Annotated in this window: 38 protein-coding genes and 2 tRNA genes (2 of these 40 running past the window's edge); 26 read left to right on the top strand and 14 right to left on the bottom strand. The window is 46.0% G+C overall.

Annotated features, from left to right (window positions below; genetic code table 11):
- On the bottom strand, positions 1-3,510 hold the start of the coding sequence (locus OL444_RS11070) for a non-ribosomal peptide synthase/polyketide synthase (RefSeq protein ID WP_264733143.1). Its footprint begins 14,925 nt before the window's first position; only the first 3,510 of its 18,435 coding nucleotides appear in the window; the start codon lies at positions 3,508-3,510; its stop codon lies off the left edge, out of view.
- A 1,119-nt stretch (positions 3,511-4,629) separates the two neighbouring features.
- Between OL444_RS11070 and OL444_RS11065 the strand changes: the two genes are divergently transcribed.
- The 4 genes from OL444_RS11065 to OL444_RS11050 all read left to right on the top strand — a co-directional run bounded on the left by OL444_RS11065 (position 4,630) and on the right by OL444_RS11050 (position 14,975).
- On the top strand, positions 4,630-6,540 hold the full coding sequence (locus tag OL444_RS11065) for an AAA domain-containing protein (protein ID WP_264733144.1): 1,911 nt from the start codon (positions 4,630-4,632) through the stop codon (positions 6,538-6,540).
- A gap of 162 nt (positions 6,541-6,702) precedes the next feature.
- Positions 6,703-9,234, top strand: a complete 2,532-nt coding sequence (locus OL444_RS11060; RefSeq protein WP_264733145.1) for a hypothetical protein — start codon at positions 6,703-6,705, stop codon at positions 9,232-9,234.
- Positions 9,235-9,238: 4 nt separating this feature from the next.
- Positions 9,239-13,774: a TonB-dependent receptor plug domain-containing protein gene (locus OL444_RS11055; protein WP_264733146.1), complete on the top strand. Its 4,536-nt coding sequence runs from the start codon at positions 9,239-9,241 to the stop codon at positions 13,772-13,774.
- Positions 13,775-13,946: 172 nt separating this feature from the next.
- Positions 13,947-14,975, top strand: a complete 1,029-nt coding sequence (locus OL444_RS11050; protein ID WP_264733147.1) for a sterol desaturase family protein — start codon at positions 13,947-13,949, stop codon at positions 14,973-14,975.
- Here OL444_RS11050 and OL444_RS11045 read toward each other — a convergent pair.
- Positions 14,972-15,637, bottom strand: coding sequence for a hypothetical protein (locus OL444_RS11045; protein ID WP_264733148.1), 666 nt, complete (start codon positions 15,635-15,637; stop codon positions 14,972-14,974). The two genes, OL444_RS11050 and OL444_RS11045, sit on opposite strands and share 4 nt — an antisense overlap.
- Positions 15,638-15,833: 196 nt before the next feature.
- Here OL444_RS11045 and OL444_RS11040 point away from each other — a divergent pair, with 196 nt between their 5' ends.
- The gene (locus OL444_RS11040) at positions 15,834-16,604 is read left to right on the top strand and encodes a glycosyltransferase family 2 protein (protein WP_264733149.1); all 771 of its coding nucleotides are present in this window, start codon (positions 15,834-15,836) and stop codon (positions 16,602-16,604) included.
- Positions 16,605-16,669: 65 nt separating this feature from the next.
- On the opposite strand, the gene OL444_RS11035 is transcribed toward OL444_RS11040, so the two are convergent.
- Positions 16,670-17,749, bottom strand: coding sequence for an oxidoreductase (locus OL444_RS11035; protein ID WP_264733150.1), 1,080 nt, complete (start codon positions 17,747-17,749; stop codon positions 16,670-16,672).
- Positions 17,750-17,828: 79 nt separating this feature from the next.
- Positions 17,829-18,410, bottom strand: a complete 582-nt coding sequence (locus tag OL444_RS11030) for a Crp/Fnr family transcriptional regulator (RefSeq protein ID WP_264733151.1) — start codon at positions 18,408-18,410, stop codon at positions 17,829-17,831.
- Positions 18,411-18,504: 94 nt separating this feature from the next.
- Here OL444_RS11030 and OL444_RS11025 point away from each other — a divergent pair, with 94 nt between their 5' ends.
- The 8 genes from OL444_RS11025 (at position 18,505) to OL444_RS10990 (ending at position 24,114) form a co-directional block, all read left to right on the top strand.
- On the top strand, positions 18,505-19,140 hold the full coding sequence (locus OL444_RS11025) for a LysE family translocator (protein ID WP_264733152.1): 636 nt from the start codon (positions 18,505-18,507) through the stop codon (positions 19,138-19,140).
- Between the two features lie 113 nt (positions 19,141-19,253).
- A complete protein-coding gene (locus OL444_RS11020) occupies positions 19,254-19,703 on the top strand; it encodes a KTSC domain-containing protein (RefSeq protein ID WP_264733153.1) in 450 nt (149 codons plus the stop codon).
- 157 nt (positions 19,704-19,860) lie between these two features.
- The gene (locus tag OL444_RS11015) at positions 19,861-20,973 is read left to right on the top strand and encodes a DegT/DnrJ/EryC1/StrS family aminotransferase (RefSeq protein ID WP_264733154.1); all 1,113 of its coding nucleotides are present in this window, start codon (positions 19,861-19,863) and stop codon (positions 20,971-20,973) included.
- Positions 20,963-21,400 carry a GNAT family N-acetyltransferase gene (locus tag OL444_RS11010; RefSeq protein ID WP_264733155.1) on the top strand — a complete coding sequence of 146 codons (438 nt, stop codon included), beginning with the start codon at positions 20,963-20,965 and terminating at the stop codon, positions 21,398-21,400. Before OL444_RS11015 ends, OL444_RS11010 begins: the two co-directional genes overlap by 11 nt.
- The gene (locus OL444_RS11005; protein WP_264733156.1) at positions 21,397-22,623 is read left to right on the top strand and encodes a glycosyltransferase; all 1,227 of its coding nucleotides are present in this window, start codon (positions 21,397-21,399) and stop codon (positions 22,621-22,623) included. The genes OL444_RS11010 and OL444_RS11005 overlap by 4 nt, the downstream gene beginning before the upstream one ends.
- Positions 22,624-22,842: 219 nt before the next feature.
- A tRNA-Leu gene (locus tag OL444_RS11000) sits at positions 22,843-22,926 on the top strand.
- Positions 22,927-23,130: 204 nt separating this feature from the next.
- Positions 23,131-23,658: a hypothetical protein gene (locus OL444_RS10995; RefSeq protein WP_264733157.1), complete on the top strand. Its 528-nt coding sequence runs from the start codon at positions 23,131-23,133 to the stop codon at positions 23,656-23,658.
- Between the two features lie 231 nt (positions 23,659-23,889).
- The gene (locus OL444_RS10990; RefSeq protein ID WP_264733158.1) at positions 23,890-24,114 is read left to right on the top strand and encodes a hypothetical protein; all 225 of its coding nucleotides are present in this window, start codon (positions 23,890-23,892) and stop codon (positions 24,112-24,114) included.
- A gap of 337 nt (positions 24,115-24,451) precedes the next feature.
- Here OL444_RS10990 and OL444_RS10985 read toward each other — a convergent pair whose 3' ends face one another.
- Entirely contained in the window at positions 24,452-25,543 is a 1,092-nt protein-coding gene (locus tag OL444_RS10985) for a PIN domain-containing protein (protein WP_264733159.1), read from the bottom strand.
- A 681-nt stretch (positions 25,544-26,224) separates the two neighbouring features.
- Here OL444_RS10985 and OL444_RS10980 point away from each other — a divergent pair.
- The 8 genes from OL444_RS10980 (at position 26,225) to OL444_RS10945 (ending at position 37,292) form a co-directional block, all read left to right on the top strand.
- On the top strand, positions 26,225-26,992 hold the full coding sequence (locus OL444_RS10980; RefSeq protein WP_264733160.1) for a hypothetical protein: 768 nt from the start codon (positions 26,225-26,227) through the stop codon (positions 26,990-26,992).
- Positions 26,993-27,539: 547 nt separating this feature from the next.
- The gene (locus tag OL444_RS10975) at positions 27,540-28,622 is read left to right on the top strand and encodes a Shedu immune nuclease family protein (protein ID WP_264733161.1); all 1,083 of its coding nucleotides are present in this window, start codon (positions 27,540-27,542) and stop codon (positions 28,620-28,622) included.
- A gap of 367 nt (positions 28,623-28,989) precedes the next feature.
- Positions 28,990-32,397: a T9SS type A sorting domain-containing protein gene (locus OL444_RS10970; protein WP_264733162.1), complete on the top strand. Its 3,408-nt coding sequence runs from the start codon at positions 28,990-28,992 to the stop codon at positions 32,395-32,397.
- A 246-nt stretch (positions 32,398-32,643) separates the two neighbouring features.
- Positions 32,644-32,838 (top strand): class I lanthipeptide, encoded by a 195-nt coding sequence (locus OL444_RS10965; protein WP_264733163.1) that lies wholly within the window; start codon positions 32,644-32,646, stop codon positions 32,836-32,838.
- Positions 32,839-32,963: 125 nt separating this feature from the next.
- Complete coding sequence (locus OL444_RS10960; protein WP_264733164.1) at positions 32,964-33,125, top strand: class I lanthipeptide; 162 nt, start codon at positions 32,964-32,966, stop codon at positions 33,123-33,125.
- A gap of 305 nt (positions 33,126-33,430) precedes the next feature.
- The gene (locus tag OL444_RS10955; RefSeq protein WP_264733165.1) at positions 33,431-34,693 is read left to right on the top strand and encodes a M57 family metalloprotease; all 1,263 of its coding nucleotides are present in this window, start codon (positions 33,431-33,433) and stop codon (positions 34,691-34,693) included.
- Positions 34,694-35,099: 406 nt separating this feature from the next.
- Positions 35,100-35,630, top strand: coding sequence for a hypothetical protein (locus OL444_RS10950; protein WP_264733166.1), 531 nt, complete (start codon positions 35,100-35,102; stop codon positions 35,628-35,630).
- A gap of 831 nt (positions 35,631-36,461) precedes the next feature.
- Complete coding sequence (locus tag OL444_RS10945) at positions 36,462-37,292, top strand: hypothetical protein (RefSeq protein ID WP_264733167.1); 831 nt, start codon at positions 36,462-36,464, stop codon at positions 37,290-37,292.
- 164 nt (positions 37,293-37,456) lie between these two features.
- Here OL444_RS10945 and OL444_RS10940 read toward each other — a convergent pair whose 3' ends face one another.
- Complete coding sequence (locus OL444_RS10940) at positions 37,457-39,010, bottom strand: S41 family peptidase (protein WP_264733168.1); 1,554 nt, start codon at positions 39,008-39,010, stop codon at positions 37,457-37,459.
- A gap of 110 nt (positions 39,011-39,120) precedes the next feature.
- Positions 39,121-39,912 (bottom strand): hypothetical protein, encoded by a 792-nt coding sequence (locus OL444_RS10935; protein ID WP_264733169.1) that lies wholly within the window; start codon positions 39,910-39,912, stop codon positions 39,121-39,123.
- 199 nt (positions 39,913-40,111) lie between these two features.
- Here OL444_RS10935 and OL444_RS10930 point away from each other — a divergent pair, with 199 nt between their 5' ends.
- From OL444_RS10930 to OL444_RS10920, 3 genes are all read left to right on the top strand, one after another.
- Positions 40,112-41,002, top strand: coding sequence for an aminoglycoside 6-adenylyltransferase (locus OL444_RS10930; RefSeq protein WP_264733170.1), 891 nt, complete (start codon positions 40,112-40,114; stop codon positions 41,000-41,002).
- Between the two features lie 352 nt (positions 41,003-41,354).
- Complete coding sequence (locus tag OL444_RS10925) at positions 41,355-42,767, top strand: right-handed parallel beta-helix repeat-containing protein (RefSeq protein WP_264733171.1); 1,413 nt, start codon at positions 41,355-41,357, stop codon at positions 42,765-42,767.
- Positions 42,768-42,976: 209 nt separating this feature from the next.
- Positions 42,977-43,060 (top strand) — tRNA-Leu (locus OL444_RS10920).
- A gap of 284 nt (positions 43,061-43,344) precedes the next feature.
- On the opposite strand, the gene OL444_RS10915 is transcribed toward OL444_RS10920, so the two are convergent.
- A complete protein-coding gene (locus OL444_RS10915) occupies positions 43,345-43,779 on the bottom strand; it encodes a hypothetical protein (RefSeq protein ID WP_264733172.1) in 435 nt (144 codons plus the stop codon).
- Between the two features lie 346 nt (positions 43,780-44,125).
- Here OL444_RS10915 and OL444_RS10910 point away from each other — a divergent pair, with 346 nt between their 5' ends.
- Both OL444_RS10910 and OL444_RS10905 read left to right on the top strand, forming a co-directional pair.
- Positions 44,126-46,537 carry an ABC transporter permease gene (locus tag OL444_RS10910; protein WP_264733173.1) on the top strand — a complete coding sequence of 804 codons (2,412 nt, stop codon included), beginning with the start codon at positions 44,126-44,128 and terminating at the stop codon, positions 46,535-46,537.
- 447 nt (positions 46,538-46,984) lie between these two features.
- Positions 46,985-47,578 (top strand): RICIN domain-containing protein, encoded by a 594-nt coding sequence (locus tag OL444_RS10905; RefSeq protein ID WP_264733174.1) that lies wholly within the window; start codon positions 46,985-46,987, stop codon positions 47,576-47,578.
- 165 nt (positions 47,579-47,743) lie between these two features.
- Here the strand turns inward: OL444_RS10905 and OL444_RS10900 are convergent, their stop codons facing one another.
- The 6 genes from OL444_RS10900 to OL444_RS10875 form a co-directional block, all read right to left on the bottom strand.
- Positions 47,744-48,856: a hypothetical protein gene (locus tag OL444_RS10900; RefSeq protein ID WP_264733175.1), complete on the bottom strand. Its 1,113-nt coding sequence runs from the start codon at positions 48,854-48,856 to the stop codon at positions 47,744-47,746.
- 7 nt (positions 48,857-48,863) lie between these two features.
- Positions 48,864-52,058 carry a TonB-dependent receptor domain-containing protein gene (locus OL444_RS10895; RefSeq protein ID WP_264733176.1) on the bottom strand — a complete coding sequence of 1,065 codons (3,195 nt, stop codon included), beginning with the start codon at positions 52,056-52,058 and terminating at the stop codon, positions 48,864-48,866.
- A gap of 228 nt (positions 52,059-52,286) precedes the next feature.
- A complete protein-coding gene (locus OL444_RS10890) occupies positions 52,287-53,282 on the bottom strand; it encodes a FecR family protein (protein ID WP_264733177.1) in 996 nt (331 codons plus the stop codon).
- An 89-nt stretch (positions 53,283-53,371) separates the two neighbouring features.
- Positions 53,372-53,965 carry an RNA polymerase sigma factor gene (locus OL444_RS10885; RefSeq protein WP_264733178.1) on the bottom strand — a complete coding sequence of 198 codons (594 nt, stop codon included), beginning with the start codon at positions 53,963-53,965 and terminating at the stop codon, positions 53,372-53,374.
- Positions 53,966-54,177: 212 nt separating this feature from the next.
- Positions 54,178-57,384: a TonB-dependent receptor gene (locus OL444_RS10880; protein ID WP_264733179.1), complete on the bottom strand. Its 3,207-nt coding sequence runs from the start codon at positions 57,382-57,384 to the stop codon at positions 54,178-54,180.
- A 74-nt stretch (positions 57,385-57,458) separates the two neighbouring features.
- On the bottom strand, positions 57,459-57,671 hold the final stretch of the coding sequence (locus tag OL444_RS10875) for a FecR family protein (RefSeq protein WP_264733180.1). It continues 780 nt past the right edge of the window; the window shows 213 of its 993 coding nt (coding positions 781-993); the start codon falls outside the window, past its right edge; the stop codon is at positions 57,459-57,461.

Below are 57,671 nucleotides of genomic sequence, written 5' to 3'. Positions count from 1 at the left end.
GGCCGCTGTGGCAGCAGGTGTTAAGAGCAGGGCAGCTTTGATGAGCACACCATTCTCTATTTGCAGCGCCTGTCCGCAACGCTGCAGACAGGTAGTTATGTGTGGTTCCCATGCTGTTGCGGCAACGTGTTGCAGGTCTACAACTTCCAGCTCCGGAGTATAGGTACCATAGGTTTGTATCCATCCGTTTGCAGTATGCTGATATACAAAACGAAGGGCATCGTGGTATTGTACCAGCCGGCGGATAGCGGCCGCCAATGTATCTGGTGATAGTTGTTTATCTGTTTCCAGCACTACCTGCTGGGTAAACAGGGGCGGTGTGGTATTGCCGGCTTCAAAGTACCACTGCTGAATCGGCAATAGTCCACTATGGCCGGTCAGCATGCCCTGTTCGCTGGTGGTGTTGTCTTCCTGTAACTTTAAGCGTTGCGCCAGCAGCGCGATGGTCTGGTGTTTAAACAGATCGCCTGCTTTCAGCTGGTAGCCTTGTTTTCTCACCCGGCTCACCACCTGCATGGCTACAATAGAGTCGCCACCTAATTCAATAAAGTTATCGTATATCCCTATCCGTTCTATTCCCAGTAAATCCTGCCATACCTGGGCGAGCAGTTGCTCTGCCGCATCGCGGGGAGCCGTATATGCCTGCAGTTGCATATCTGCTGCATCCGGCGCCGGTAAGGCTTTTTTATCTACTTTCCCATTCACGGACAAAGGCATCTGTTCCAATATCATCAACAGGGCAGGTACCATATAATCCGGCAGTTGCGCTTTCAGCGTTGCCATTACCTGATCTCTGTTAAAGGTGTTGGTGACCGTTACATATCCTATCAGTCTTTTCGTATGTCTGTCGTCGGCACGGGCTACTACCACTGCTTGTTTCACGCCTTCGCATGCCTGCAGTGCATGGGTGATTTCCCCCAGCTCGATCCGGTATCCCCGGATCTTTACCTGGTCATCGATACGGCCCAGGTATTCGATGTTGCCATCCGGCAGCCACCGGCCAATATCGCCGGTTCTGTACCAGCGGGTATCTCCTTCCGCGTGGGAAGGTTCGATAATAAATTTTTCTGCCGTTAATGCCGGCAGGTTCAGGTAGCCCCGTGCCACCTGTGGCCCTGTGATATAAAGTTCACCGCTTACGCCTATTGGCAGTACGCGTAAATCCGCATCCAGTATATTGACCGTCAGATTGGTCACCGGCTTGCCGATGGTGATCAGCGTATCTTCCGGCCGGATCGCCGCCACGGAAGACCATACCGTACATTCCGTAGGGCCATATTCGTTATAGAGGGCCGCTCCGCTCACTTCTTTGAAGTGTTGTTGTGCCAGGGCAGTATCTAAAGGTTCACCCGCCAGTATTACATGGGAAAGACGGGCGTTTTGTATCAGTTGTTCTTCCAGCAGGAAACGATAATAGGAAGGAACACAAAGAATGGTATTGGTATCGGTGAGCAGTTTTTTCACGACATCTGCATCTTTCAGCGCTTCTTCCCGGCACAATATCAGCTTACCGCCACTGCACAGGGTACCGAATATCATGGCTACAGAAGAGTCGAAAGAGAAGGAAGGTATTAAAAGGGCTGCACCGGTATGCTGGTAATAGTTTTTCCTGGCGAGGGTAGAAGCGATCAGCTGCCGATGTGGGATCATGACCCCTTTGGGATTGCCGGTAGAACCGGAGGTATAAATCACATACGCCAGGTGTGCAGGTTCCAGGGCGGTTGGTACGGCGGTCACAGGATAGCTCGTCCACACCGGTTCTTCCTGCTGTATATCAATCACGATGGCCGCTGTTTGCTGGCGCATCGCCGGGTTATCGGGTACATTTGTTAATACGACGGCTGCCTGTGTATCCTGCAGCATAAAATCAATCCGATGCTGCGGGTAGGCCGGATCTACCGGCACATAAGCGCCACCGGCTTTTAATACGGCCAGTATACTGATCATCGTGGCTGCCGACCGTTCCGTACACACGGGTACCAGCATATCTTCCTTTACTCCTTTGCTTCTCAGGTAATGCGCCAGCTGATTGGCGCGCTCATTGAGCATCCTGTAGGTAAGGCAGGTATCTTCAAACACGAGTGACGGTGCATCTGGTGTAAGCGCGGCCTGCTCCTCAATGATGGCATGTATGGAAGCATAGGTATCAAATGTTACTTCCTGCCTGCCATAGCTATCGAGCAACCCGCGTTCGGCGGGTGGAATAATGTTGATAGCGCCTACTTCCTGCTGCAGGTTATCGTTAAACTGTTGCAGTACAAACAGGATGCGCTGTATCAATAAGCGTATATCCGTTTCCGTGAAGTAGGCCAGCTGGTAATCTACTTTCAGTTGTAAGGGGTGTTTGGTACCATAATCACACCAGAGTAATTCCAACGGGTACCGGGTTGTTTCACTCACCAATACTGTGGTACCTGTTTGTAAACCAGGTCCGAAGTCGGCATCAAAGTCGAGGCGGGCGTGGTTCACAATTATATCTGTCAGCTGTTCATCTACACCGTTTAATTTCAGGGAACGGTGCAATTCACTGCTTTGGTAATGTTGATGTGCGTAGTCCCGGCGCCGGGTGGCCATCACCTCCTGTATCAGTTCTGCCAGGATAGTATGGCGGGAGCAATTGCCGGCAGATGGCATGACACCGGAAAACATACCAGCAATATCCATGTTGGCTTTATCTTTCCGCCGGTGTACCGGTGTACCGAATACAAAAGAAGTCTGGTCGGTCACGTTGGAAAAATAAGTCATGAGGGCTGCCAGCGTGAGCGGTTGCAGACCGGCTTTGGTTTGTTGCTGCAATGTTTGCAGGGCCGCGATTTCAGCTGCCGTAAAATCCAGCACCAATGTCTGGCTGTTTTTATGTGGCAACTGACTGCCGGCGTATCTTCTTTCCAGCAGTGGCTGTGGTTTTGCCGGCACTTGTTGCTGCCAGTAGGTGGCGGCGGCAGCATGTGCAGGAGAATGATACCAAGTCAGGGCTTCTTCCACAGCTGATGCATAGGAAGCATAGGTTGCAGGCACTGTTTTCCCTTCCAGCAGGGAAAGGTATTGTTGTGCCACGTAGCGGGATATAGCCGCCATCCCCACACCATCATTAATCAGGTGATGGTATTTGCTAAAATACCAATGTTCATCTGCTTTTACTTTTATGAGATAATGCTCGCAGAGGGGCGTATCTTTCTGAATACGAAACGGTATTTCGATACAGTTACGAATCCATTGCATCGTTTCGCTTTCCGGGGTGGCTACTGCATCTATGCAGGTAACTTCCAGTATATCAAAGGTATCATCTATATAGGCTTGCGGCTGTGCATCTTCCAGATCGAACCGCATTTTACAGGCATCAAAAACAGTGGGCAGGGTGCGGGCTGCTGCAATAAACGTGACGGTATCCAGCGAACCGGTTAACCGGGTTATTGTTCCAATATTATAGGTTGAACTTTCACTCTTGATCAATTGATCCAGGAAGATATCCCTTTGTGCGGGATGCAATGGTGATACACGTAATGGCATGGCTTAACGGGCATTAAAAGATAATAAAATAGACTGACGTCATTTCTTTCGCAACAAACAACAACAATCCCTTCCGGCTGGCAAATGCAGCTGGCAATAGGTTTAAGGCATTCAGGTAAATACGACGTTTTCAGCAATAGCAGGGCCGTATCAATCAGGGGCATTGATACAGGACAAACTTTTCTGAAATTTCCCGGTAAATATTAACGGGTATACGATAGATCCATCGATAGTGTTTTCAAATTCATGTTTGCAGGTTATTTTAATTTAATCAATCGGATAGTATTTTTTCATTGGCATTCCTTCCTTCATGGCGGTAAGGAAAAGATGCTATTTTCGCTGTGTCTGGTGTTATATCGCAACATCATGCCCATTCCCATAAGCATATCGTTACCTCACATGTGCACTGTTCATCTATCTACGGCTAACTGTAATATAGACAGCACACCTGGTTGGTTATATTATTCTCATAAGCATATAATAGCTTCGCATGCATACTGTTAATAGCAATCATGACCAACGTTAATATAATGTCGTACACAATGCTGATTGTATCCGGCAATATTATTTCCATTTTTATAAGAAAATAATTGCGTCGCACATGCATTGTCAATGGCGACTACGGCTAACTTTAAATATATGATAGAACACAAGTTTTAAACTAACGTGCAATCCTATTCCCATTCCCATAAGAATATAACTGCCTCTCATCCGCATTGTTAATGGCGATTACGGCTAACTTTAAATATGATAGAACACATGACTTATTGAATACTAAATAAGGCTAAAGTAAAATCAAGAAGTATATGTAATGTTTTTCATAAACCCAGGGTCTCTATAAACAGGATTCCGTTATTTTATTTGTTCATTGAATGGGTTTCTAAATTGGCAACAACAAGATTTAATCAACAACTAAAATCGCGGCATGAAGGTAAATAAAAAACGTATTAGAACAAAAAAACTTTATCGTGTGACACGTTAATTTTATGCCAACAATCCGGCATTTCAGACATTTTATTCTTCCCGCATTGGCTTATCCGGTGGGCTTTCTACCGAAAAAAAGACAGCTGCAGGACGATAATACTTTCTGAACCGTCTGCAACCGCTTACCTTTGCGTTATGAATTATTTCAAAGACCTGCTTGCGTTGTTAAAAACAGAACGCGAAGAGGACCGGCAATCTTATCTGAAATTAACTGAAACAGCTACGGTATCCGAACGGAGAGCCAATGGACTCACCTGGTATCCGATCGCTATCAAAGGTTCAGAAATGAGCCGCGGCGATTATCTGACCGTAGAGGTAGAACGAACAACTCACCAGGATGTTACACATCAGTTACGTTTCGGGGCAGATGCCGCCCTGTTCTCTCACCACGATCCTAAAAACGACCGGGTGGAAGGCACCATTACCTATCAGGGAGGCAACCGGCTGAAAATCACCTTACGTACCGATGAACTACCGGAGTGGTCGCGGGATGGTAAATTAGGGATTGATCTGCTGTTTGATGATAACAGTTATGATGAGATGCAGAATGCCCTTAAACAGGCCGATGCCCTCAGCGAAAAAAATGGAGAAAACCGCCTCATTAAGGTATTAACCGGCGTACAGGCGCCCGATTTCCGGACCGACCTTGCACCCGTCGTTATTCCTGCATTGAATGCCTCGCAGCAAACCGCTGTACATAAAATCTTATCAGCTACCGATATCGCCATTGTACATGGCCCGCCAGGTACCGGTAAAACCACGACGCTGGTGCAGGCCATCAAAGCCCTATACCGCGAAGAACACCGCCAGATACTGGTGGTAGCCCCCAGCAATGCCGCGGTAGATCTATTGAGTGAAAAGCTGTCTGATGAAGGCCTGAATGTATTGCGGGTAGGAAATCCGGCCAGGGTATCGAACCGGCTGACCGCATTAACGCTCGACAGTAAAATGGCGGAACACAGTAGCATGAAAGAAATTAAACGCTTGAAAAAACAGGCCAATGAGTTCAAAGACATGGCCCATAAATACAAGCGGAATTTCGGCAAGGCGGAGCGCGACCAACGTAAAGCCCTCTTTACGGAAGCCCACAACATCATGAAGGAGGTGGAGAAAACCGAGCAATACATCATCGACGACCTGGTAGCCAAAGCACAGGTGATTACGGCCACCCTCGTAGGCGCTCATCACTATACTGTAAGAAATCTGAAATACCATACCGTGGTAATCGATGAAGCCGGACAGGCCCTGGAACCGGCCTGCTGGATCCCCATCCTGAAAGCACAGAAAGTGGTACTGGCCGGAGATCACTGCCAGTTACCACCGACGATTAAATCCACCGAAGCGGCCCGCCAGGGACTTAGCACCACCCTGCTGGAAAAATGTACCGCCCTGCACCCGGAAGCAGTAGTATTACTGGAAGAACAATACCGCATGCATGCCACGATTATGGGTTATTCCTCCCGGATCTTTTATGAAGACCGGTTAAAAGCCCATGCCTCTGTTGCACAACACCTGCTGTTTTCCGACGACGCGCCCCTTTCTTTTGTAGATACTGCCGGATGTGGTTTCGATGAAAAACAGGAAGGTACCAGCACCACCAACCCGGAAGAAGCGGTATTTTTATTCAAACACCTGTCTCAGCTGGTGACTGCACTGGGCGCACATTATCCGGTTGCCGCCGACTTTCCTTCCATTGCCGTTATTTCTCCCTATAAACAACAGATTTACCTGTTACAGGAACAATTGCAACACTCCCCTGCCCTGCAGGCATATGGGGATAAAATTGCCGTGAATACCATCGATAGTTTCCAGGGGCAGGAACGGGATATTGTGTACATCAGCATGACCCGCAGCAATACCGACAACAACATCGGCTTTCTCTCCGACATCCGCCGGATGAACGTGGCCATGACGCGGGCGCGGAAAAAACTGGTGATTATCGGCGACAGTGCCACCCTTTCCCAATTACCTTTTTATGCAGACTTTATCACCTATGCGGAGAAAAGTGAGGCCTACCAAAGCGCCTGGGAATTTATGGACCTCTGATAAACGACCCTCATCAAGACATGATAAAGATAGCCGGTAAGATTTTACCGGCTATCTTTTCTGTTTAACCCTTCTATAACGTTTATGCCTATATCTATCCTGCCAGTGCGTTCAGGCGCCGGTATATATTCCTTACATTTATTGCATCCAAAATCTTATACCTTGAAATACTTGTTGTTGTTCCTGTTGTTGCCTGCGCTGGCGACCGCCCAGGAACAGAAAGAGGTGGAACCTGTTGTGTCAGATGATTACCTGCGATTGTTACCAAAGCATGCGGCAGATAGCCTGTTGTACCCGCGCCCCCGGCCGGTTATATATGAGCACTATTGGGGCAACCAGATACGTAGTGTTACAGTAGGTGCGCGTATGGTGCTTGTTTCTCCTTTCCTGCCCCGGCAATTGAGTCTGGGAGGTACCTATCGTACGGAGATGAGTTTACAGACCATTAACCAGCTACCCGCTTTGCAGCAGGCGTTTGTACAGGGGCGTTCCCTCGATGGACGGCTTACCTGGCAGGGACCGGAAACCGGCGAATTATTCAGCTACGGCCCCGCACTGTCTTCCCTGGAATTCGATGGTACCCGTTATCGCTATGACCAGCAGGGAAAGCTGGTACCGGCAGGAACCGGCAATGGCCAACCGGCTATCGCCTATAACAATAACATCTTCCGGACCGCAGTCCGGTTTAATCAATCCCTGCGCCTGCACAGCACTGTAAGACGTTATGATCAAGAGCAGTGGTATTTCCTGCTGGACCTGAGCCATACTGCTAATCAAATCGTCATCCAGGACAATAGCAACCTTTCCAAATCACTATCGGCCTCGGCTAAACGTTCGTTCTCCTGGGGATCCCTTACCGGCGCCTATCAATATCTGGGAGAAAAATACGCCAATCCCAACCGCAATGGTTTCCTGAACCGGGTATACCAACAGTCGCTCCTGACGCCTGTCAGCTTCGACAATAGTCAGGGGAACTATACTTTTACCGGCACCCTTCGCAGCTACAGCGACAAAGCAGACAATCCACACTTCCTGCTGGAAGAGAATAACAATCGTTTTAACCGCACCCAACAAAATGCCAGCCTGACCCTGGATAAATTCAAAAACCCGCTGAAATTTAAACTGATCCCCTCCTTTGAAAAAATACAGGAACGCAGTATAGAATACTATCCGCCTGGTGCAGCCGGATTTCCAACCGGCAGGAGTACCAGACGGGATAAAGATGATATCAACTATTCCCTGCGCAGCCAGCTGCTATATAACTTTAAAGGTAACAACCAATGGGTGGCTCCCGCTGCAGAAGTGAATTATAACTATACATCAGCCCTCACCACGATTCACTATACCCATCCGGATCTTACTTACCAATATCAACGATCAGCACATGATCTGTCTGCCGGCTTTTCGATCATTCACAGGGAGAACAGGCATATCGATGAAAGACTGGACATTGGCAACCGGTTTTATTTCTCCAATACCAGCCATCAGCAGCAATACTTTCTACCGTATATACAAACTGGTGTCACCTTTAAAGACCTATTTCACTATCCGCATGATCTCACAATAAAGATAGATGCAGGTCTTCATCATTTCAACAGTGAATTACCTGTTCATCAGTCCTTCTCCTACGCACAGCTTTTCCGCCACCACCCGGTGCAGTTCAACCGCTACTTTCCGGTACAGGAGGCAAAAGAATTTGATGGGCTGGCCCCCGTACAACACCAGGAATGGACCGGTAAAATTGCCGTGGACTATCATCAGTTACTTATCCTCCGTGCGTCCTTCGTGCTCCGTAACACCCAACGGGATATCTTTCCGGTGTATGAACGAGATCAGCTCCTGCTAAAAAACATCGCACAACATCAACACCGGGGCCTGGATCTGCAACTGGGTATTACCAAAAACATGGTGGGAGATCTCTGGATGTCGCATAACCTCTCCCTGTATACTTACCGCGACCAGGTACAACAGGTAGAAAACGGCTACGCCTATACGCCATTGGCAGGTTTCAGCAATGTATACAAGGCGCTGGTTCCGGGTCAGCCCATGGGCGTCATTATCGGTAACACCTATGCCCGCGATGCGCAAAACAATATCCTCATCGACGAAACCGGGTTTCCAATGGTCAATGACGCCCCTGCTATCATCGGTAATCCGACGCCCGATTTTATCCTGAAACTGGATAACACGATCTATTTTGAAAATTGGTCACTACATGCTACATGGGAATGGAAAAAAGGCGGCGATATCTGGAATGGTACGCAGGCAGCGCTGGACTACTATGGCAGATCAGCCGTTACAGCTGCCGAAAGAAATACCACCGGATATATTTTTCCTGGTGTACTGGAAGACGGACAGCCCAACAATATACCTGTCAGCTTTTATAATCCGGCGCGTCCTGTTACACAAAACAGGTGGACCCGGTACGGTATCAGCGGCGTAGCAGCGGATTATATACAACGTGCAGATCATCTCCGGCTGAACGATATCAGCTTAAGCCACCGATTCAATTGGCAGCGTACAGGCAGGCAGCTTACTATTTCAGCCTTCCTGCGCAACGTGATGCTATGGACCGCCTATGAAGGCGTAGATCCCAACCAGTTATTATTCGATCAGCCCAACAGCACCGGGCTGGATTTTTTCAACCTGCCCGCTGCCAAAACCTATGGGCTTTCTTTCTCTTTTCAATTTTAAACCGATGAAAAATAATCGCTTCCTATATCATGGCTGTTGGTGGTTGTTATGTTGCCTGCTGTGGGCCAGTGCTGGTATAGCACAAGTAAAAGACTACGCTGCCGGCAAGGAAAAAATCTATATCCATACCAACCATGTTTTTTTCACACCGGGCGAAACCCTGTATTTTAAAGTCTATGTAGTCAATGGCCGGGATCAGCTACCCAGCAGCCAAAGTACCATGGTACATACAGACATTATACTTCCTTCCGGTAACATATTAAAAACACTGCACCTGAAAGTAAAAAATGGTTACGCTACCGGCTCCTTTGACTTCGAGGGTAAGGTGGCGGGCGGCATCTATAAAATAAGGGCCTATACCTCCCGGATGAAACTGGAAAAAACGGATACCTGGTTCACCAAAGAAATTACCTTGCAACAGCTGATCGCGCCACGCATACTGATGCAGCTGGACTTCCCGAAAAAAGGATACGGCCCCGGCGATACCGTCCTGGCTGATTACACTGTGCGGAACCTTAGCGACCAACCGATCGCTTATCATCCCGCCAGCTTTACCGTGTCCATTGGCGGGCAAATCATTCAAACCCAAACTTTCCAGACCAGTCAGGCAGGTAAATCACAGCTCTCTTTCCGGCTGCCAGACAGCCTGTGTACCAGTGATGGCTTACTCAATGTAACAATTAACTATGACGGCTATACGGAGGCGATCTCCCGAAGTATTCCCATTACCCTGCAAAACATTGATCTGCAGTTTATGCCGGAAGGTGGTACACTGGTGCAGGATATGACCAGCAACCTGGCTTTTAAAGCGGTGAATGAATACGGGAAACCAGCTGATGTAAAAGGCATCATACAGGATCAGACAGGCAAACAGGTAGCCACTTTCGACAGCTACCATGCGGGGATGGGACAATGTATGTTTACCCCACAGAAAGGAAGTGTCTACACCGCCCGGATTATCAGCCCGGCAGGTATCTCCCAACAATATCCGTTACCCGCAGCCAGCGAATCAGGCGTAGTCATGCAGCTAGCGAAAAAAGATAAACAACTGCTGATTCACCTCAACGCAACTACTGCACAGACAGTAACGCTCATTGGCTCCGCCAGAAATGTGCCCTACTATACCCAATCCCTATCGCTGGTAAAAGGTGTACAAACCATCACCATTCCAACAGATAGCTTTCCCATTGGCATCGCCCGGTTTACACTCAGCACGGCCGCTCAGGTACCATTGGCAGAAAGAATTGTATTCCTGCATGCAGAAAAAAATCTGCGGCTGACCATCACACCGGATAAAAAACAATACCTGCCCCGGGAAAAGGTATCGCTCCAACTAACCACCACAGATGAAAAAGGCTTGCCAGTTCCCTCGAATCTTTCTCTTGCTGTAGTAGACGATAAACTATGGACATTGGCGGATGACAAACAGGATCACCTCCTGTCCTGGCTGTTGATGAGCAGTGAGCTATCCGGTAAAATAGCAGCACCGCAATATTATTTCGATACCACCAAACCTAAAGCCAGCAACGCGCTGGACCTGATGATGCTCACCCATGGTTATCGTTACTTTGCCTATACCGATACCAACCGCCTCACCGATTCCCTTTTATTACAGGCTGGCCGCCCGAATGTATTAAAGGGGATATTACTCAACACGATGAGCGGTCGGCCGGAACCGGGTATCGTATATCTGATTAACGAAACTTCCCATACTTTCCTTGCGCAGGTAACGACCAATAACACCGGGGAATTTGCTTTTCCTGATCTTACCGGCGGAGAAAAATATGCGTTGATAGGCCGTTCCCGGCACGCCCGTACAAAAGTCCGTATCCACATCCTCCAGAACGGCACTGATTTGTATAACTACCCACCAACAGCTACTACGCCCACAACAGCTGCTACCCCCCTTGTAATAGATGGGAAACAGCTGGTATCGCCCTTGTATACGGAGGAAATTATATCATCCTCCGGTTCCCACATTGTACCACCACCGATAGAACCACCCGGGGGTACTTCCCACCTGAGTGAAGTAGTGGTAATCTCCTATGGTACTGGCCATCGCCAAATGGTCTCCAGCAGTATGAGTACGATTCGTGCAGAAGACGTATTATACGTCGATAACCTTGCCAGCGCGCTGCAAGGCCGGGTAAGCGGCATTCAGGTGGTCAATGATGCCAACCAGCTATCCACCCAGATTTCCCTGCGGGGAGCTACCTCCTATACCGGTAGCAGTGAACCCCTCTTTATTGTGGACGGTGTGCCGATGCAGCCATCCTGGATGCGTTTTCATCCAAGTAACATTGCCACCATCACCATATTGAAAGACGCCAATGCTGTTGCCCTATATGGTTCCAAAGCAGTAAATGGGGTTATCATTATTACTACCCTGCAGGATAGAACAGAAAATATACTGCTGCCAGATAATGATAAATATCTCTTCACCAGCCACATCGTACCTTTCAAATATCCCGCCTACTCCGCTACCAGAAAATTCTATATGCCGGTATACACTTCTACCGTTACAACAGAACGGGATGATTTCCGCGAAACGATTTACTGGAACCCGGTGATACAAACCAACCGGCAGGGCACTGCCACCGTGGAATTCTATAATTCAGATGCCACCACCACCTTCCGCGCCATTGCCGAAGGCATTGGCTACAACGGAAAGGCCGGCTATAGTACGGCTACCTATGCCGCACAAAATGCATTGGATATAGACGCTAAATTACCTCCCTACCTTACCGCCGGCGATAAGCCCCAACTGCCGCTCGTGTTAAAGAACAACGGGATCACGGCGTTACCGGTACGGCTGACCGTCACCCTACCGGCCAACATGCATACCGGCCACTTTACAGATAGTTTGCTGCTGGCGCCAGGTACTTCCAGACAAGTACTTATACCCGTAACGGCTACCGCCGCCCTGCAAGACACCATCCGGTTCACCGTTGCCAGCGCTGTACAAACCACTACCCTCACCTTACCGGTGAATGTAGCCGGGAAAGGATTTCCGGCGCACCTCACCCTTACCGGCAATGCCTCCGGGCAACACACTTTTACAGTAAGTAACATGGTACCCGGTAGTATGCATAGTCAACTCAGGATTTTCCATCAGCCGGAAGGACAACTGCTGGATGGCATCGCCGCCATGCTGCGGGAACCACACGGCTGCTTTGAACAGGTATCTTCCACTACCTATCCCAATTTATTTATCCTGAAATACCTGCAGGAATCCGGTAAAGCTGATACGGCCATTACTGCTAGGGCCCTCCGCTACCTGAAAAACGGGTATGACAAACTGATTGCCTATGAAACCGCAGCAAAAGGATTTGAATGGTTTGGCAATACGCCACCACACGAAGCCCTTACCGCCTATGGTCTGATGCAGTTTACCGCGATGCAGGAATTTATGCCGGTAGATACCGCCCTGCTGGCACGCACCAAAAATTTTCTATTGAGTCGCCGTGATGGAAAAGGCGCCTTTCGTTTAGCAGAGGGGAAATACGGATTTGCCGTTACTCCTGCTGATGCAGCGCATCTCTACATCGTATATGCTTTATCACAGGCCGGTATGGGAAAAGACATCCTCCCGGAATATGAAAGTGCCGTTAAAAAAGCAAAAGCCAGTAACGATATGTATCTCTTATCCCTCGCGGCACTGGCAGCCAGTAACCTGCACCGCCAGGAAGATTACCGGCAACTCATGCAACAGCTCCAGACCGGTTATCAGGATAAAACATTGCAGCTAAAAGCCAGTCTGGTCAATGCCAGCGGCAGGTCGCTGGAGATTGCCGCCAAAGCTTTATATGCACTGGCACTCACTAAATCCCCTACCCCTACCCTTCCTGTCATACAAACACTTATTACGGATATCCTGGCCCAGAAATCCCATTATGGTTATGGGTCTACCCAATCCACCGTACTGGCACTGGAAGCTTTGTCTGCCTATTCCAAACTGGCTACCAGCGCCAATCAGGACCTGCGGATTCAGTTTGCCCTGAACGGAGATACATTGTCTGCCGGTGATACGTTACCGAAAACAATTGCCAACGGGCAGCATGTCTTTACCGTACAATACAGCCAGCCGGCTGCTACTATTCCGTATAGCCTGGATCTCAGCTACCAGACCTTTCAGCCGCCGAACAGCGAACAGGCCCTCCTGCAGTTGTCGACCTCCCTGCAGGCTTCTCCGGTAAAAATGGGGAGCACCGTACGTATGCAGGTAGCCGTTACAAATACGGCGCTTGCACGACTGGGCATGGCGGTAGCCAAGATCGGCATCCCTGCAGGCTTATCCCTGCAGCCATGGCAACTGAAAACACTCACGGAAGAACATAAAGTGGCCCACTACGAAATCTTTGATAACTACCTGGTATGCTACTGGCTTGGCTTTAGACCCGAGGAAACTAAAACCATCCACCTGGATCTCAAAGCAGATATTCCGGGTACCTATCGGGCCAAAGCCAGCAATACTTATCTCTATTATATGCCTGAACACAAACACTGGAATGAAGGGGTAAACGTGACGGTACTCCCATAATCTTCCGGCTTTATATTTTACTACGGGTCGCCCCTCTTCGGGCGGCCCGTTTTTTATGTTGCCATCTATCTAAATAATTCCTTTTTTATCCCCACTTTTTTTATATTTAAAGTGTTCTAAAACGGTTCATCCGTTATTTATTTTTCCACGTTTCCACGATAACCCACATCGTATGGCAATACTACACACGTTATACCAGGAGTTACTTTCTTTCCTGGGCATCCGGCCACTTATTACCCTGTTTCAGACAGGCAACTATCAGGTATTACTGACCTGGGATGGCATCAGTAGTGCGATCGGTCCCCTGATTCCATTTTTGCTACTGCTGGAAGCCGGGCGGGCACTGGTGTACAAACGGTTCCGCATCGAAGACTACAAAATGCCTTTCTTCACTTTTGTATTCAACCGTTTTCTTTCCCGGTTTATTTCCATTGCAGCTGTTGCCTTCTGTATCGGGCTACTGGAGCCACTCGCCTTATTTCATACTACCCTCACCTGGTACTGGTTGATATATGGCTATATCATATGGGAGTTCGCCCATTTCATCTATCATTACCTGGGACATAAAGTAAGAATCTTCTGGTGTCTGCATGCCACCCATCATGTGCCGCAAAGCATGAATCTCTCTGTTACATATACGCATTTTTTTCTGGAGGCGCCTTATGCAGATGTGATCCGCACCTCCATCTGTATCCTCGCCGGTATTCATCCGGCCCTGCTGTTTTTAATTATGTTTATTGACGGCACCTGGGGCGCGTTTATTCATGTAGGAGAAAATCTGTTGAAAGATGGCAGACTGGGCTTTTTAAACCGGATCATCCTCACCCCTTCGCATCACCGGGTACATCATGCCCGCAATCCGCTTTACATGGATACCAATTTCTGTAACCTGCTCAACATCTGGGATAAAGTGTTTGGTACTTTTCAATACGAAGAAAAAGAGATAGACATCGAATATGGGGTTTCCCGGGAGATGAACACCAATAATTTTGCGGATGTTTATTTCGGAGAATTATATTATCTGTTTAAAGATGTGATACATGCACCGGGTCTTAAAAACAAATGCCTGTACTTTATTATGCCGCCGGGATGGAGCCACACCGGCGATCACAAAACAGCCCGCGTCGTGAAGCAAGCCTATCTCGATGCACAAATGCAGGCGTTAACCGAAACCCCTGTTGTTGCCACCAAAACAGCTTAGCCATTGGCAGACAGCCATGCATCCGGCTTCACAACGCCGGTGTTGACAGCTGTCGTAAAATCCTTTACGGAAGCATGTAAGTATACCGGCTGGGCGTGAGGTGCAATACCGAATACCTGGCCGGCATTATCAATAGCAATGCTATTTCCGGCACCCAGGTCTTTGATGACATAAAAATATTTTCCGCCCGCCTGGATTTCATGCAGCTGAGAGAAATCCAGCCATGCAGATTTCAGCCCTGCCACCAGCGCTTCTGCGGGGTTGGTAGCACCCATCTTGAAATCCGTTTTTTCCAGGGCGGATACGTCGAAACGATAGTCCTGAAAATCAGTAATGGGTCTGGTAGTGGTAAAAGCAGTCCAGATACCCTGGAAAACCGCCAGTGATAAGGTATCGGTGCCGTCTTTCGTGATGACGGTAATTGGATGCAGGTTAAAATGCAGTCCATTTACCAGGAAACGATCTGTTTGGGCCGGATCCGTCAATACAATATAGTGGTGGCCACCCTGCACCGCATTGACCATATACCCGGTATAGAGGCCACTGTCCAACCCTTCCTGCAAAGCGCGACAGGAGGCAGGCAATAACCGGAACAGCTGCGTAAAAAAGGAGTGTGCAGGTCCCTGCATCGGCCAGTTAGTTGGAGAAGATAAGTCCGGCATTGTCATCGATTTTTAAAATGTAGGGGTTATCAGGGCTGTAATATTTTCCGGTAAACCCGTGCTTATCCGGTAAACGCAGGCTTCCCACGGGCGTCTCTGTACCAGTTGGTAGTTATCTTGTATAAACTGCCATACTACAACCGGCCGTGCAAAATAAGTTTTTTCTATATTTGCGGTCAATTTAATACATATACACATGAATAATATGTCCGGAACCATGAATAGTGGCCCACTGATCAGTGTGGTGATCGCCACTTTCAATTCCGAAAGAGATATACGGGGTTGTATCCGGTCCATCGCCAGCCAGGAATACAAGAATATTGAAATCGTGGTGGCCGATGGGGCCAGCACGGACAATACCGTAGCTATCTTAAAAGAACTATCGGAAACCCACCGTATCACCTTCACCAGCCAACCAGACAAAGGTATCTATGATGCCCTGAACCGCGGCGCCCAAATGGCCAAAGGCGACTGGCTGCATTTCCTGGGCTCCGACGACCGGTTACTGCCCGGTTTCAGTGAACTGGCGCAGAAACTGGAAGATCCTAATGCCGTTTATTATGGCAACACAACGGAATTTGTCAGAAAAGGGATTAAACCTGTATATACGCTGCTCACCGGTAAATTTACTACCTACCGTTTAGCAAAAGAGTGTATGAACCACCAGGCGATCCTCTATCCAGCAAGGGTTTTCAAGCTGTATAGCTATAACCTGCGTTATAAAGTATATGCGGATTATGTAGTGAACCTGCATGTATGGGGTAACAGCAGCTTTAAGAAACTGCACTTCCCGATCACCATTGCCAGCTACAATATGAGCGGCTTCTCTACCATGAACGTGGATCCTGTTTTCATCAAGGAAAAACCCACCATCATCAGAAAGAGCATGGGATGGGTGATGTACTTCAGGTGGTTATATAAACGCTACCGCAAAAGAAGAAAAGACGGTATTGTAGATTACTATTGATCGCAAGACTATCAACATATTGACCGCATTTCCCGGACCATCCGGAAAATGCGGTTTTTTTATGCCTAAAACGGCTCGCTCATGCTTCTGTCGAAAGTTGTCAGCGGTACACCCCGGCGTATCCGCTCGGGCCAATCGGGGTTGGCCAGTGCGGCTTTTCCCAGGGAGATAAAGTCTGCATGTCCTTCCTGTAACACCCGGTCTACCACGGCAGCATCACCCAGGTTACCATTGGCGATTACCGGTTGTTGCACCAATTGTTTGGCCAGCCCGGTGAGCGATTCTCCTGTTTCATAAAATCCGGTCGTTTCCCAGCTGCCGCCTTCCCCGGAAATATGTACATAGGAAGGCTGTACCCGCCGTACTTCTTCCAATATCGCGCGAGCCGTGTCTGCACCGCCTTTCCAGCGATAGCTGTAGTCATTGACCTTACCTTCCGACAACCGCAGGCCCACGATAAAGTCTGCCGGCACCACCTGTTTTACTGCTGCCATAATTTCCGCGATGATCCGGAACCGGTTGGCTACCGTGCCGCCATAGGCGTCTTCCCGGAGGTTGGTGTATTCTGTCAGGAACTGATCCGGCATATAGCCGTTGGCTGCATGGATTTCTACGCCGTCGAAACCCGCGCGGGCAGCCTGTTGCGCCGCGTGTGCGTAGCCAGCAATTGCCTGTTGGATGTCTATGGTGGTCATAGCAGCCGGTATCGGGAAAGGTCCGTCGCCACCGCCATAGGAGCGCAGCTTGCGGCCCAGCGGCGTTACCACGGAGGGTGCCAGGGTATTGGGCAGGTGCTGCGATAAAGCGCCGGCATGCATCAATTGTGCAATGAAAACGGTGTCCTGTGCTTTTACGGTATGTACCAGCTGCTGCCAGGCGGCTACCTGTGCTGGTGTAACAATGCCTGGTTGTTGGGGATACGCGGCACTCGCGATCTGATCTGTATAGAGTCCTTCTGATATAATCATCCCGAATCCGCCGGTCGCAAACTTTTCATAATAAGCTTCCATCGCGGCGGTAGGTACACCTGCCGTAGTAGCGCTGGCGCGGCTCATTGGCGCCACAGCCATCCTGTTTTTAATAAGCTGTTGTCCTATATGATAAGGCGCTAACGCCGGATGTGTGGAGATATGTTGTGCTTCCATGTATAAAAATTTTATACAAAGTTGCAGGCAGACAGCTCCCCATTCCAATGACAAATGATAAGAAATTACAGGGGTGCTTTCAGGAAGATGCCCGTGTTATTTTGTGCCGGATACGGCTCAGGGATTCGGGTGTAATGCCCAGATACGCCGCTATCTGGTGTTGCGGCAGCCGGGTTTCGAAATACGGATAGCTGGCTACAAATGCCTCATATCTTTCCCGGGCAGGCTGCTGCAGGAAAAAGATCCGGCGCTGCAGGGCGATAAACGCCCGCTGGGAAATGATCCGATAATACCGCTCTACCGCTGGTATATCATCAAACAACCGGGTCAGCTGCGCTTTGCTGATCTGCAATATTTCTCCGCCTTCCAGTACATCGATATTAAACAGCGACGGGCGGCCTGTCACCACGCTGTCGAGATCCGTAATCCACCAGCCTTCAATGCTGAACTGCAGCACATTTTCCTTTCCTTCACGGTTAATGGCATATTGGCGGCAGCATCCTTTCAATACAAAATATTCATGGTCGCATAACTCACCTTCCCGCAACAAGTGTTGCCGGCGCCGCGTTTTCCGCCATTCAAAATAGCCGGGAATCCGCTGCTGTTCTGACTCGCTGAGGGAAACATGTTTCAGTATATTCGCTATTAACAAGGTATGCATCTGCCTGAAATATTTAAAATTCGCGGTACAAGTTATTGATAAAACTCCGCGAAACATCCTACATTCACCACCGAATTCAATTATAATTACCGCAATGATTCCGATACATCAACTACTGATATTTTGCCTGGCGTCGCTCATCATGGTATTAACACCTGGTCCCAACATGATTTACCTGGTTACCCGATCTGTTACCCAGGGCAGAAAAGCCGGCTTTATTTCCCTGTTTGGCGTAGCCTGTGGCTTCCTGTTCCATATCACCTTCGTCTCCTTCGGATTAACGGCCGTATTGATGGCCATTCCGTTTGCCTATACGCTGCTGAAAACCACGGGGGTGCTCTACCTCCTGTTCCTGGCCTGGCAGGCCGTTAAACCCGGTGGTAAAGGCATATTCGACAATGCCCGCACCCTGCAGCATGATACCCCGGCCAAATTATTTACGATGGGATTGCTCACCAGCATCCTCAATCCGAAGATTGCCGTGTTTTACCTGTCGTTTTTCCCGCAGTTTATTAATCCGGCCTACGGATCGGTACTCACCCAAAGCTTTACCCTGGGCATCATACAGATGATGATGAGCTTCACCACCAACGGGCTGATTATCCTTTCCGCCAGTCATGTGACCCGGTGGTTTGCCGGTAATCCGAAATGGGTACGTACCCAGAAATGGGTGATGGCGGGCGTATTTAGTAGCCTGGCCATCAAAATGGCGCTGGATAAGGGAAAATAGCCTTTTCGTTCCCATCCGTAGCATTTATTTAACCTAATTTTTACTTGCCGACCCGTGAAATTGACGTAGCTTCACCGATTTTTCGGGGAAACTGTTAACCTCGCCTGTCAATTATGAGTAAAATAGTAAATTATAGAAAGCTGCTCGGTGTTACCAAAACCACTGAACTCAAGGATTTAAAGTCCATCTACCGCAACCTGATGAAGGAATGGCACCCTGATAAGTTTGCCAGCGAAGATGATGAGAAAAAACTGGAGGCAGAAACAAAAAGTAAGGAACTGATCGAAGCGTATCATTTCCTGGTGAGCGTAGCCCCGGAAACCATTGAACAAGCCTTGCCACAGTATACAGAAACGATTTCCGCCTCTATGATCCGGGATTATTCCTATACGAAGCAGGTATTACAACTGAACTTCCAGGATGGCAGCAGTTACGAATATTTCGATGTACCGAGAACACTCTACACTAAACTGATTAATTCCGACACACCCGGCCGCTTCTGCCGTCGCCATATCTACCATGAATTTGTTTATCGCAAGGTAAGCAGAGCCCAGGAAGTATAAGGTTTTGTTGCGGATCATACAACCGGCTGCCCGGAAGGTAAAAGCATATTTACCTTCCGGGCATTTGCATTATATAGTATTTTAAATCATAAGTATTTATGTATTTTTGATTTTGATCTTCTATTAAAAGCATAAGATCCGGTCAATAATTTTTGATATGAACACATTTAAGATTCCGATATACCAACCATCACTGGGAGAACAGGAGAAAAAAAATGTGATGGAATGCCTGGACTCTACCTGGATTTCATCAAAAGGAAAATTCATTGCTGAATTTGAACGTGAATTTGCACATTACCTGCAAGTAGGCCATGCGGCCTCCGTATGCAATGGTACGGTAGCCATCCACCTGGCCCTCGTGGCATTGGGTATTGGCAAAGGAGATGAAGTGATTGTGCCCAGCCTGACCTATATCGCTTCTGTAAATGCCATTACCTACACCGGCGCGACGCCTGTTTTTGTGGATTCTCTCAACGATTGCTGGCAGATAGATCCCGCTGATGTGGAAAAGAAAATCACAGCCAACACCAAAGCTGTGATGGCAGTACACCTGTATGGTCATCCCTGCGATATGGATGCCATGACCGCCATCTGCCGCAAGCATAACATCTTCCTGATAGAAGACTGCGCAGAAGCCCTGGGCACCCAATACAAAGGAAAACATGTAGGAACTTTCGGTGATGTATCTACCTTCAGCTTCTTCGGTAATAAAACCATTACTACCGGCGAAGGCGGCATGGTAGTCACCAACGATCAGACCCTGCACGACCGCCTGGTACGTTTCAAAGGTCAGGGCCTGGCCAAACACCGCGAATACTGGCACGACATCATCGGCTATAACTACCGCATGACCAATATCTGCGCCGCCATCGGGCTGGCACAGCTGCAACGCGTGGAAGATATCCTTGCCCGCAAAAGAAAAGTAGCCAAAACATACGAAGCTGCCTTTGAAGGCACCGGCATCGTTTTTCATAAAGAACAAGGCGATGTGGTACACTCTTACTGGATGTGTTCTATTCTCGTTACCGACGAAACCGAAAGAGACGACCTCCGGGAAGTACTGAAAGCAAAAGGCGTAGAAACCAGACCGCTCTTTTATCCGGTACATACCATGCCTATGTATGCCGCCAGATATGAACGTCATGCCATCGCTGAAAATCTGGGCCGCAGAGGCATTAACCTGCCCAGCTATCCGGAGCTGACGCAGGAACAACTGGACTATATTACCAACATCATACTGACTTATTACCGGGAGAGACATGCATCGTGAGCGGATGATTGATGTAGTGCGGATCGGCAAAGAAAACCGGTCGCTGGTCAGTGATTTTATTGCTGCCAGCGCACCGGTACAGGATACCTTTCGATATTTCAACAACAGAACCATAGCCGTGCTGGATCAGCACCTGTGCACATTGATACTGCTGTCTGACGGCGCAGTGGCCGGTTATGGCCATCTCGACAAAGAAGCAGACACCGTATGGCTGGGCATTGCCCTCCTCCCTGCCTTTCAGGGACAGGGCCTCGGTAAAACGCTGTTACAGGCGCTTATCGCTGCTGCAACGGATTTACAGCTGTCTGTTATTCACCTGTCTGTAGACAAGGAGAATACGCCAGCCATCCGGCTGTATGAACACCATGGCTTTCAACGGGAACGTCAAACGGATCATATCTCTTTTTATAAATTAACCATTTCATGAACAAAGCAGGCAGTAAGCCAACAATAGGCATTATCACCAATGGATTCATCTCCTGGGGTGGCGGCGTTGATTTTATAAAAATGGTCATCCGTGGCTTAGCAGCCACCGGCAAATTCAACCTTGCCATACTGGTGCCTGACCACTCCACCCTTCCGGAGCGGAAAGAAAACCGCAAACAAAACAAACGCAACAAACTATTATATCGCCTCGGCTTACGCCGGGATTACATCGACACCAATGCCGGTGTAAATGAATTCAGGGAATTCCGCGCCACCATGCCGGTACTCGACTACCACGTGTATGACGGCGGCCTGGAAAGTGTGATTGAAAAAAACGGGATCCAGCTGCTGATTCCCAGCATACAACCGTTGAAGCCTACAGTAACCATCCCCTGGATCGGCTACCTGTACGACTTTCAGCATAAATACCTCGCTCATTTTTTCAGCGAGGAAGAACGCGCCAACCGCGATATCCACTTCCGGGATATGCTGGCTACCGCCAAAACCGTGATCGTGAATTCCCACGCAGTAAAGAATGATGCCAACACGTTCTTTCCGCAGGATCATGCCCGCATCGTTAACCTGCCCTTTACGCCCATGTTCCATCAAGGATTACTGGCCGGCAACTTCGCGGAACTCAAACAAAAATATAACCTGCCGGAAAAATACTTTATTATCTCCAATCAGTTCTGGCAGCACAAATCACATATCACCGCTTTCCGTGCGCTGAAAGAAGTACTCGACAGCATTCCGGAAAAAGTATCCATCGTATGTACCGGCGCTACCAGCGACAACCGCCACGCGGCCTACTTTGAAGAGCTGCAGGCCGAAATCCACGCGATGGGTATCACGCAGCAGGTACAGTTCCTGGGCTACATCTCCAAAGAAGACCAGGTACAGATTCTGCAACATGCCATTGCCCTGATTCAGCCAACACTGTTTGAAGGCGGTCCTGGCGGCGGCGCCACCTACGATGCTATCGCCATTGGCCAGCAGGCCATCATTTCCGATATTCCCATCAATCAGGAAATTACAGATCCCCTGGTGACTTTCTTCAAAGTGTCTGATCATCATGACCTGGCAGCAAAGATGAAAGCAGTCATTGCAGCGGCTCCTGCCACCCGGCAACAACCGGATGTGGTGCAACTGCAAAAGGAATCTGATCAGCGTTTGCAACTGCTCGGCGAGGTATTGGCGCGCATCGTGGAAGAAGAGCTGGCGTAGGTTCGTATAGCCGTGATGGTGATTTAAAGCTTTATTAAGCGGCTGTCTTTCATTGCTGGCATCAACACCTCGTACAATGGCTGCCCTGCCTTGTTATGGCTATAATTGTCATTGATACGTTTTTGTGTATAGAGGTGATTTTATGTGAGATTTTTTTTGAGAAAAATTTGGTAAAATCATTTTGCTGCATATCTTTGCACCCCTGACACAATATCAGATGCCCAGATGGCGAAATTGGTAGACGCACTGTGTTCAGGTCGCAGCGCCTGCAAGGGTGTGCTGGTTCGAATCCAGTTCTGGGCACTAGATTTAAAGGTTGTAAGTTTTGGCTTACAACCTTTTTTTATTTGTGGTAGTGGTGTTTATGTTTTTACCCGCTTTATCGGATCAAGCAGAAAGTGGTAGCCTTTACGAGGCTTTATTAAGAGCATGGCTGTCTTTACAAGTTTAGGCGTTCATATTTGCTCACCCCTACCTATATTGTGAAATAAATTTACAAACAAAAAGATGATGATCCCCAACTACCTGATTATACGTAAGGTATTTCTTGCTATAGTACTTCTATTACTGATAGCTTCTTGTAACAATGATACCCTCCCGGTGTCTCATCATGCAGATACAACTAAAGAGAAGAGCGCCGATACAGTATATATGCGAACCGGATTTTATTTTTTGGCAGATACGTTAACAGGAATAAAGATGCAAGAAAAAAATTCCGATAAGATTTATTCTATAGAAAAGTTGCCATTTGCCTCCGTTGATAATATTATTGAGTGCAAGATACAGGATACGAAAATTGACAGCACAACATATAAGAACATATGCATAAAGTTCGATGCTAAAGGTACTAAGGACTTACAAGATGGAACAGAAAGTCCTTTCCATCCAAAGATAGCATTGATTATCGCGAATAGACTTTTGTATGTTGTTGATAATCGTACCAGTGTTAAAGATGGTGCTGTTTGCGCTTATTTGATTGACTTTTCCCAACAGGAGATTAATGCTATGAAGGAAGCTATTGAACAGAAACGTTAGGCAGCTAAATAATTCTACATATAAGATTTGCGAGTACCCTCTGGATACTCATTTTTGAGGGAATCTGCCATTGTTTCCACCAAGACTATACAATTCTGCCAACTTCTTCAAATCGGGAAAGAACAGATTCGATTTCTATACCATCGGATCACGGTCAGGATTGAAAGTAAATACGCTTACGTAATTACATTTAGATTTTACAGATCAAAAAGTTTGTTTATAATTCGAGTTATGCATAATGTACATATTAGTGGGTATAAGAAGGACGAATTGCCTTTTATTCCATTATTGATATTAATCAGGGAATTATCGGATATGTCTTTTGCTGATGCGCGAAAAATAGTAGATTATATCTGGGCAAATGAAACTGCTGAAATTTCGTTTGTTGATTTGAATGTGGCTCAGGATTTTATTAAAAAGGCTGCTGCTATTGGGGTAAGCTGCGTATTAGGATAGACTAAAAGCTTACTGTCATATTCCACGCTTCGCGGAAATTAGCTAGATAAACTCTAGGGAAAGTGAGATCCTCATATTTATCGGGGCAGTATGATGTGTAGAAATCACGGGTATTACAAATTATCCGCCTGAATGAATAGCTAATCTTCAAACTTATAGCAGCATAACGAATACAGAAGGCTCCTGACATCTTAAAGTCAAGGTCCTCCCGTGTTAATAACCGAAAACAACTGAGTATGCTGGCTACACTGAACTAAAAATTTTTTTAGTTCTTGTGCCAAATTATTAGGATATTCCTTAAGTTACGGGCTGTATTGCTGATCAATCATTTAAAAAGTTATTCTTCTTCCCCTTCTTGTGCTTCAACCATTTTATGATTACCATGCTTGGATATTATGTAAATAGAATTGCAACCTTCACAATTTATTGGCTCATTATACTCATAAATTCCAACCAATTCCCCACATGCTGGACATTCAAAATGTAGTTGTCCGCAAAAATTGCAATGCCCAGATGCACAGGTAATAGGGTCTTTTTTTCTTATTACCTCTTGTGTGAATAAATCAATTTGATTAATATTATGTTGAGCTACCGGGAATAAAATTTCATCATCAAGATAACCAATCCGTACAAAATCTTCTCTATCATAACAGGTTACGCTCTTACACTCAAATGTAATGCTATCGTAGTAGGCTTGCTTTTTTCGGAACTCATCATACTCCTTAATGATTTCCTCTCGTAAATTCAATGCAGTTCCTAAATGGTTCTGATAAATTATTTCCCTTGTGGGTAATATATTTAAGATTTCCGGATGAAACCGTTCCTTATTCTTGCCATTGGTAAACTCGGCAGTATTGTTAGAGATGAAAAATCCTTGAATATCCTCATACATTAATACATCCTTTAGATAATCAGCTGCAGATAACAACAAACCTGCATCTGCAATATTGTTTTTGGAATTATGGAATGGTGGCTTCTTACTTATTGCTAGATCAAAAACCTGTATTTTGATCTTATCTGGAATTGGAATCTGAGTACAACTGTTATAGATAAACTTTTCAACACCTGCAACGTGCAATCCCTGAATCTGAATTTCAGCTTTCAGGATATTTATCTCATTAGTATAAACCTGAGTATCATTGTTGGTTAACGTTCCTGCTCTTATTTTGGCTTTATATTTATTTTCTGTATCGGTTATTTTATTTTTTAGTTTCTGGACATAATTATATGCGTTTGCTTTATTTCGTTCCCACTCCAGTATTATGATGTCATTAATAAGTATGGTTACCATTCCGTCCTTAACCAGGTCTTCTAAACTTCTCAATAAGGCGAAATGTTGCCTTGCGGAGTGTTGACTTGACTGGGTATCAAGTCCATTTGCCAAATAAATCCAGATATTTGTATCTAAAACCAAATAAGATGATGTCATTATGTTCTGTCGATTATTTATATCGAAACATGAAAATAAGTTAAATCATGAAGTCTTAAATAATTCAGTACCAAATTTCCATTTAAAATCGTCTCCGATATGTTGGAGGTAGAGATAAAGAGGGGCGGATACGGACCAACATTATATGGCACCCCTCATGGAATAGCCAGATGTTTTATTCTCCCTCCAAACGGCATGCACCGCCGAAATAAGATAAATACCAATCAGTATTTGTATTTTCAGAGTTTAGAAAGTTACAGTTTCAGCTTCGCAGCAGCTTGATGAATTCGGGAGATTCCCCTGATATGAGACAAAGAGTCCAATCGAAGGCCTCGATTCTAACTGGTTTACTATAGTGGTACGTAGTTAAGGATTTATGGTTGGAGAGGAAACGGGTGGTTTCTTTAGATGGCAAAGATATGGGAATGGACTTCGGGAAAAACCAATCTGGATTCACCCATTTGAAAAGCACGGCTATACGCGGAAGGCAATGGTATTGCAAAAAGATTAACTAACCAATGTATCTCAGCCAGACTGAGAGTTTGTTGTATTTACATTTGCAATCCTTGATCTTGGGTCTTTAACAACTGCTTCCTTTTGCGTACTTATACGTGGTTTTGTTTAATATTATTTTCCTATTTTGCCATAACTATTTCAAAAAATTCAACCAAAATCAAAATCATGAAACGTAAACTTTTACTTATCGTACTCCTACTACCAATAACTGTAAACGGTTTTAGCCAGAGCATCTTGCTTCCGTATTTTGGAAAGATAAAAACCAAAGATCTCTGTGGGGATAATTGTTTACCCCGCCTCGGCCAGTATAATTCTTACATGGATAATTTACCATTCGATGGCGATATTACAACAGCATTGGGAGTAGTTTTTAAGGAATACCGTGATCCAATGTTCTGTGAATTAGCAAGACCAACTGAATCAGATATTTATCCAATCAACGAGCATCCATTTACAGCCCATATTGAAGATACCACAAAGAGTAGCTATAAGATTAAGGTGACCGCAGATATTATGGAATTGATGCGAAATATTGTTAAGATAGATTCTGTCTTAAAAATTGACGTCAATTTGGTATTGGGAGAAGCTGTACAAAGGAGAATTCGTCAAGACATTTCATTGGACTTTCATACCATTGGATTGAAGAATGCATTTATTATGAAGTATAAAAATATGTGCATTTCAAACATTAAGAGCAAAGAAAAGAGCAAAGGAAATTGGTACTATGCTTTGGGCATAAGCTATGTTTCATTGAGTGGCACTACAACAGTAAATATAATTAGGGATGTACTCGATAAAATTGAACTGAATGCAGGGTACAAATCCTTATCCGCCGCAGCAAAATTTGAATACGACAAAGCTAAAGCCCAATTGCTGTCAGGTAGCTTCAAAGTCTGTCCAATAATTATTGCCGTTTCGTATAGTAAAGCATAATTATAGAAGATGTCGGAATGATAACGTAGGGACTATTTTAATAAGTGTGTAAACTTAAAAATCGGAGATAAAATTAGAAGTTAGATTCTCACTCTTTTATCAAAAATAGTTAAAAACTGATTTAGGATCATGTCCAAGCTTCTAATGGGCATGGTCCATTTTTTTTGATGCTTCCCGCAAAGCCAGGACGAACGACCCAAGGAAGAGAGATCTTAAATAAAATTGAAACTGAAAATGTTTTTTTATACAGGCAAAATAGAAACGAATAAAAACTTTAGAAGCTGTATGAGAAATCCCGTAGCTGTGAAGGAAATTAAGCCAGGTATAGAAGTTAAACAAAATATCTATTTAGGAAAACCAGATAGACATTTATGCAACTTTTGCTTAATATAAGAATTAGGATTTAGAATGAGCGTTTTGAAGGATGTACACTCCATAACAGAATATTTTACTTCCAAATAAATAGGTTAATCCTGTATTAAGTTAATTACTACTTAACTTAATACAGGGTAATTTCAAATATTATTAGGAAAACATCAGTAAACTTATGAAGGCAAGTGATCGAATTTTCAGGTTCACAGGATGGCATTACAGAGATGGGTTATGCAGAGTAAGGACCTTTGTTAACTGGGAGAAACAGATTGTTATCGCATTAATAACTGATTTGGGAAATCTAAATCCTTCTGGTTCTGTTGTGTACCTAATAGAGGTGCTTGTAAAAGAATTGATTGCCAAATTGGTTATCCCTAAAGAAAGCATAATCCTACAACACCTGGAGCCATATGGTTCTTGTACCGATCATCGCTTTAGCCTAGTGACGTTCGATAAAAAAAAGGCTCTTGTTCGGAATGACATGAAGCATGATGAAGTACTCGAATTACTCTCAACTAATGAAGGAGAGCTGAAAAACATCACTAGAAAGAACGAGATCTTGATGACTGAAATAGAAACTATGAGGGTACAAATAGACCCACTCATGGAGTTTTCCTATGTAGATTCTGCAAAGCTGGTGCGACAGCTTACCATAGAAGATAATATGGTCCGTAAATCAGAATTACAAGAGCTTATCAATACAGGTGCCAGCGAACGCCAAATACAGTCCCTAATAAAAAAAGACCTGTCGTTGCTTGCAGAGGCTTACGCCTCCCCGTCTTATAACTATATCTGCTTCTCGGAGTTCCCTGTTGACAAAGGTTTTGTGGACTTTGCTATTTTCACGGGAGTTTCATGGATGACGGTGATACTGATTGAAGTGAAAGGGGCCGATTTCAATATAGTCAACCAGTCTGGCTATCAGAAGTTTAATGCCAATATAGACACAGCAGCAAGCCAGATCAGAGAAAGAATAGGGTTTATCCACCGTTATCCACTGGTATTTAAAGAACATGTACACCAAATCAGAGAGAGGGTGATTTCCGGACAAAACCTCTTTAATGCTTTTCCCGGTCCAGAGCCAACTACTCAAGTAGACCCCAACAAAGATGTCAATTTTCATTGTATCATTATCGGCGGAAGGACAGTGGATGATCTAAAAGAAAGCAGTATGAGACATGACTTCGAACGCTACTCTAGTCTTCCTATTAACCTGGAATCATGGGATTCCTATCTGCGCAAATTGAGACGAAGCTAAAGTATATATCGGTTTATTAAATTAAATATGGCACCAAACTCCCATTTACAATCGAACATCAATATGAGACTGTATATGGTCTATTACACCATCTCATAAACTGTGTAAAGCATAAAAATCGGGGAATTTTACCCCAATTTTTATATTTTTAAGTATATACATTTTTACGAAGAAAGCAGATTTCTTATCAGACGATTTTCTAAAGCGATGCAAATCTCACTGCGTTCCTATATCAGTCTGGCTATGCGATATTTGTTTCGATTGAATAATATCCTGTACCTATCAACCCGTAAACAACGATCACCTATCAGCGACGTCAATGTCGCCTTGCCAAACTTTATTCTACCACCCTATAATCTCAATCTCTATGAAAAAACTTTACTTGCTTTTATTGTTCTTATTCAGTAGCGCATCTTTGCTGAAAGGACAGGTACTCGTGACTGCCAGCAGTGGTTCGTCCGGTATCACCTACCCCACCCTGGGTGCGGCCTTTCAGGCGATTAATAATGGGGAACACAAAGGAGTGGTCAATGTACTGATCAACAGCTCCATCGTGGAACCGGCTACTGCCCGGCTGAATGCCAGCGGTGGACTCTCCGACTATACGCAGGTGAATATCCAGCCAACGGCCACTGTCATGATCAGTGGCGCCGTAGCCGGACCATTGATCGAATTAAATGGCACACATAATGTTAAGATCGATGGCCGGATAGGCGGAACAGGCGATAGTCGCAGCCTCACGATCCGGAACACGGCTGCAGCTACCTCGGGAACTAATGTGTCGGTGTTACGACTGGCAAATGGTGCACAGGATAACAACATCAGCTGGGTGACCGGACAGGCAGCATCCCTACCTGGGCCCGCCAGCAAGTTTACAGCTGCTATTATTATTATTGGAGGTGCCAATAACACGGCCGGCAACTCGTTTAATATAATCGACAACAATGATATAGGCCCTATCCCCGGTAAGGAATTTAGTCAGGGACTCTTATTAACCAGCCCCGCTACGATTCCCAACATGTACAACCAGATCAGCAACAATCTGATTCATGACATTGTAAGTGCCAATACCGCTACAATGATGACAGGATCTGTTTTTCTGGAGAGTGGCAATGAGTTTACCTCCATCACCGGTAATAGTTTTTACCTGACCAAACCTTATTTGGGATCCTTCTCAGCTATTGCCCAACAATTTATATATGTATTACAGGGAGGCGGGCACGTGATCACCGGTAATTACATGGGCGGCACCGCACCTTTCGCCGGTGGCACACCTGCTACCTATACAGGATACTTAGCAAAGTTCAATGCTATTGTCATCAATAATTTAACGCCGCATGAACCGGTGACAATAGATGACAATGTTATCACCAATATCCAGGTGCCAGCGGCCACCAATTTATCTGAGTTCCAGGGAATAAAAGTAAATGCCAACCGGGCCTACATCGGTACGATATTGGGTAACACCATCGGTTCGCTTACAGATACGGGTGCTATTAGTATCAATTATACAGATTCTGTATCGCGTGCTAAAATTGGCGGGATAGAGTCTACCTGGAATAACCAGGGAGCTGTCACCACAATTCAGCATAACCGGATCGGCGGTATTTTGGTAACCGGGGCGAGGGCCAGCGGCGTGACATTATTTGGCATCCACAGTGCGGTACCTCAGCTGGAGCTATCGGATAACGTGATTGGAGGAGACCTCCCCAACAGCATGCGGCTACAAGTGGTAAACGGAACAATTAACGGTATCTCCCTGCAACATACTGCCCCCATCACCACCGTGGGGTATCCTCCTAACCAGTTTGTATTACAGCGGAACCTGGTGCGGCATCTTTACAATAACGGACGTGGCCTTGTGGAGGTGAATGGTATTGCCTGCACCCAGCTGGCCAAACTGGATAACACCGCCTTCAACACCTTTATCGATAACCGTATACAACAGCTGCATGCTACAAATATCGATGCGGCTAACAGTAACGTCAGCGGTATATTCGTCTACCCACCTGCCAATGACAGTACTTCCTATATAAATTCTCGTATCAGTAATAATGAGATCAGTGACCTGTATACGAAAAGCCGTATCAGTACCGCTACAGTAGCGGGTATACGGGTAACGGCACCATTTAATGTTTCACAAGCAATCGACTCCAACCGCATTTACCAACTGGAGTGTGCCGGTGGAAACCCCAATTCATTTGCCTCTACTGCATTACAGGGGATTACCTTGTTGTCTACGGGTAAACCCGGTGCCAGCATCAGTCGGAATCAGATCTATCAGTTACGTAGCACTGCTTTGGATATATCACCGGCCTACATCAGCGGGATCAATTGTTTTCAAACTATCAGCGGGAATATTGTTATTGCCGCCAACCGGTTATATGATTTCCAGAAAACAAACGGAGGAACCGGCGTAGTAGCCGGGGCCATACTACGTGGCAGTACTGGTAAGGGGAACTTTATACTACAGAACAACATGTTCAGTTTCTCCGCTGCTGATTTGAGCGTATACGGTATCTGGAATAGTCAGGATGCAACCGGTATCGAATTGTATTACAATACAGTGGCCATCAGTGGAAATGCGACGGGTAGCAATGCTTCTGCTGCTTTTCATCGGCTTTCAGGCGTGAGCACCCCTACGTCTTTACTGAATAATATCTTTCACAATACCCGTCAGGGTGGTACAGGAGGACATTATGTATTGATCAACGCCAATGCCACGCCTGCCAGCGGCTGGGATGTTTCCAACTTCAATGATCTTTATAGCACCGCGGCCGCTCCCGTGCTTTGGGGTACTACCGCCCAGGACCTTGCTACCTACCGGCTGACCAGCGGGAAAGATGGTTGCTCCAAGAGCGTAGCGGTTGACTTTGTACAGCCAGCTACGGGCGACCTGCATCTGCAGAATACAACTGTTAACCACACGCTGGGAGGTACCCCTATACCAAATATTACAGAAGACTTTGATGGCCATACCCGGCAGGCCAATCCTGCTATGGGGGCTGATGAGATTAGTATTACCCTGCCCCAGCCAAAAATAGTGGCACTCAGCGACAGCACTACCTGTGAAGGCAGAACGGTATCATTGCGTTCTACGCTTGCCACCAACAATCAGTGGTACCTGAACGATACCTTAATAGCAGGTGCGACTGCCCAAACTTATACAGCTACCCGCACCGGGCTTTATGTTGTAAAATATTCAGATGGTTGTAATACGGTAGCCTCCATACCTAAACGGGTTACTATCATCCCACGGCCTGTTATTACCCGTATTGCGGATAGCTTATATTCTTCCGGTACAGGTACTACGCAATGGTTGTTAAATAATACGGTTATACCGGGGGCCACAACTTACCGGTTCAAGCCCACACAAAATGGCAGCTATACCGTGCGGATAACGGGTCCTGGCGGATGTACCCTGATATCAGATCCATTTGTAATCAGTGACCTGGCTAGTCTGCGCAGTATTGACAACAGCAGCAGTGCAGGAGTAGCCACCTCTGATGCAAAGCAATCTACCCAGGTAACCGGTGTACGTTTATATCCTAATCCTGCGACTACCAGCTTATATGTACAAATAGGTAATCATAACGGCCCTGTGTTGTTACAGGTCTATGACCTGCAAGGCCGGAAGTTACAGGAGCAAAAGGCAACAGCGACAGCTGGCGGCGCGCTGCACCTGGATATACAACGTTTGCAAGCAGGTACTTATCTACTGAGCATACAACGTGCAGGAACAACCGTCACCCAATGGTTCACGCGGATGCAGTAAGCTTAATAGATCGATGCGTGATGGGTTTCAATCAGGAGGGAACAGCATTACCTGATATGGAATAATTTTTTTCCCAATAAAAAATGATGTCTCAACGTTACTGTTGAGACATCATTTTTTTGGCGTGGTATAAATAAAAGTACTGCGACTCTACCTATCATGATAAAAAATCACGTTTTTACGTGATGCCTGCCTCTCACTTTTTCACCTAAATTCAAAGGCTATAACAGCTAAAATCTAATAGTTATGAAAAAGAAACTGAACAAAAAACTCGTGCTGAGCAAAATCCAGATTGCAAACCTCAACGCTGCAGATCAGGCAACACTGAACGGCGGTCTGAAAATTACTAAAACAATCATAGATCCCTTTACCAGCACCGACCCCACCCAACAGACCTTTTGCTATGTTTGTCCGGCTGAGAGTTTTAACATCTGTCACTAAGCACGTATGACCTTTTTTTAAGTGACAGGTCCTTACACCAATGGACCTGCATTTCCAGAAGGCACTATCTTAACCTGTGAGCACGTATCCCAGGACATTTTTTTTACCTCCAAATTTCTATTTACATGAAAAAGAAACAACCTAAAAAACTCAACCTGGCTAAATTCCAAATCGCTGATCTGAACAACACTGAAAAAATAGTGGTTAAAGGCGGAAAAATAGGCACCGTTATCGAAAACCCTACTACAGAGATCACTGAAAGTACCCGTTGTTTTGTTTGTTATTAATCAACGCGTCACACACACTTTATAGAACGACGGTATCCTGTTACAGGATACCGTCGTTTTTACATACAGCAGGAGCGTTCATTCAAACATTTTTAACGCCTTTATCCTTTTCTACTACTATTTCCCACGCAAATCAGATAGCTCAACCCTAAAGCTATTCCCACTGTAGTACCTGCACAGCTGGCCCTATTATATTTGTAATGTTACCCGGTCCACATATGCTAACTAAAACGTACCGCTGAAACCATCGCAATTAGCGCGGCTGTACGATCTGTTTCAATCATGTTTTAAACAACAATCCCTTTATGAATCATTTACTAAAAATGTTACTCTGCGTTGCTGTACTCGGTAATTTCGCAGTGGTACAATCCTGTAAGAAGGAAGATAAACCTATGCCTGTGGCCAACACAGAGATCGATGCCTCAACACTTGCTAAAATAAAATCACAGGGCTTTAGTACAAAGGATGCCCAAAAAGTGGCCGGTGGATATGTGGTGGAAGGAGATATTTTTTTGTCGGAAGAAATATTGAACCAACGTATTGCTTCCCCGGTGATGAAAGTTGCCCATGCAGAACAATACCGTACTGCTAACGTGATTACCGGTCTGCCCCGTACAATTACGATTTCTGTTTCCGGACTTCCACAGATATACAGCACCGCAACAGATGCTGCTATAGCGAGGTATAATGCCCTGGGGCTTCAACTCAGCTTTTCCCGTGTCGCAAGCGGCGGTCAGGTAGAAATCCGGCATTCCAGCCTCGGAGCAGGCGTACTGTATCGCTCCGCCGGTTTTCCCGACAGCAACGGTAATCCTGCCAGCCCTATTCTGCTGAATGCAGATGCCAATGCCCTGGGCAGCAATCCCAATCATGATTATCTCGCAACCGTTATTGCACATGAGATCGGACATACCATTGGCTTCCGTCATACCGATTATTACAACATTTCCATCAGTTGTGGTATCGGAGGCAATGAAGGACCTACCACTGCAGGCGTCGTTCAGATCGATGGCTCACCGGCTACGGCTGAAGCTAACAGCTGGATGCTGGCCTGTATTGGAGCAGGAGTCAATCGTACATTTAATGGCAACGATGCCAGTGCTCTTGATTACCTGTATGGCAGCAGGGTGCTGAATCCTCTACCAGACGGCCTTTACAAGCTGGTGAATAAAAACAGTGGCAAAGTACTGGACGTATCTGGTATTTCACTGGACAATGGCGCTAAAGTGTGGCAATATGGCTGGTTGAACGGCAACAACCAGAAATGGTACCTTACCTACCTGGGGAGCGGTTATTACCGGGTGATGGCACTGCACAGTGGGAAAGTGCTGGATGTTACCAGCGCATCCCAGGAACCAACAGCGCTCATACATCAATGGGAATGGCTGAACGGATTGAGCCAGCAATGGCGCCTGCTCCGCAATGCCGATGGTACCTATGCCCTGGTAAACCGCAACAGCGGAAAAGTAGTGGATGTCTCCGATCTTTCTATGAATGATACAGCCCCGGTATGGCAATATGGCTGGTGGGGCGGTGCTAACCAGCGATGGTATATTGAAAAGCTCTAACCTTTATGACTATACGGACCGGAAAATAACAAGCCCTTTAAACACGCCGTTGTTTAAAGGGCTTTTGCTTGTGGTACCATCAGCTATGGCAGCTACCTGCCGGTTGATGCACCCCATCCTATCTGTCTGATGCCGAAAGTGCGTACATAAATTTTAATATAAGTAGTAATATTGACGCCTGAATTATTTAACTAACTAATAAATTATCAAAATAAATATTTACTTATTACTACCTCCACTGATCGATTGTGCTGATTTTTTCCTTAGAAAAAGATTAGGTTGATAAGTTTAACCATAAAACATGCAAATATTTTGGTCGGGGCACTTATGGCAGCTGTTTTCAATTTCCCGGACTACTATTTCGCGCTTATCGCTTTAATAAAAAATAAAATCCATTATAAAAAATATGAAATCAACTTTTCTCCGGAGCATCTTCTTTTTAATGTTGTTTGCTTTCCAATCCTTATCTGCCCAGCAAAATAGCCCGGCTTCCACCGTGAAGAAATTGTTTGTTTTATTGGGTACCCCTACAGATATGATCAATAAAGAAGATCAGTGCTTCAAAGAAGTAGACGGTATGGATATCCTAAAATTGAACAAACCAGCTATCAGCAAGTATTTGAACCACCTGAAAAATACGGGGCTGTTTTCTCCTGCTTACTTATTAGAAAAAGAAAAATATTACCAGCAACTGGAAAAAGATATTAAAAAAGAAGGCTATGCCAGCAACCGGGATCATGACGAATACACGCTGAGTCAGGATCCGCCGGATAACAAGGACATACTGGCAGCCCTGCAAACCACCACACCGACGATAACCGGCAATAATGCTACGATCACGCTGCGTTTTAAAAATATTCCCGGGTATAAGTTGATTTATAAACTGGTAAAAGACAATAACAGCTGGCTTATTAACGGTATTACTTCTCCAAATTAAAATGCGTGTTGTAAAAAAATAATAACAGACCATCTAGTCGCGTCTGTGCAGCAAAACGGCTGGATCACCCACACTATAGCGCATTACAGCCATATCTCATTATTTCTTATTCATATTTTTTTAATATTGATCATTTTGTCGTTATTAATTTAAGCCTTAATTTTGCGGCCGAATTTAACAACGATAGAACAGAAATGTGGGATAGGTTTTACTTTAGAGTTATTGGCCTTTTCATTTTATTGAACGCCATATTATTATTATCGAAGTCATGGATGTTGGACAATGGAGTACACCACAACGTATTACTCTTCGGAAATCTTGCACTAGCTTCACTTTCAGCGTTTACCTACAATATGAGTCTGAAAGGTGTACAAGCAGAAAGCAATAGTGGATTTTTACTTCGGGTATATGGAGCCATGATCAGCAGGATGATGTTTTGTATGGCCGGCATTGTTATCTATGCCGTTGTCAACAGAGCAAATACCAGCAGGTACACCATATTTTCACTGATGTTTTTCTACGCAGTGTATTCCGTTTGTGAGAATGTGAGTTTGCAAAAAGTTACCAGGCAGAAAAAAAAGCTGTACGCCGCTGGTGATAAGCCTACATCTTATTGTTTTCCTTGTCAGGAAAATGATAGTAAAGGCATACAATCAGCTATGCAAAGATATAAGCATACATCACGCTAATTCGTGATCTGTCACTTCATAGTTAAGCGGCTATTCAAAATTATTTTGAGTAGCCGCTTAAGTCATTTCCAGTATGTTATCTTTATGATTGCATGCGTTTGCATGTGAGCAGGTGTAATCATGAACATTCAATGCCCTAGCCATGAGCAGACAAAACTGGCCAACAGATAAAATCTATTTTCGCCTTTTAAACAACACATCCGATAAAACATATTGGGACAACATTCGTGAACTCCGTAGTCGTGCCAACCGGGAAATATTTGTCAGATGCCATCAACTGGCCATATCCGGCAACGACAAGGAAAAAAAGATCGCCATTGATATCCTCGCTCAGCTAGGGCTACCTCCCAGACCCTTTTACCAGGAAACCATCAAACTATGCTTTGATTTATTACCAACAGTAACGCAGCCAAAATTGCTATCGGCTATCTTGTATGCCATCGGACACAATAACCAGCAACTAAATACCCCTCAATTAGCGACCATCGCCTTATTTAAAGACAATCCCTATCGTCAAGTCCGACAAGCCGTTGTATCTGCTATACTACACGTACAACATAAAGTTGCTATCAGGCTGTTAATCACCTTATCCACAGACAAAGTTGCTGCCATAAGGAGCTGGGCTACTTTTGGCTTGAGCAGCCAGATAACAAGCCATACCAGGGAGATAACAGCTGCTTTATGGAACAGGATTCATGATAAAGATCAGGATACCAGATTTGAGGCTATTGCCGGATTGGCCACGCAGAAAGATATCCGCCTTAAAGCCATACTGCATCAGGAACTGGCTGCAGATAATTTTGGTAGTTTATTATTTGAAGCCATCGTTACATATGAAGACATTACCTTTCTCCCGCTGTTGAAAAAGATAAATAAGACAGCAGATAGCAACAGGGAAGTCAGTGCATCCTGGTTAACAGCGTTGCAGACCTGTATCACAACGCTGGAGGAAAGAAAAAAGCTTTTATCCTGATAAGAGCCGTTTAATTCAATATAATATATACCCCTTAATGTATCCTTTCAAATTTCAGGTGTAGTGAGCAGATTATACATCGACACAAAATAAAAGACGGTACACTCACTGGCGTACCGTCTTTTATTTGATCAGTTATTTTTTCCAGTAATAAGCAACGTAGTTTAGAATTGCCCACCGATCAGTTTATGCACATATTCCATCTGGGTATCCCGTTGTTGCATAAAATCATTGAAGGAAGTCCATACCGTATGGTGTGGAATAATCCCTCTGCCCTCCGGCTGATCCGGTTTTAGCGGTGCATCCTGCTCCACATGTACAATGGAGAACTTGGTTTTTATTTTGGAATACGGTAATTCATAGATCAGTCCCATATGCCCGTTGTGATAATAATATCCGCCAACGGTTTCCACGCCAACAATCGTCACATTATTGGCATAGGCTTTTACGAGAGACGCCAGGTGTGAAGCCGCCGAGGCTACGTTTTCATCAATGAGTAAATACAGCTTGCCTTTAAAACGGGGTTGCTTGGGTAAATACACCGGATTGTGTTTGCTGTCCTGTATATTCCTGCCGTTACGGAATACCGGGAAATAATCCTGCAGCATTGCCTTTCCAGCCACTTTTGCGGCAGAATCCATCCTTTCAGATGTAGATACACCCCAGAAATATTTTTCATAGGGAATGCCGTTACCAAAGATGGTATAGGCCAGTGTATTTTCCTTGAAGCTGGCATCTGTCAGGTACATCATCGGTTGCTCGAAGGTAGGGTCGCTACCACCGGGATTACCGCGGATATCCAGAATCAGGTTGGGAATATTGTTTGTGCTGAGTACCTGGAATACACTGTCGATAAACTTTACATATACCGGAAATGCAGGATCATTGGCATCATCCGCCATGGTGAATATCCGCAGATTTAATAAGCCTGTTGCCGGATTGGCCATTTTAAAGCTGTATTTCGGCTGTACGTTATAATCAATCAGACTATCTACAGGCGCGCTATAGCGCAACGCCAGATTAGCTTTACGTTCTTCCAGTGATACCGCCGGTATCGTTACCGTTTGTGGCTCGGTAGCGCCCGGAGCTATAAACCGGATCGTGTAACTATCTTTGAGTCCGTACTCATACAGGTACCGGATACCATAACTGGTGTTTACGCTGTTCGACCACTTTTGTGTGGTGGTATAACCATCGGCAGTCAGGTATTTGTAAAAGGAAGACATCAGCGCCTTATCCGCTACCCCATTGATGCTCACGATGCGTGCACCCACCGGAATCTGCGGGGTCTTGCTGTTAAAGATGATATTCCCTTCCACATATTTCAGGGCAAAAGGAAAGAAGGACCGTTGCCGGTTGAAATACTTCACCAGGTCGCCGCCAGGTTCTGTATAGTTATGGCAGCTACCTTCAAAATCCGTTAACTGTACAATAACCTTGAAGAAGTCTGTCGTAGACATAGGTTGACGAACCTGGTTGAACGCCCACTGATAGATGCTGTCGATCTGTTTTACAGAGCGGTAGCGGTACAAACCGGAGTTGGCTTTTTTCCGGATATCCAGGAATAACTGCAGGTCTTTCTTCATCTCGCCGGGAGCAAGCTGTCGGTTAACGATGGACAGACTGTCGGATTGTTGTGGTGGCTGAAGGCTGGCAGGTTTGGTTGATTGCGCATTTACCTGATGCGCAAATAAAAGCAAAAACAGTACTTTTTTCATGTGGTTCTAAAGTGTGTCAGGTGCTAAATTTACAAAACCTATTGATTAATCCAAGTTTCCACATTGTACCGAAAGGCTTCCTCATTTATCTGACAAAATTGTGTCAACAGCTAGTGATTCCACTGTAACTGATGCACATCAAATTCCAATACCTGCATACCACTATGCGAAAAGCCCACTTCTATCAATAAGGTCTTTGCTTTCTTCAATTGACGGATAAAGGGTTTGATATTTCGTAAAAAAAGGTAGGAAGGATCTCCCTCCATCGCTCCGGCTGTTACATAATTCGAGGGCGGATTTTTATCAAACCGTACGCGTGCCAACATTCGGCCGTCAATATGTTCCTGTGCAAAAGCCCCCTCACTGGCATGCAGGTACATATCCGTACCGCCATCACTTCTTTTACGAAGCGCCAGGGAAACCACCGCAAAATGAGATACACTCCTGGTACGGGTGCGCTGAGTGGTAGTAGTGGTTGTTTTGGTACGCTGCCGGTTGCGGTTAAAAAAAGAGGTATTTTGCGACTCTTCTTCCTTACGGGAGGAATACCGGTTACGGGTAGCCGTATTCGTTGCACTGGTTACCACTACTTCCTGTTCCTGCGTGGAAGGCAACGACACCTTTTCATTGGCTATTACCGTAGCAATATATTCTTTCCGGGAATTCATCGGATCTTCACTGGTGTCATAAGACCAATTATGCTCCTGTCGATAGGCAGCCTCCCGGGCACGTCGCGTTTCCGCATCCGGTACCACAGGGATACTGTCTTCCGGAGGCGTGGCAGCAGCGGTAGTCTTTGCACCCCCCTTCTTCGGTTTAGGGGTACAAATACCACCCAAAATGGCAATCGCGAATAGCAGCGCTACGCAACTAAATATTACCCATAGGATACCCTTTATCATCTTCCAATAGCCATATTTGTAAAATGGCGGTGCAAGCTAGTAATAAAAATGCAGCAATCCGATATAGTTCAACAGGCATACCGCATTACATGATAACATGCAGCTGATTATTTTTATTGCAAGCCGGCAAGGGCTTTAAAACACCCACCATTTATACCCTGAAGAGAAAGTACTAAATTTAGCCTAAAACCATCGCGTTATGATCAGCAGAAACGAAGAACAAATGATGCAACTGATCCTGGAGGTAGCCAACAAAGATGCCCGGATACGGGCCGTGTTACTGAACGGATCACGGGCAAACCCCAACGTCGCACAGGATATATTCCAGGACTACGACATCATATACGTTGTAACCGACCTCGCCCCTTTTTTGCAGGATCACAGTTGGATCGATATATTCGGTGAACGCATGATACTCCAGCTGCCGGAAGATATGGAGCTGTATCCCCCCAGCCCGGAGCTGGATGGCGCTTTTTCCTATCTGATGCAATTCACCGATGGCAATCGTATTGATCTTATCCTGGTGCCCGTAGCACATCTCCAAAACTTTACGGACGATAGTCTTTCTAAAGTATTATTAGATAAAGACGGACAATACAACCTGGCCGCCCTGCCACCGGCAAGCGATCATAGCTATGTAGTAACCTTACCTTCCGCCAGGGCATTTGGCGATTGCTGCAATGAATTCTGGTACACCAGCGCCGGCCTCGCAAAAGGACTTTGGCGGCAGCAGGTCACACACGTAAAAGGTTTATTTCACCAGGTAATACAGGAAGCATTATTACAAATGCTCGACTGGCATATTGGTTGCCAACATAACTTTACTGTTAACCCCGGGAAGTTCGGGAAGTTTTACCAGCAACACCTCGAACCGGACATGTATGCACGACTCCTGCTGACCTACACGCCTGCCACGGTAGCCGATAGCTGGGCCGCCCTGTATGCTGCTATTGACCTTTTCCGTGATACCGCTTTGCTGGTAGCCCAGCAACTGGGTTATACCTATCCCATGGAAGAGGATCAAAAAGTAATGATCTATTTAAAACATGTGCAACACCTGCCGGATAACGCCAAACGGATATACGAATAAAATAATCATCGCTGTAACAGGGAGGCACCATCGGTTACATCTCCCTGCTACAGCCGTTTTACAGGATCCCCCCTCTTGCCCTCCCTTTCCGCGACGATAAAAAACAGGGCAAAAGATAACCACGCACGCCTGCATTTTATTGCTGGCATCATTCACCTAGACAACAATACCCCATTAGACCAGACACCTATAACAAATACATAATCAATACATTACAAGGTCACATTTTAATCTAGTCCCGTTTTATATGGAGCTGCTTCCCTCCTGCCGTTTATATTTATTGGCATAGACACCCTGATTTCCTGACATCCCCATCTCTATTTTTCATGTACAAAAACTTCATTCAGATTTTATGAAAACACGCACACTGTTTAACCACCAATCATGGGCTGTATTCATTGCAGTAGTTTTATTTTACAGCTTTACCAACACCAGTTGCCGCAAGAATATGCTGGAGCAGGAAGGCTTACAGACAGAACAGCTGAACAAGGATAATTTACTGCTCAACGGCCGGGAATTTACCCTGGTTCCGGATGCCAACGGCCGGCTGTTAATCGACAACGCCAACAACTATTATCAACCTGGGGATATCCTCAATTTAGTGGGTAATTTTTCCGGCGTTTATTTCTACAATTTCAGCGGCACTGCCGCCAATCCGATCCTTATCAGAAATGGTGCCGGTGCCCCTACTGTTATCGGCAATCCGGCCTGGAACGGCGGCTCCTGGGCGGAAGGTCTGGTATTCATGAACTGCCACCATATCAAACTCGGTGGCCGCAACAGTAAATCAGATTTCGTTATCAATGGTTCCACACAACCAGCCAGGGACGCTTATTTCGACCTGATACTCCGGAACCATACCGATAACTTCGAAATCTCCAACCTGACCATCAATAATGGCGGTACAGGTATTCTGGCTAAAACAGAACCTGTATTAAGCGATTCTGCCAGCTGGTACCCTAACTCCTACATGCAGAACCTGCGTATCCATGATGTCACCATCAGCGGCACACAGAATGAATCCATGTACATCGGTCATACCGCTACTTACTGGAACCTCTCCAACAACACCCCCAAGTATGATACAGCATTTACACCCGGACAATTCTACGTACAGCCTATCAAGTGGAACAATGTACGCATCTACAATAACTATGTAACAGGCTCCGGTGCAGACGGGATACAGACAGCTGCCATCGATCAGCTGGAAGTATACAACAACGAAGTCACCAACTGGGCCTTGCAGCACAACTATGGACACAATGGCGGCATCCTGATTGGCGGCCGTACGACCAATACCAATACGCACGACAACTACGTACACGACGGATGGGGTGAAATGTGCCAGTTCTATGGCTCCGGCGAATTCGGTACCCATATCATCCACAATAATCTCTTCCGCGATAACCAGGCTGAAAACAGTGGTATCAGTATGAGAGGTACCCAAAATGCCATCGTACAGATCACTCATAATACGATCTCCAAATCCGGCGGAGCCCTGCTGCGCATCAACGGATACACCGGTCAGAATGGCCCGCAGATCGTAAATGCCAATGCGTTTATTCAGCCCAGAACCGCCGGTGGGGTTATCTATCCCAGCGCCTACATCTATACAGAAAATGGCGGAGCTGTTACAGAAGGTACCGGCGCCAATGTCAATACCCGCTTCCTGACAGTAGCTGCCGCCAATGTAGATGTGAACAACTATTATCTGCCTAACGCAGGTTCACCGATGGGTGCTTCCGGCTACCGGAAAACACCTTGATCTGCTGACTTATAACCATATGGGGAAAAGGTAAATACAGGGATTTCCTGTTCATCCGGATACACTCACCCACTGATTAAAAACAAAGGCCGCTATGTATGCGGCCTTTGTTTTACGTTCCAACATACAAATCATAAATATTTTTTAGTGCTTAGTTTGGAAATTTAAAACAGTTGATTATCTTCGCGCTCCCTGACACAATATCAGTTGCCCAGATGGCGAAATTGGTAGACGCACTGTGTTCAGGTCGCAGCGCCTGCAAGGGTGTGCTGGTTCGAATCCAGTTCTGGGCACAAAAATGGACAAATCGAGATTTACTTCGGTTTGTCCATTTTTATTTTGGGGTAATCCCACGTCCAGTGCGTATATCAGCTTGACGGCCTCATTAAGCCGGACGGTTCGATAATTGATTCCATCAAAAGTGAGTTTTTCAGGAAAAATTGCATCAATGATTTGCCGCTTCTGCCTTAAAACGTGCGCCACACGATGGTTTACAGTGATAGTAATAATAAATTCCGTTTCTACCTGTTAATAAATGACCACATTTTGGGCAAAGCAAGTGCACTAAAAAACGCTCTTATCTGCTTTGAAAATTAATGAAGCCCTGAATACTTTCTCTCGTTTCATCATTTATAACAGGGCTTTCCAAAAGAGACCTCAACATCTCTATCAAGTCACTTTTTCTACCCGGCTCATTCTCTGAATTTATAATTCTGTTCAACATCCAAACAGTAAGACTAGTCGGTTTTCGTTGCAACGACTCGTATAAATAAATCTCATAGCTACCCCGAAATTTCTCTATAGTATGTACTAACGGGCCTGGAGATCCAAAATCAACCTCAGGATATTTCTCCATCATCTGGAATATTGGTGCTATAGCCTTTTCACCATCACCGTTGGCAACTAATAAATCTGTTAACTCGTAGAGAAATAAAATGTTATCATTCTCAGCATCCATCTCATCAAATGGAACAAATTTTTCGAAAATTTCTATAATTTGATCTGTTGTCATATCGTCATGCTTAAACACTCACAATATATAAAAAACACATATCTATTTAGCAATAAATCCAGTTCCGGGCACGAAAGGCTTGTAAGTAGTTTAGCTTACAAGAGCATAAACCGATCAGTGGGGGTGCTGGTATTAATAGGATGATGTTAGTGGCGGACCTGGGTGCAGGCTGATATAAGGTTATCACAAAATAGGGCGTCCAAATGCGGACGGATAAATGTTCGTAAATGAACACAATCAACCTGCCTGAAATGCTCCCCCTTTGCCAGCAAAGGGTTTATAAAGTGGCCGCTAATTTGCCATTCGCTGGTACCTGATTTGGCTGGTACTTAAACTACATTTTACTATGCTTAAAAACTATTTTAAGATCGCCTGGAGAAATCTGACCAGGAAAAAGGGCTATACCGCCATCAATATCACTGGTCTCACAGTAGGAGTAGCCTGCTGTATCCTGATCGCTTTATACGTTAAAGGCGAACTGTCCTATGATAATTTCCACACCAACAACAAAGAGATTTATCGCGTTGCCCATGCTTACCAGTCCGGCTCCGGGGGTAAAAAAGCGGGTCCGGCTCCGGAAGAATACCAGATCTGGGGGAATGCACCGATAGGGGCTGCCCTGCTGGAGGAATTCCCGGAGATTAAAAAAGTAGTGCAGTTTACCAGTCCATCCCAATGGCTGCTACAATACGGAGACAAGCGATTACGGATCGAAAACATCACGTTTGCAGATTCCACCATGTTTGACGTTTTCAGTTGGAAAATGGTGTGGGGCAACCCGGCAACAGCCCTGAAAGCGCCATACAGTATCGTACTCTCGAGAAGTACTGCCCGAAAATTCTTCGGGAATGAGAATCCGGTAGGGAAATCCTTTAAGGCGGATAACGTACATACTTTTAATGTAACCGGGGTAATGGAAGATATGCCCCAGCAATCACATATCGACTATAATGGATTCATTTCCATGAGCACTTTTGTCATATACAGGCCTGAAATCTTTAAAGAATGGGGATACATTGATTTTTATACTTATTTCCAAACCGAAAAAGGCGTGGATATTGCCTCATTACAGGCCAAAGTACCTGGTTTTATAGCCCGTCGCAACCCGCAGGACAAAGAAAACTATCACATTCAATTCGAACCACTGAAGGATGCCTATCTGCATTCCAGGGCGGCACGGCAACCTGGGGTTACCGGCAGTCTGACGAACGTGTATATATTTTCCGTGATTGGTCTGTTCACACTGCTGATTGCCTGTATCAATTTTATGAACCTGTCTACTGCCCGGTCTCTGGAGCGGGCGAAAGAAGTGGGTGTTCGCAAGGCTGTAGGAGCTAACCGGCTGGGACTTGTTTATCAGTTCCTGACAGAATCGATGATGATCTCCTTTGCAGCCGTAGTATTGGGTGTGGTGCTGGCAGTACTGTTGATGCCGGTGGTCAGTGATACCTTTGGTAAAATCCTGGATTACCGTTACTTATTGACCTGGGGTATATTGCCCCTGTTAATCCTGATGCCGGTGATCCTGGGATTGCTGGCTGGCAGTTATCCGGCATGGGTACTGACCCATTTCAGACCCATGGAAGTCCTCCGGGGTAAATTCAGGTCTTCCGGAAAAGGAGTAATGCTGAGAAAAGGATTGGTAGTGGTGCAATTCAGTTTGTCTATCGCACTGATTGCAGGCACCGCTGTGGTTTATTCACAACTGGACCATCTGCAATCGCATGATCTGGGTTTTAATGAGGAACAGATGCTGGTGATCGACTATGGCGGCGATAGTATCATTTCTTCGAAGATAGAAGCGATAAAAGCTATGTTATCCGCTAATCCGGATGTACTGGCTGCATCAGCCTCCCGTTCCGTGCCGGGTGATTTTATTCCGAATGCTTATACCACCCTGGTGGCTCCCACGGGGGAAATGAAAGGTGCCGGTCCGTTACTGTATGAAATAGATGCAGACTTTATACCGATGTACAATATCAAAATGGTCGCAGGCAGGGCTTATTCCCGTGACTTCCCTTCCGACCTCGAACAGGGAATGGTGCTGAATGAAGCGGCTGCACGTGATTTCGGGTATGCACATCCGGCGGATATCATCGGTAAACGTTTTGAACAATGGGGCAGAAAAGGAACAGTGATCGGTGTAGTGAAAGACTTTAACTACGAATCGCTGCATAAAAAAATAGGCCCACTGACGCTTAGAATGGCACCTGCCGAATCGCTGAATAAAATCTCTCTCCGCATTAAAGGCGATCATATCAACCGTACTATAGCTGAATTAGAACGTACCTGGAACCAACTGGCTCCTCAAAGGCCATTCCTCTATACTTTCATGGATCAGTCGTTTAACCTGCAATACCGGGAAGATGGCCGTTTTGGTAAAATGTTTGGCGCCTTTTCTATTCTTACGATACTGATCGCCTGTCTGGGCCTCTTCGGCCTGGCTACTTATGCTACTGAACAGCGGGAAAAGGAGATCGGTATCCGCAAAGTACTGGGTGGTTCTGTGGGCAGTATTGTAAGGTTGTTGTCGTCTGATTTTGTTAAACTGGTGCTGATTGCCATTCTGATTGCCACACCGGTATCCTGGTGGGTGATGAACCGATGGCTGGAAGGGTTCCCATATCACATCAATATTCAGTGGTGGATATTTGCACTGGCAGGTATACTGGCGATATCGGTCGCGTTGCTGACCGTGAGTTCCCAGGCAATCAAAGCTGCCCTGGCAGATCCCGTGAAGAGTTTAAAAGCAGAATAATGATTTCAATGAAAATAAGATGCCCGGAACGAATCGTTCCGGGCATCTGTCATTTTATGATTTCCCTCCGGGGGAAATCCGGTAGTTTATCGGGCTGAATATGGCAACTGCGATTTTCGGAAAGCGCGTCATGCAGAGCTTTGTCAAATGCCCCAAAATTTCACACGATATCCTTAGGCATATTTTCATCTTCTTTAAAGCTGGTGAAGTATAAATAATTTAAGGAGATCGAATCATCAAAACTATAGGTAACATGATTGCCGGTTGATATCGATGTGGATGTACAATCACAGCAGCATAAATATCTCCCCTGCCTTATATGGGCACTCCCAGCGTAACTGCAGTATCTCCCCTTATCTTTGCCGTGAACACTACAATACAAGAAGGCCTTATACAACTATCTAACCCGCTTTACCTTTTTCCTTCATTTTAAAACAACCCCCATTTATGAAACGAACAAGCTTATTACTATTACTTGCATTTGCCACCACTTTATTCATGTCTTCCTGCAAGAAGGAAACAACGTTAGCCACTGCCGCAGCCGAAAAATCACCGGCATTGACAGCTGCCGCTACGGGTAACTCCATTGCTGCTTCACTGGCCAGCTTGCCGGTGGGCCAACGTAGTGGTCCTTACAGGATCGTCAACGAGCAAAGCGGCAAAGTAGTGGAGGTCGAATCGTCACAAATCAATAACAATGGCGGAAAGGTACAGCAATGGGAATACCTGAATACCGACAATCAAAAGTGGATACTCACGGCCCTCGGCAATGACCTTTACCTGATCACAAACGTTGCGAGCGGAAAGGCGCTGGAGGCACAGGCTTCAACTGTTTTCAATAATGGTGGCAAAGTGCAGCAATGGTCATGGTTACAGTATGGCAATCAACAGTGGAAAATTTCTGGCAAAGCCTTTATCAATGCCAGCAGTGGCAAAGTACTGGACCTTTCCTCCACTACCATTTATGTCAATGGGGGCATCATTCAGGTATGGGACTGGGTCAATGGCCCCAACCAACACTGGACGCTACAGAACCCATGATCTGATGTCCATTCCGTACTTTTTATCAGATAAGTTTTTTGCTGTTTTTGTTGTGACAGGAAAGCAGCGTTTAAAACCATATAAAATCATTCACGCTTTGCACCAATAAAAAAGCTAAGTACCGGAAAACGGACTTAGCTTTTTTGTTGATGCAGGTAAATCAATCTATTGGATTTTCACAAAGTCATTGACAACAGCCACTTCATTAGGTATGATAAAAATTTCATCAAAATTATCTCCCCCCATCTCTTCATTGGTAGAAATGGTACAAATCAGTCTTTCGCCGGGAATAAAAAAGTGCGGCTCAAGGTCTTTAAAGACTAAGAACATACCGTATTTTCCCAGCCCGGGACGAACTGTGTAGCCAGGATTCTTGCTACTATAGACCACTTCCTTTGTCCCCTTTTTAAAAACATCAAACGTATACATTTTTGATTCAGCAAGGGGCGGTAACTCCACCGTTGCGAAAGCCGCCGGCTGTGGTACCGTTACCCGGATTTCAGGAACCGGATGGGTGACTTCTTCCGTCATCATGTCCCGGACGTAAAAAACCAGGTCTACCTCTCCGCCCTGAAAAGTAGTTTGGCCAAATTCAATATCAGGTCGTAGCAAAAGCGTTAAGGACATCCCTTTCGGATCTTTCAATGGCGGCAACACCATACTTTCAACAGGCGTTTTTCCTACCAGTATAAACTTCATGGTTTTGTTGGAGTCAGCCTCCACTATTGTTCTCCTCAAAATCACCTTGTCTTCTCCTTTTATTTTCACCGTCAGTTCTCTTGATAGCCCCTTATCCATGGGAATCGTCAGCTTGCTGGTGAGAATGCCTCCATAACTGGTCTGTGTTTTGAGCTTTCCATCCAGGAAGATCTCCACGTTCTTACCTACGGGGTGAATGGCGAGGTTGTAATAAATGCTGTTGTCATATATCTTCCCTTCATCATACAGAATGCCGAAGTGTTGCTGAAACGTTTTCGGGTGGATGGTGTAGCTTTTAAGTATAGCCGTTTCCCCTTTCCGGCGGATATGTATCTGCTGGTCTCCTTTGGAAACATTCAGGGTAAAGGGATTGGGTAAACTATTGTCTTGTCCGATAGTGGTGTCCACCACCTGATTGTCATAGACAAATTCCAGGGGAACGGAGCTGGTGCCACTGAATGTCAGTTCCACAATCCTTGGTACCGCAGGATGTAACAACTCCTCTTTCCGGCAGCCTTGCAGTACTGCCATCACCAGTGCAAGCAGTATTATATATTCCGATAAAAATATTCTCTTCATGGCTTATTTAAAATTTATAGGTCAATGTCGCACTGTAGGTACGTCCGAAACGTTGCTTGAAAGTATATAGGTCACCCTCTTCGTAGTTATCTGTAAAACCTTCCTTTAGCCGTTGTGCATTGCTGAAATCCAGCGATCCCGATACATTATCAGGGTTGGGCTCATAACTTCCTCTGTTGTTATAGTATACGGAGGCTGCATTCAACAGGTTCGCTGCATTCAGCCGGACTTCCAGGCGTGATTTGAAGAATTTATAACTCACCTGCGCATCTAATTGCTGCCGGGGTTGCTCATATTCTGTAATAGCGGGTGAGGTGGTCACGAAATAAGTCTTTCTGCCCGATTTATTATAAACAATGTTCCAGCCGAATTTTTCATCCTGGTATTGCAGCCCAACGTTTAACAAATAAGGCGCCTGTCCATACAGGGCCCGTTTCTGCTTCATGGGAACCAGGTTGATTTTTCCCGTAACAGGATCATTCATCATATACAGCCCTTCTACTTTAGATTGTTGCCAGGTCATGTTGCCATAGACGGTGAGGCGTTGGAGTAAGGTGGCCTTGCTGATAAAACCAAGGTTTTTCCGTACCTCCAGTTCCAGTCCATATACTTTAGCCCAGTTGGAGTTTTTCAGGGTATAACGGTACCCGAAATCAAGGGTTTCCATGGCGATCATTTCCGCAGGTTTGTCAAAGTATTTGTAGTATCCGCCGATAGACAATATCTCGCCCAAACCCGGAAACCACTCCGCTTTAAAATCCCAGCTGTTGATACGTGTACTGCTGATACCTGCACTGCCAACCAGGCCGTCGTAAAACGCGCTATACCGGAAAAACTGGCTATTATCCATCATTTCAGGGCGTACTACGGTACTGGAATAAGCGGCCCGGATATTCAACGAATGAATAGGGCTATAGGTAAGATTAGCGGAAGGCAGCCATTGCCAGTTTTTTTCTTCCGGCAAGGTAAACTCACCGTTTGCTCCTTTCTTAGGCGCATTGGAACCGTTATTGATTTCCTTGTAATCATAGTATTCGGCACGTAATCCCCAAACCAGGCGCCACTTGTCGGATAATTTGTTATCGAACATCAGGTAGCCTGCATGGTTCTGGCTTTTACCGGCATAATAATCATTGCCCCATCCGTCCAGTAACAACAGATAACCGTCGCCCCGGACGTTTTCCGGATTTAACCATTCTCCAACGGGCAGGTAAGCCAGTGATGGATCGAATACCGCGTTATCCCTGACAACCGGCAATATCGTCCAATCAAATCTGGAGCTGCGTTGCGTCCCGAAATAACCTGCTTTTATGGTATTGGTAAACTTTCCGAAACGGAAGGGTCTCGATGCAGACACATTCCAGGAATAGTGCGTTTCGCGGTTGGAGTAATGCTGGCGGGATGTTGGTGTAAATCTCGGTTCGGATAGCTGGTTGGGCACATAGAAAAACATCGTATCTCCTCCCATTATCTTAGGCGCCTGCGAAGCAATGCCTATATCTTTTTGCTGCCGGTTGATACTCGTCCTTGCGAAGTCCCATTCCACCTTCGTTTGCTGCAATTGATGCGTGCCGGTTATTTTGTTCTGAATCAGGGTGGTAAACGTCGGATCGTCTGTTTCGCGGATCTGGTCAGGCATTCCTCCGAGGTTGTCGTCCGAACTGACGCCATAGATCCGGGTAAAGGCATTGTCGAACAGGTGTGTATAAGTATTACGAAGGCTAAAGCGGTGTTGTTTTAATTGCAGCCCCATATTCAGGATACCGCCCAGTGTAGTATTGTAATTGTACGCATAACCACCTGACACAATCGGGGTATTCACATTCCACTTTCCCCGGCGGATCTCCTCAATATCCTGGATGGTTTGGCTATTCCGGTAGTTCAGTGCACCTGTAAAGCCGAATTTTCGTTGTCCTGTTTTATCCAGTGCGAATTGCTGCCCGATGGTGAATTGGTAATTTTGCGCCGGCGCCGCCCTGTATTTATATACCGTGAAATTATCGTTGGTAAAGCGCCTGGTCTGTTCAACGAGTTCCGCTTTAGGCGATGCCCCAGACATGGTTTTCAGATCGGTGGGGAAACTTCTCCTGCCATCATCAAATCCCAGGAAATCCTGTTTGCCCCGTTTGCGGCTCAGGAAATCCTTTCCGATGGACTGATCATTCACCGAAGTTCCGATACCAACAGAGATAAAATTTTCCGTCGGAATGTCTTTGGTATTGATCTGCACAGCCCCACCGCCAAAACTCATGTTCATATCGGGGGTGATGGTCTTCACCACCACCACATTGTCGACGATGGTATTGGGAATCATGTCAAATGAGAAGCTGCGTTTTTGCGCCTCTGTACTTGGCAATATGGTGCCATCGAGCGTCGCCGCATTGTATCGTTCCCCGATACCCCGTACCAGCACGAATTTATTATCGGCCGTACTGACGCCGGAAATACGTTTCAGTGATTCACCCACGTTGCGGTCCGGCGTAGCCGCTATCTGCTCTGCAGAAATCCCGTTGCTGATCGAAGCGCTGTTCTTTTGCTGCGCGTATAAACCGGCTACAGATGCTTTTTTATATCCGGATGTTACAACTACCTGATTCAGCGTACTGGTGCTGGTTTTCATTGCTATCGTCAGGGCGGTATTTTCTCCTGCCTTTACAGCTACCTCCGTGATGCGTTGGGTCTGAAAAGAGATAAAGCTCACTTCCAGCGTATAGGTACCTGGTTCCAGCGGGATCATATAACTTCCATCAGTTGCAGAAAGCGCCGCCTTGTTGTTATTTCCCACGATGCGGATGGTGGCACCAATGAGCGGTTCATTCCGGCCATCGAATATCTTTCCACTGATACGACCCTGTTGCCGGGGTTGGGCTTTTGCAGGTTCCTGTTCTTTATTTTCCGGCTTTTCGTCTATAACCACAGCCCCCTCCAGCAATCGGTAACGCAGGTGAGCAGGGGCCAGTACCTTGTCGAGCGCCGTACGAACGGTCATGTCTTTAGCCGACAGGTTTACCTTTACCGTGGCTTTGTTCAGCAGCGCTGATTGTACATTGAACATTACGCCGATCTGGCGTTCGATGGCACGCAGACTTTCTTTCAGGCCGGCTCCTTTCAGGTCCAGGCTAATCCGTTTGTCCAGGATGCTGCTTTGTGCGGAGGCTGGCAACACTGCCAGGAAAACGTACAGCAATAAAAAAACTGACATCAGCGGGTAGCCCTTTCGGTAACGGGTAAAACAAGGAGTCGAATTCAACTCCTTTTTCATAATTTTGAAAAGCATAAAGGTTATTTGTACATTAATTTTTAATCTTTTATGGAATGGATATGGAGGTCCGTCAAAACTGCCCATATCTGTTCGCCTGGCGCTTCCCCTCTTAGGGGAGCGCTATTTTTTTAGATATTATCGTGTAGCCATCGCGTTTATTTAGTCGTGTTAGTGAATAGTGATTGTTTTTCCCCGGAGAGTATAGGTAATATTTCCGGTGGCCGCTATCAGCCGTAAGGTGCTCTCCAGTGGCGCCGCTGCATTCAGGCTGATGTTCAGTAACAACCCCGCCCTTTCCCTGTTTGTATAACGTACCTCTACGCCGTACCAACGCTCCAGGTCTGCCGTGATACTACTTAAAGCCGCATCCAGGTATATCAGTTTGCCCTGTTGCCAGGCTTCCAGTTGTGTTATGTTGGTTTCACTCAGTGCAGCTTTACCAGCTGCATAAACTACCTGCCGGCCGGCGGGTAAAAGCGCGAGTTCTTTAGCGGCGCTATCGGTTGCCAGGCAAACCCTTACCTTACCGGATGCTACGGCCACCGTGGTATTTTTTCCCGCGAAGGCTGTCACCTTAAAAGCCGTGCCCAGTACTTCTGTCCGGATCTCACCGGTGCCAACGGAAAAGGGTTTTCCGGGATCTTGTTTGATATCAAAAAATGCTTCCCCATCTAATAAAACATGCCGGGTATCGGCGGCGAAAACTTCCGGGTAGCTAAGTTTACTGCCAGGGCCGATGATGATAACAGAACTATCTGGCATCATCATCCGGAGCGGTCGCGTACTGTTATTTATCTTATCGATATAGACCACCTGCGCTGGTTTGTCTTTATTGAAGATCAGATACGCCAGGCCACTCAGCATAACCAAGGCACCTATCCATACCGCTGCGTATCTGAAAACAGATGAGAGCAATAACCTGTTTCTTCGCGGCTGTTGAGACGCCGGAATGCGTTGGTGGATTTTCTCCGTCCATAACAACATCTGCTCATCTGGTTCCCCCTGCGCGGCTTCCAGGGGATTCCCTTCTTCTCCCAGTGCTTCCTCAAAGAGGTGCTGGTAAGCAGGATCCGCCAGCATCATTGCCACTAGCTGCTTTTCGGCGGGTGTGCAATTACCCTGAATATATTTTTGTAGTAGTGCTTTGTATGCTTGCGTTGTCATGCGTTGTCCTTATAACAACAAAGACGTAAGAATACCGGCACCGGGTGAGGAGGAAAAATTATTTTTTTTAAAATGCAGGAGAAAGATACTTACTGATGACAGTAGAGGATAAATAGCAGGGAGATGATTAAGTCGGTATGTGGAGATAGCAGCTGCCGGAAAGTGCGCAAACTGGAAGTCATATGTGTTTTCACCGTGTTTACGGAGATGTTCATACGTGCAGCGATTTGCGCGTAGGTAAGCCCTTCTTCTCTGCTCAGCAGGAAAACCTCTCGTTCTTTAGTGCTTAGTAGTGCTAAGGATATTTGATATAATTGTTCCATTTCTACGCCCTCCAGCCCCGCATCGGTGCTGGCTGCCCGGGGCAGGCTTTCAGGCGTTATCACAGCAATGTCGGTAACCGCCAGTTCCTTTTTACGCCAATGATCGATAACGGCTCTCTTAACAGCCGTAAAAAGGTACGCCCGCAAATTAGCGCCTTCCCGTATAGACGCGCGTTTTTCCCAGAAACGATACATCACATCCATCGCCAGTTCTTCCGCCGCAAATGAATTGTTGGTATGTTTCAAGGCGAAAGTATACAAGCTCCTGAAATAACGCTGGAACAAGGCGGTATAGGCCTGCAAGTCATCCCGCAGGCAGCATTGCCATAGATCCATATCGGTTGCCTGGTTGTAGTCCATTGGAAACATTTCTTGCCGATGCAAAAATGGCAACTTAAATATTACCTGAATATTAAGTTTCTATGAAAAAATAAAAGGGGTATCAGTAATGATGTTACCGGATAGGGCAAGATAATTTTACAGGAATGAGCGAAACAGGTTGTCGTCAAAACTAAAAAGTCCTCCTGCAATGATTGCAGGAGGACTTTTAAAACTATTTATCCCATATTTTATCAGAAGCTGTATCGTACAGACAACTGACCTCTCCATCTTGATTCAACCGGTGCATTCACAAATGATCCGTTTACCGGTACATAGCTGTACATCGGGCGGCTTATACCTGCAGGTGATGCTGCTTCCATTCCTTTGTATACCAATACCGCGCCGCTCAGGGTAGCCGGCAGCTGGGTAGTAGTGATGGAAGGCAGTTTTACCAGGCCCCAGTTACGGTTCAGCATATTGGTAAAGTTGAATACATCGAAAGCAATCTGCAGGGCATGTGTTTTTTTACCCATTTTCAACAGTACGTCCTGTGCAACGTGCAGATCTACGATATGCGTCCAGGGTGTACGGGCTGCATTACGGCCGGCGTATTCACCCCGGTGTTTGCTCAGGTAAGGATCCTGCTCGATGAAGCTGTTCAGCTGTGCATAGATCTCCTGCGGGGTACGTTTGTCCTGTGCATTATTGGGTACCAGTACGATATCGCTGATGTCTTTAGGAATGTACATCGCATCATTCTGCGTTTGTCCGTCACCGTTAATATCGGCGTTCACGCGATAGGTATAAGGCAGTCCTGACTGACCATTGTATACGAGGCCAATAGTAGTGGCCAGGTGTTTCAGATAGGTCACCCGATACGACAGTGTGGCAATGATACGGTGATCCAGGTTCCAGTCTGAATAGGTCAGCTGCGGATAATTCGGATTATTGGTAATGGTATTGTTCCTGAAATTGGTAGAAGCAATCGTAGAGTTCATGCTGGAGATATCCTTTGCCTGGCCATAGGTATACGCTGCGGATGCAGACACGCCGTTGGCAACATTTCTTTCCAGTTTGGCGGTCAGACTATACTGATAACCTTTATTGGTATTGGTCAGTAAAAATACGTTGGTATACTCCGGGAAACGTAATCTCGCATTACCAGCCGGGTATTGGTCTCTCCCGTCGCCGCCCAGTTTGGCTTTAGGTTCTACGAGGTTCAGGTCTTGAATGAAAGGTGCATTCATGTCCTTGCTGTAGATAGCTTCCAGGGTACCGGTGATCTGCCAGGGCAACTGCTGATCTACCGCCAGGCTGGTACGCCATACCTGTGGCATCCGGAAGTTAGGATCTGTGAGATCGATTTCGGAGGTAGCCACTGCATTCGGACGTGGTTGATTATTGACATCACTGTTGAAACGTACACCTGCTGCGGCAGCACCTGTAGCATTGATACGACCCAGATCTACACCGGTATTGTTATAGGCATTGGCCAGCCAAACGTAAGGCAAACGACCAGTGAAGATACCGGTACCACCACGGATGATCGTATTTCCGTTTTTGTTGATATCCCAGTTAAAGCCCAACCGGGGAGATAACAGCACCCTTGTTTTAGGACGCATATCCGTTTTGTATCCTTCGTTGATGAAGCCGGCAGCTACCTGAGGATTGGCCAACGGTTTATCGAGGAACACCGGAATATCTGCGCGCAAGCCAGCGGTTATTTTCAGTCCTTCCATCACGGTATACTCATCCTGTGCATAGAAACCCAGTTGCAGGGATCTGAATACAGAAGGAGGTACAGATACACCCGGTAATTTGGAATAAGTAAGCTGATATAAATTCGGCGCCTGGTTATTCAGGAAAGCATCCAGACTGCTATATTGATAATTGCCCCATACGTTCTGCAGAAACAGGTTATCAAAACGGAAATACTCATTCTGTGTACCAAAGGTAAAATGATGCTTATCTTTTAACCACGACAAATTATCTGTGAGCTGAAACAGGTTTTGTTCCTGGCGTGCAGCCGGAGAATAACCTTCTGTTCCGGCAACGAGGGTACCTGCTGCACCTGCCTGTATCGTTACCTGCGGGAACGGACTGCCGGGTATTTCCCGGTTATCTTTTACACTGGTATAACCTACGATCAGGTTGTTGGATACGTTTTCAGAGAAGTAAGTATTCAGCTCTGCTACCGTTACGTTGGTTTTATTAGTCTGAATATATTTGTTGTTCTCAAAGCGCAGTGCATTGGCGCCATTGGTAATATCATCGCGACGGGCATTCACAAAATTATGTCGTAAAGTAAGCCTGTTACGGTCATTGATGGTATAGTCCAGGCGGATAAAAAATTTATTGCTGCTGGTTACTTTGGTGATGTCTTCAAACTTGCCTGGTTCGTAGCCAAACCGGGAACGCAGGGTATCGGCCAGCTGCTGCGCCATATTGTAAGAGATGGTGGATTCATCTGCAGCCCCTTTACCACGGCCCGCACGATACAACAGTGGTTCACTGCGATAGCTGGTTTCTCCGTTTACAAAAAAGAACAGTTTGTTTTTCACGATCGCACCACCGAGACGAAATCCCAGCTGTCCATCCTGGAAGGCATTGTATTTTTGTCTGTTGTCATCCGGGCTAAGACCCATCAGGCCCTGGTTTTTACCATAGGCATATACGGAACCACTCCAGGTGTTGGTACCACGACGTGTTACCGCATTGATACCAGCGCCTGTGAAGCTACCTTGTTTTACATCGAATGGCGCCAGTACTACCTGTATCTCGTCGATAGCATCCAGACTGATCGGCTGTGTGCCAGCCTGGCCACCTGGTGCACCGGTGGTAACACCACCACCTACACCGTAGCCCATGATATCGTTGTTCTGGGAACCATCGATCTGTATATTGTTATAACGGTTGTTACGGCCACCAAAAGAAAGTCCGCTGGATTGCGGTACCAGCCTGGTAAAATCCGACAGGGATCTGTTCAGCGTGGGCATCCTGTCCAGCTGGGAACGGCTGATATTCTGGCCGGCACCGGTTTTGGAAGCATCATGGGGAGAAGAGTGGCGGTTGCCTTTCACTTCTACCTGTTGTAACTGTCCTTTTTCTTCGCTCATATATACCTTCACGTTATAGGCTTGTCCTAATGCCAGGTATACTTTATCATCAACAAAATTGCGGTATCCAAGAAAACTGACTTCTATTTTATAAGGTCCGCCTACCGGCAGATTCTGCAGATAGAAAGTACCTTTTTCAGACGTACGTGCCTGATATCTTGAGCCGGTAGCAGCGTAGGTAACGGTAACACTGGCGCCGGGCATAGGTTCATCATTATTATTTTTTACAATCCCCTGTACAGCGGAGGATGTTGTACTCTGCGCCGCTACCTGTACCGCCACCGACAGGAATGCCAGCAGGCAACCTACCCATGTGAATAATAATTGGTAATTCTTTTTCATACCTGTTATAGTTTAGATAATACAATGCCCGTACCTGTTATACACAGGCATTATCAACTGCAATGATTAAAATGTTAGTATATGATGACTTGCTCTCCCGTTATTTCATACCTGATGTGAAAGGCTGTATGCAGCTCCTCCAATAGGTCATTCAGTGTTTGTGCTTTGATGAACAGGCTGACAGGTTTGTCTTCCAGTTCTTTATTTTTCAGTATGACTGTAACCTGATATTTCTCTTCGATGGCTTTTATCACGGTGCGTAATGGCGTGTGGTCAAATGCAATATT

It is taken from the genome of Chitinophaga nivalis (genome assembly GCF_025989125.1).
GTDB lineage: Bacteria > Bacteroidota > Bacteroidia > Chitinophagales > Chitinophagaceae > Chitinophaga > Chitinophaga nivalis.
Note: the sequence above shows the minus strand (reverse complement) of the source record. Positions and strands in the feature narration are given on the sequence as shown.

What these genes read in the sequence shown, in the direction of transcription:
- OL444_RS10995 (WP_264733157.1), top strand. Translation starts at nt 23,131, where the DNA reads ATGATGATCCCCAACTACCTGATTATACGTAAGGTATTTCTTGCTATA.
- OL444_RS10990 (WP_264733158.1), top strand. Translation starts at nt 23,890, where the DNA reads ATGCATAATGTACATATTAGTGGGTATAAGAAGGACGAATTGCCTTTT.
- OL444_RS10985 (WP_264733159.1), bottom strand. Translation starts at nt 25,543, where the DNA reads ATGACATCATCTTATTTGGTTTTAGATACAAATATCTGGATTTATTTG.
- OL444_RS11040 (WP_264733149.1), top strand. Translation starts at nt 15,834, where the DNA reads ATGAATAATATGTCCGGAACCATGAATAGTGGCCCACTGATCAGTGTG.
- OL444_RS10940 (WP_264733168.1), bottom strand. Translation starts at nt 39,010, where the DNA reads ATGAAAAAAGTACTGTTTTTGCTTTTATTTGCGCATCAGGTAAATGCG.
- OL444_RS11050 (WP_264733147.1), top strand. Translation starts at nt 13,947, where the DNA reads ATGGCAATACTACACACGTTATACCAGGAGTTACTTTCTTTCCTGGGC.
- OL444_RS10895 (WP_264733176.1), bottom strand. Translation starts at nt 52,058, where the DNA reads ATGTCAGTTTTTTTATTGCTGTACGTTTTCCTGGCAGTGTTGCCAGCC.
- OL444_RS10880 (WP_264733179.1), bottom strand. Translation starts at nt 57,384, where the DNA reads ATGAAAAAGAATTACCAATTATTATTCACATGGGTAGGTTGCCTGCTG.
- OL444_RS10935 (WP_264733169.1), bottom strand. Translation starts at nt 39,912, where the DNA reads ATGATAAAGGGTATCCTATGGGTAATATTTAGTTGCGTAGCGCTGCTA.
- OL444_RS11020 (WP_264733153.1), top strand. Translation starts at nt 19,254, where the DNA reads ATGAGTAAAATAGTAAATTATAGAAAGCTGCTCGGTGTTACCAAAACC.
- OL444_RS10925 (WP_264733171.1), top strand. Translation starts at nt 41,355, where the DNA reads ATGAAAACACGCACACTGTTTAACCACCAATCATGGGCTGTATTCATT.
- OL444_RS11030 (WP_264733151.1), bottom strand. Translation starts at nt 18,410, where the DNA reads ATGCATACCTTGTTAATAGCGAATATACTGAAACATGTTTCCCTCAGC.
- OL444_RS10975 (WP_264733161.1), top strand. Translation starts at nt 27,540, where the DNA reads ATGAAGGCAAGTGATCGAATTTTCAGGTTCACAGGATGGCATTACAGA.
- OL444_RS11010 (WP_264733155.1), top strand. Translation starts at nt 20,963, where the DNA reads ATGCATCGTGAGCGGATGATTGATGTAGTGCGGATCGGCAAAGAAAAC.
- OL444_RS10885 (WP_264733178.1), bottom strand. Translation starts at nt 53,965, where the DNA reads ATGGACTACAACCAGGCAACCGATATGGATCTATGGCAATGCTGCCTG.
- OL444_RS11005 (WP_264733156.1), top strand. Translation starts at nt 21,397, where the DNA reads ATGAACAAAGCAGGCAGTAAGCCAACAATAGGCATTATCACCAATGGA.
- OL444_RS10915 (WP_264733172.1), bottom strand. Translation starts at nt 43,779, where the DNA reads ATGACAACAGATCAAATTATAGAAATTTTCGAAAAATTTGTTCCATTT.
- OL444_RS10930 (WP_264733170.1), top strand. Translation starts at nt 40,112, where the DNA reads ATGATCAGCAGAAACGAAGAACAAATGATGCAACTGATCCTGGAGGTA.
- OL444_RS11025 (WP_264733152.1), top strand. Translation starts at nt 18,505, where the DNA reads ATGATTCCGATACATCAACTACTGATATTTTGCCTGGCGTCGCTCATC.
- OL444_RS10965 (WP_264733163.1), top strand. Translation starts at nt 32,644, where the DNA reads ATGAAAAAGAAACTGAACAAAAAACTCGTGCTGAGCAAAATCCAGATT.
- OL444_RS10890 (WP_264733177.1), bottom strand. Translation starts at nt 53,282, where the DNA reads ATGACAACGCAAGCATACAAAGCACTACTACAAAAATATATTCAGGGT.
- OL444_RS11055 (WP_264733146.1), top strand. Translation starts at nt 9,239, where the DNA reads ATGAAAAATAATCGCTTCCTATATCATGGCTGTTGGTGGTTGTTATGT.
- OL444_RS11065 (WP_264733144.1), top strand. Translation starts at nt 4,630, where the DNA reads ATGAATTATTTCAAAGACCTGCTTGCGTTGTTAAAAACAGAACGCGAA.
- OL444_RS10905 (WP_264733174.1), top strand. Translation starts at nt 46,985, where the DNA reads ATGAAACGAACAAGCTTATTACTATTACTTGCATTTGCCACCACTTTA.
- OL444_RS10980 (WP_264733160.1), top strand. Translation starts at nt 26,225, where the DNA reads ATGAAACGTAAACTTTTACTTATCGTACTCCTACTACCAATAACTGTA.
- OL444_RS10950 (WP_264733166.1), top strand. Translation starts at nt 35,100, where the DNA reads ATGAAATCAACTTTTCTCCGGAGCATCTTCTTTTTAATGTTGTTTGCT.
- OL444_RS10960 (WP_264733164.1), top strand. Translation starts at nt 32,964, where the DNA reads ATGAAAAAGAAACAACCTAAAAAACTCAACCTGGCTAAATTCCAAATC.
- OL444_RS11015 (WP_264733154.1), top strand. Translation starts at nt 19,861, where the DNA reads ATGAACACATTTAAGATTCCGATATACCAACCATCACTGGGAGAACAG.
- OL444_RS10900 (WP_264733175.1), bottom strand. Translation starts at nt 48,856, where the DNA reads ATGAAGAGAATATTTTTATCGGAATATATAATACTGCTTGCACTGGTG.
- OL444_RS10955 (WP_264733165.1), top strand. Translation starts at nt 33,431, where the DNA reads ATGAATCATTTACTAAAAATGTTACTCTGCGTTGCTGTACTCGGTAAT.
- OL444_RS10945 (WP_264733167.1), top strand. Translation starts at nt 36,462, where the DNA reads ATGAGCAGACAAAACTGGCCAACAGATAAAATCTATTTTCGCCTTTTA.
- OL444_RS10910 (WP_264733173.1), top strand. Translation starts at nt 44,126, where the DNA reads ATGCTTAAAAACTATTTTAAGATCGCCTGGAGAAATCTGACCAGGAAA.
- OL444_RS10970 (WP_264733162.1), top strand. Translation starts at nt 28,990, where the DNA reads ATGAAAAAACTTTACTTGCTTTTATTGTTCTTATTCAGTAGCGCATCT.
- OL444_RS11045 (WP_264733148.1), bottom strand. Translation starts at nt 15,637, where the DNA reads ATGCCGGACTTATCTTCTCCAACTAACTGGCCGATGCAGGGACCTGCA.
- OL444_RS11035 (WP_264733150.1), bottom strand. Translation starts at nt 17,749, where the DNA reads ATGGAAGCACAACATATCTCCACACATCCGGCGTTAGCGCCTTATCAT.